The sequence below is a fragment of the Pseudomonas sp. YQ_5 genome (assembly GCF_043103305.1).
GTDB classification, from domain to species: Bacteria; Pseudomonadota; Gammaproteobacteria; order Pseudomonadales; family Pseudomonadaceae; genus Aquipseudomonas; species Aquipseudomonas putida_Y.
In genome coordinates, this window is sequence record NZ_JBICJS010000055.1 from 55,811 (window position 1) to 111,048 (window position 55,238).

53 protein-coding genes and 3 pseudogenes (2 of these 56 running past the window's edge) are annotated in these 55,238 nt (G+C 62.1%); 28 read left to right on the forward strand and 28 right to left on the reverse strand.

Annotated elements, in window-relative coordinates; all coding sequences use genetic code 11:
• On the forward strand, positions 1-732 hold the 3' portion of the coding sequence (locus ACF8EA_RS12765; RefSeq protein ID WP_392522191.1) for an LTA synthase family protein. Its footprint begins 1,470 nt before the window's first position; the window shows 732 of its 2,202 coding nt (coding positions 1,471-2,202); its start codon lies off the left edge, out of view; it ends in the stop codon at positions 730-732.
• Between the two features lie 76 nt (positions 733-808).
• Positions 809-1,084: pseudogene (locus tag ACF8EA_RS12770) on the forward strand (DUF899 family protein); the annotation flags it as partial.
• A 350-nt stretch (positions 1,085-1,434) separates the two neighbouring features.
• On the opposite strand, the gene ACF8EA_RS12775 reads toward ACF8EA_RS12770, so the two are convergent.
• From ACF8EA_RS12775 to ACF8EA_RS12815, 9 genes are all read right to left on the reverse strand, one after another.
• On the reverse strand, positions 1,435-3,903 hold the full coding sequence (locus ACF8EA_RS12775) for a phosphatidylinositol-specific phospholipase C domain-containing protein (RefSeq protein WP_392522192.1): 2,469 nt from the start codon (positions 3,901-3,903) through the stop codon (positions 1,435-1,437).
• Between the two features lie 267 nt (positions 3,904-4,170).
• On the reverse strand, positions 4,171-4,794 hold the full coding sequence (gene ureG / locus ACF8EA_RS12780; RefSeq protein WP_012052571.1) for an urease accessory protein UreG: 624 nt from the start codon (positions 4,792-4,794) through the stop codon (positions 4,171-4,173).
• An 11-nt stretch (positions 4,795-4,805) separates the two neighbouring features.
• A complete protein-coding gene (locus tag ACF8EA_RS12785; RefSeq protein ID WP_392522194.1) occupies positions 4,806-5,480 on the reverse strand; it encodes an urease accessory protein UreF in 675 nt (224 codons plus the stop codon).
• Positions 5,480-6,025, reverse strand: coding sequence for a HupE/UreJ family protein (locus tag ACF8EA_RS12790; RefSeq protein ID WP_021782341.1), 546 nt, complete (start codon positions 6,023-6,025; stop codon positions 5,480-5,482). Before ACF8EA_RS12790 ends, ACF8EA_RS12785 begins: the two co-directional genes overlap by 1 nt.
• Positions 6,026-6,043: 18 nt before the next feature.
• Positions 6,044-6,547, reverse strand: a complete 504-nt coding sequence (gene ureE, locus ACF8EA_RS12795; protein ID WP_021782340.1) for an urease accessory protein UreE — start codon at positions 6,545-6,547, stop codon at positions 6,044-6,046.
• A 9-nt stretch (positions 6,548-6,556) separates the two neighbouring features.
• Entirely contained in the window at positions 6,557-8,260 is a 1,704-nt protein-coding gene (gene ureC, locus ACF8EA_RS12800) for an urease subunit alpha (protein WP_053870397.1), read from the reverse strand.
• A complete protein-coding gene (locus ACF8EA_RS12805) occupies positions 8,257-8,574 on the reverse strand; it encodes an urease subunit beta (RefSeq protein WP_010953752.1) in 318 nt (105 codons plus the stop codon). Before ACF8EA_RS12805 ends, ureC begins: the two co-directional genes overlap by 4 nt.
• 19 nt (positions 8,575-8,593) lie before the next feature.
• Positions 8,594-8,896 (reverse strand): urease subunit gamma, encoded by a 303-nt coding sequence (locus ACF8EA_RS12810; RefSeq protein ID WP_003253929.1) that lies wholly within the window; start codon positions 8,894-8,896, stop codon positions 8,594-8,596.
• A gap of 9 nt (positions 8,897-8,905) precedes the next feature.
• Positions 8,906-9,676, reverse strand: coding sequence for an urease accessory protein UreD (locus ACF8EA_RS12815; protein WP_330509450.1), 771 nt, complete (start codon positions 9,674-9,676; stop codon positions 8,906-8,908).
• Here ACF8EA_RS12815 and ACF8EA_RS12820 point away from each other — a divergent pair.
• Positions 9,626-9,778 carry a hypothetical protein gene (locus tag ACF8EA_RS12820; protein WP_392522353.1) on the forward strand — a complete coding sequence of 51 codons (153 nt, stop codon included), beginning with the start codon at positions 9,626-9,628 and terminating at the stop codon, positions 9,776-9,778. The two genes, ACF8EA_RS12815 and ACF8EA_RS12820, sit on opposite strands and share 51 nt — an antisense overlap.
• Positions 9,779-10,017: 239 nt before the next feature.
• On the opposite strand, the gene xerC is transcribed toward ACF8EA_RS12820, so the two are convergent.
• Positions 10,018-10,932 (reverse strand): tyrosine recombinase XerC, encoded by a 915-nt coding sequence (xerC, locus tag ACF8EA_RS12825; RefSeq protein WP_021782337.1) that lies wholly within the window; start codon positions 10,930-10,932, stop codon positions 10,018-10,020.
• Between the two features lie 215 nt (positions 10,933-11,147).
• Between xerC and ACF8EA_RS12830 the strand changes: the two genes are divergently transcribed.
• Positions 11,148-12,329 carry an NnrS family protein gene (locus ACF8EA_RS12830; protein WP_392522196.1) on the forward strand — a complete coding sequence of 394 codons (1,182 nt, stop codon included), beginning with the start codon at positions 11,148-11,150 and terminating at the stop codon, positions 12,327-12,329.
• A 99-nt stretch (positions 12,330-12,428) separates the two neighbouring features.
• On the opposite strand, the gene ACF8EA_RS12835 is transcribed toward ACF8EA_RS12830, so the two are convergent.
• The 5 genes from ACF8EA_RS12835 to ACF8EA_RS12855 all read right to left on the reverse strand — a co-directional run bounded on the left by ACF8EA_RS12835 (position 12,429) and on the right by ACF8EA_RS12855 (position 20,763).
• Positions 12,429-14,690 carry an ATP-dependent DNA helicase gene (locus ACF8EA_RS12835; RefSeq protein ID WP_392522198.1) on the reverse strand — a complete coding sequence of 754 codons (2,262 nt, stop codon included), beginning with the start codon at positions 14,688-14,690 and terminating at the stop codon, positions 12,429-12,431.
• On the reverse strand, positions 14,687-16,336 hold the full coding sequence (locus ACF8EA_RS12840) for a VRR-NUC domain-containing protein (RefSeq protein ID WP_392522199.1): 1,650 nt from the start codon (positions 16,334-16,336) through the stop codon (positions 14,687-14,689). The genes ACF8EA_RS12835 and ACF8EA_RS12840 overlap by 4 nt, the downstream gene beginning before the upstream one ends.
• Positions 16,337-16,482: 146 nt before the next feature.
• Complete coding sequence (locus ACF8EA_RS12845; protein ID WP_392522201.1) at positions 16,483-17,838, reverse strand: GntR family transcriptional regulator; 1,356 nt, start codon at positions 17,836-17,838, stop codon at positions 16,483-16,485.
• On the reverse strand, positions 17,838-19,223 hold the full coding sequence (locus tag ACF8EA_RS12850; RefSeq protein ID WP_275966649.1) for a hypothetical protein: 1,386 nt from the start codon (positions 19,221-19,223) through the stop codon (positions 17,838-17,840). The genes ACF8EA_RS12845 and ACF8EA_RS12850 overlap by 1 nt, the downstream gene beginning before the upstream one ends.
• 517 nt (positions 19,224-19,740) lie before the next feature.
• The gene (locus ACF8EA_RS12855; RefSeq protein WP_392522203.1) at positions 19,741-20,763 is read right to left on the reverse strand and encodes a zinc-dependent alcohol dehydrogenase family protein; all 1,023 of its coding nucleotides are present in this window, start codon (positions 20,761-20,763) and stop codon (positions 19,741-19,743) included.
• A 206-nt stretch (positions 20,764-20,969) separates the two neighbouring features.
• Between ACF8EA_RS12855 and ACF8EA_RS12860 the strand changes: the two genes are divergently transcribed.
• The 5 genes from ACF8EA_RS12860 to ACF8EA_RS12880 all read left to right on the forward strand — a co-directional run bounded on the left by ACF8EA_RS12860 (position 20,970) and on the right by ACF8EA_RS12880 (position 24,122).
• Positions 20,970-21,884 (forward strand): LysR family transcriptional regulator, encoded by a 915-nt coding sequence (locus ACF8EA_RS12860; RefSeq protein ID WP_003253946.1) that lies wholly within the window; start codon positions 20,970-20,972, stop codon positions 21,882-21,884.
• 144 nt (positions 21,885-22,028) lie between these two features.
• Positions 22,029-22,346, forward strand: coding sequence for a type II toxin-antitoxin system PrlF family antitoxin (locus tag ACF8EA_RS12865; RefSeq protein WP_392522205.1), 318 nt, complete (start codon positions 22,029-22,031; stop codon positions 22,344-22,346).
• Positions 22,346-22,774, forward strand: a complete 429-nt coding sequence (locus tag ACF8EA_RS12870) for a type II toxin-antitoxin system YhaV family toxin (protein WP_392522207.1) — start codon at positions 22,346-22,348, stop codon at positions 22,772-22,774. The genes ACF8EA_RS12865 and ACF8EA_RS12870 overlap by 1 nt, the downstream gene beginning before the upstream one ends.
• 224 nt (positions 22,775-22,998) lie before the next feature.
• Positions 22,999-23,577: an NAD(P)H-dependent oxidoreductase gene (locus tag ACF8EA_RS12875; protein ID WP_392522209.1), complete on the forward strand. Its 579-nt coding sequence runs from the start codon at positions 22,999-23,001 to the stop codon at positions 23,575-23,577.
• Between the two features lie 161 nt (positions 23,578-23,738).
• Positions 23,739-24,122, forward strand: coding sequence for a MerR family transcriptional regulator (locus tag ACF8EA_RS12880; protein WP_392522211.1), 384 nt, complete (start codon positions 23,739-23,741; stop codon positions 24,120-24,122).
• An 83-nt stretch (positions 24,123-24,205) separates the two neighbouring features.
• On the opposite strand, the pseudogene ACF8EA_RS12885 reads toward ACF8EA_RS12880, so the two are convergent.
• The 3 genes and pseudogenes from ACF8EA_RS12885 to arfB all read right to left on the reverse strand — a co-directional run.
• Positions 24,206-24,631, reverse strand: a pseudogene (locus tag ACF8EA_RS12885) (transporter); the annotation flags it as partial.
• Positions 24,627-25,067 (reverse strand): annotated as a pseudogene (locus ACF8EA_RS12890) (outer membrane lipoprotein-sorting protein); the annotation flags it as partial. The pseudogenes ACF8EA_RS12885 and ACF8EA_RS12890, both read right to left, overlap by 5 nt.
• 86 nt (positions 25,068-25,153) lie before the next feature.
• Positions 25,154-25,567 carry an alternative ribosome rescue aminoacyl-tRNA hydrolase ArfB gene (gene arfB / locus ACF8EA_RS12895; protein WP_325950903.1) on the reverse strand — a complete coding sequence of 138 codons (414 nt, stop codon included), beginning with the start codon at positions 25,565-25,567 and terminating at the stop codon, positions 25,154-25,156.
• A 252-nt stretch (positions 25,568-25,819) separates the two neighbouring features.
• Between arfB and ACF8EA_RS12900 the strand changes: the two genes are divergently transcribed.
• From ACF8EA_RS12900 to ACF8EA_RS12915, 4 genes are read left to right on the forward strand one after another with little or no spacing between them, the layout of a single operon-like run.
• Positions 25,820-27,652, forward strand: a complete 1,833-nt coding sequence (locus tag ACF8EA_RS12900; protein WP_392522213.1) for an AAA family ATPase — start codon at positions 25,820-25,822, stop codon at positions 27,650-27,652.
• 2 nt (positions 27,653-27,654) lie between these two features.
• Entirely contained in the window at positions 27,655-28,290 is a 636-nt protein-coding gene (locus tag ACF8EA_RS12905) for a 4Fe-4S single cluster domain-containing protein (protein ID WP_319297982.1), read from the forward strand.
• A gap of 14 nt (positions 28,291-28,304) precedes the next feature.
• Complete coding sequence (locus ACF8EA_RS12910) at positions 28,305-34,604, forward strand: AAA domain-containing protein (protein ID WP_392522215.1); 6,300 nt, start codon at positions 28,305-28,307, stop codon at positions 34,602-34,604.
• Entirely contained in the window at positions 34,601-35,953 is a 1,353-nt protein-coding gene (locus ACF8EA_RS12915; protein WP_319297965.1) for a hypothetical protein, read from the forward strand. Before ACF8EA_RS12910 ends, ACF8EA_RS12915 begins: the two co-directional genes overlap by 4 nt.
• 72 nt (positions 35,954-36,025) lie before the next feature.
• On the opposite strand, the gene ACF8EA_RS12920 is transcribed toward ACF8EA_RS12915, so the two are convergent.
• From ACF8EA_RS12920 to ACF8EA_RS12930, 3 genes are all read right to left on the reverse strand, one after another.
• On the reverse strand, positions 36,026-36,481 hold the full coding sequence (locus ACF8EA_RS12920; protein WP_279934964.1) for a GNAT family N-acetyltransferase: 456 nt from the start codon (positions 36,479-36,481) through the stop codon (positions 36,026-36,028).
• A 213-nt stretch (positions 36,482-36,694) separates the two neighbouring features.
• Positions 36,695-37,969 carry a type II toxin-antitoxin system HipA family toxin gene (locus tag ACF8EA_RS12925; RefSeq protein WP_392522217.1) on the reverse strand — a complete coding sequence of 425 codons (1,275 nt, stop codon included), beginning with the start codon at positions 37,967-37,969 and terminating at the stop codon, positions 36,695-36,697.
• Entirely contained in the window at positions 37,962-38,279 is a 318-nt protein-coding gene (locus ACF8EA_RS12930; RefSeq protein WP_021782301.1) for a helix-turn-helix domain-containing protein, read from the reverse strand. Before ACF8EA_RS12930 ends, ACF8EA_RS12925 begins: the two co-directional genes overlap by 8 nt.
• A 376-nt stretch (positions 38,280-38,655) precedes the next feature.
• Between ACF8EA_RS12930 and ACF8EA_RS12935 the strand changes: the two genes are divergently transcribed.
• The 3 genes from ACF8EA_RS12935 (at position 38,656) to ACF8EA_RS12945 (ending at position 41,310) form a co-directional block, all read left to right on the forward strand.
• The gene (locus ACF8EA_RS12935) at positions 38,656-39,249 is read left to right on the forward strand and encodes a GNAT family N-acetyltransferase (RefSeq protein WP_021782299.1); all 594 of its coding nucleotides are present in this window, start codon (positions 38,656-38,658) and stop codon (positions 39,247-39,249) included.
• Positions 39,246-39,605, forward strand: coding sequence for a cupin domain-containing protein (locus tag ACF8EA_RS12940; RefSeq protein WP_103444537.1), 360 nt, complete (start codon positions 39,246-39,248; stop codon positions 39,603-39,605). The genes ACF8EA_RS12935 and ACF8EA_RS12940 overlap by 4 nt, the downstream gene beginning before the upstream one ends.
• A gap of 67 nt (positions 39,606-39,672) precedes the next feature.
• Complete coding sequence (locus ACF8EA_RS12945) at positions 39,673-41,310, forward strand: mechanosensitive ion channel family protein (protein ID WP_392522219.1); 1,638 nt, start codon at positions 39,673-39,675, stop codon at positions 41,308-41,310.
• Between the two features lie 148 nt (positions 41,311-41,458).
• Here ACF8EA_RS12945 and ACF8EA_RS12950 read toward each other — a convergent pair whose 3' ends face one another.
• A complete protein-coding gene (locus ACF8EA_RS12950) occupies positions 41,459-42,346 on the reverse strand; it encodes a MerR family transcriptional regulator (RefSeq protein ID WP_392522221.1) in 888 nt (295 codons plus the stop codon).
• Between the two features lie 153 nt (positions 42,347-42,499).
• On the opposite strand from ACF8EA_RS12950, the gene ACF8EA_RS12955 reads away from it, so the two are divergent.
• The 7 genes from ACF8EA_RS12955 (at position 42,500) to ACF8EA_RS12985 (ending at position 48,007) form a co-directional block, all read left to right on the forward strand.
• Positions 42,500-42,946: a PAS domain S-box protein gene (locus tag ACF8EA_RS12955; protein ID WP_084851495.1), complete on the forward strand. Its 447-nt coding sequence runs from the start codon at positions 42,500-42,502 to the stop codon at positions 42,944-42,946.
• A gap of 104 nt (positions 42,947-43,050) precedes the next feature.
• On the forward strand, positions 43,051-43,473 hold the full coding sequence (locus ACF8EA_RS12960) for a nuclear transport factor 2 family protein (RefSeq protein WP_021782294.1): 423 nt from the start codon (positions 43,051-43,053) through the stop codon (positions 43,471-43,473).
• Positions 43,470-44,222, forward strand: a complete 753-nt coding sequence (locus ACF8EA_RS12965; protein WP_392522223.1) for an SDR family NAD(P)-dependent oxidoreductase — start codon at positions 43,470-43,472, stop codon at positions 44,220-44,222. The genes ACF8EA_RS12960 and ACF8EA_RS12965 overlap by 4 nt, the downstream gene beginning before the upstream one ends.
• Before the next feature lie 6 nt (positions 44,223-44,228).
• Positions 44,229-45,476 carry an NAD(P)/FAD-dependent oxidoreductase gene (locus tag ACF8EA_RS12970; RefSeq protein ID WP_392522225.1) on the forward strand — a complete coding sequence of 416 codons (1,248 nt, stop codon included), beginning with the start codon at positions 44,229-44,231 and terminating at the stop codon, positions 45,474-45,476.
• A complete protein-coding gene (locus tag ACF8EA_RS12975; RefSeq protein WP_392522227.1) occupies positions 45,473-46,282 on the forward strand; it encodes a DUF1365 domain-containing protein in 810 nt (269 codons plus the stop codon). Before ACF8EA_RS12970 ends, ACF8EA_RS12975 begins: the two co-directional genes overlap by 4 nt.
• Positions 46,257-47,519 (forward strand): class I SAM-dependent methyltransferase, encoded by a 1,263-nt coding sequence (locus ACF8EA_RS12980; RefSeq protein ID WP_392522228.1) that lies wholly within the window; start codon positions 46,257-46,259, stop codon positions 47,517-47,519. Before ACF8EA_RS12975 ends, ACF8EA_RS12980 begins: the two co-directional genes overlap by 26 nt.
• Positions 47,519-48,007 (forward strand): DUF2878 domain-containing protein, encoded by a 489-nt coding sequence (locus ACF8EA_RS12985; protein ID WP_392522230.1) that lies wholly within the window; start codon positions 47,519-47,521, stop codon positions 48,005-48,007. The genes ACF8EA_RS12980 and ACF8EA_RS12985 overlap by 1 nt, the downstream gene beginning before the upstream one ends.
• Here ACF8EA_RS12985 and ACF8EA_RS12990 read toward each other — a convergent pair.
• The 5 genes from ACF8EA_RS12990 to ACF8EA_RS13010 are packed head-to-tail and all read right to left on the reverse strand — an operon-like array spanning position 47,945 to position 51,036.
• On the reverse strand, positions 47,945-48,127 hold the full coding sequence (locus ACF8EA_RS12990; protein ID WP_392522231.1) for a DUF2256 domain-containing protein: 183 nt from the start codon (positions 48,125-48,127) through the stop codon (positions 47,945-47,947). The genes ACF8EA_RS12985 and ACF8EA_RS12990 overlap by 63 nt on opposite strands.
• Positions 48,124-49,650 (reverse strand): cryptochrome/photolyase family protein, encoded by a 1,527-nt coding sequence (locus tag ACF8EA_RS12995; RefSeq protein ID WP_392522233.1) that lies wholly within the window; start codon positions 49,648-49,650, stop codon positions 48,124-48,126. The genes ACF8EA_RS12990 and ACF8EA_RS12995 overlap by 4 nt, the downstream gene beginning before the upstream one ends.
• A gap of 8 nt (positions 49,651-49,658) precedes the next feature.
• A complete protein-coding gene (locus ACF8EA_RS13000) occupies positions 49,659-49,964 on the reverse strand; it encodes a DUF6482 family protein (RefSeq protein WP_021782287.1) in 306 nt (101 codons plus the stop codon).
• The gene (locus tag ACF8EA_RS13005) at positions 49,961-50,497 is read right to left on the reverse strand and encodes a DUF3833 domain-containing protein (RefSeq protein WP_019751189.1); all 537 of its coding nucleotides are present in this window, start codon (positions 50,495-50,497) and stop codon (positions 49,961-49,963) included. Before ACF8EA_RS13005 ends, ACF8EA_RS13000 begins: the two co-directional genes overlap by 4 nt.
• Before the next feature lie 2 nt (positions 50,498-50,499).
• On the reverse strand, positions 50,500-51,036 hold the full coding sequence (locus tag ACF8EA_RS13010) for a chalcone isomerase family protein (RefSeq protein WP_392522235.1): 537 nt from the start codon (positions 51,034-51,036) through the stop codon (positions 50,500-50,502).
• A gap of 159 nt (positions 51,037-51,195) precedes the next feature.
• Here ACF8EA_RS13010 and ACF8EA_RS13015 point away from each other — a divergent pair, with 159 nt between their 5' ends.
• From ACF8EA_RS13015 to ACF8EA_RS13030, 4 genes are all read left to right on the forward strand, one after another.
• The gene (locus tag ACF8EA_RS13015) at positions 51,196-51,687 is read left to right on the forward strand and encodes a DUF1543 domain-containing protein (RefSeq protein ID WP_392522237.1); all 492 of its coding nucleotides are present in this window, start codon (positions 51,196-51,198) and stop codon (positions 51,685-51,687) included.
• Between the two features lie 78 nt (positions 51,688-51,765).
• Positions 51,766-52,536: an SDR family NAD(P)-dependent oxidoreductase gene (locus ACF8EA_RS13020; RefSeq protein WP_392522239.1), complete on the forward strand. Its 771-nt coding sequence runs from the start codon at positions 51,766-51,768 to the stop codon at positions 52,534-52,536.
• A 95-nt stretch (positions 52,537-52,631) separates the two neighbouring features.
• Positions 52,632-53,324, forward strand: coding sequence for a DUF421 domain-containing protein (locus ACF8EA_RS13025; protein WP_392522240.1), 693 nt, complete (start codon positions 52,632-52,634; stop codon positions 53,322-53,324).
• A 92-nt stretch (positions 53,325-53,416) separates the two neighbouring features.
• Complete coding sequence (locus ACF8EA_RS13030; protein WP_392522241.1) at positions 53,417-53,962, forward strand: type 1 glutamine amidotransferase domain-containing protein; 546 nt, start codon at positions 53,417-53,419, stop codon at positions 53,960-53,962.
• A 50-nt stretch (positions 53,963-54,012) separates the two neighbouring features.
• Here the strand turns inward: ACF8EA_RS13030 and ACF8EA_RS13035 are convergent, their stop codons facing one another.
• Positions 54,013-54,537 carry a hypothetical protein gene (locus ACF8EA_RS13035; protein WP_003254017.1) on the reverse strand — a complete coding sequence of 175 codons (525 nt, stop codon included), beginning with the start codon at positions 54,535-54,537 and terminating at the stop codon, positions 54,013-54,015.
• A 194-nt stretch (positions 54,538-54,731) separates the two neighbouring features.
• Between ACF8EA_RS13035 and ACF8EA_RS13040 the strand changes: the two genes are divergently transcribed.
• Positions 54,732-55,238: the 5' portion of an SDR family oxidoreductase gene (locus ACF8EA_RS13040; protein WP_392522242.1), read on the forward strand. It continues 351 nt past the right edge of the window; only the first 507 of its 858 coding nucleotides appear in the window; the start codon lies at positions 54,732-54,734; its stop codon lies beyond the right edge, outside the window.

Consider the following 55,238-nt stretch of genomic DNA (forward strand, 5'->3'; position numbering starts at 1 on the left):
GACCTGGCCGCCTCGCTGCTCGACTACTTCGCACTGCCCATTCCTGTCGCGCTTGGCGGCCGCTCGTTGTACCGCGACTACGACAGCGGCCGCGAGATGATCTCTTACACCAACGGCATGCTGCGCTACCACAACGGCCAGGGCCTGTTCACCGAATGTGACTTCCAGCAGCGCTGCCGGCGTTATGCCAGTGAAGGCTTCATCGCCGACCAGGCCCGCTACCTCGGTCCGGCCGACAGCCTGCTGGGCCAGCAGATCAGCGCCCTGGCCGGGGTGCTCGACCAATCCTTGCTGCAAACCCCGCTCAACCTGCGTTACCAGTTCGGCGGCCCTTCACCGATCAAGTTGCGCAAGCGCATTCACGATGACTGGGCCGACAACCTGATTGGCGCCCAGTACCTGGAAATGCCTGAAGGCTCGCACACCCGCGTGCGGGTCAAGGTACGCTCGCTGGACCCCAAACGTGTGGCCTATATCCGGCTCAAGGCCAAGCAGTTGGAACAAGACGTGCCGCTGGGCCTGCCAGAAGAGGTGAAGGTCACCGCCGACGCGCCCCTGGAGATGGAGTTCAGCTTCGACAACCCGACCGAGCGCAAGGCGTTTTCCTTCCATTTGCTGGGCTATGGCGGCGGCAAGGTAGAAGTCAGCGACTTCAGCGTGATCACTGCCCTGCCTGGCCAGGATGACAGTGCCGATGAACTGGCCGAGGGGCATATCGCCCATTCGGGCTGAGCCGGTACCGCTCATCGCCCGGCCACCGGCGCCTGTCGATTCGACCTGGTCGTACCCGACCAAGGTGTGAATCCCCAGCGAGGAGACTGACGGCGCCAACCTGCACCTGGCGCACCACGATGTGTCGCTGGTGGCGGTGTCACGGGCCCCGTATGCCGAATTCCAGGCATTTCGCCGGCGCATGGGCTGGCAGTTCCCGTGGTACTCGTCGAATGGCAGCGACTTCAACGAGGACTTTGGCGTCAGTGTCGGCCGTGAAGGCCAGCGGCAGTACAACTATGAGCCGTATGAGGGCAATGAAAGCGAGCTGCCGGGCTTGAGTACGTTTTTCCGCGAAGCCGACGGCAACGTGCCTAGGTAGCGGTGTGATCGGCAGCGGCTGGGTTGCCCGCAAAAACGCGTGCATATTTACCACATGTTGCACCGGGACGGGTTCGAGGGCGTACTGGCCGTAAGCGAACAGTTGCCGCTTCACGTTGAACTGGCGAGGGCCAAGAGCGGCGCTCTTCTCCCTCGCCAGTCAAACGCTGCTGGATACCTTGATGCAGGTGCACATTGACGCGCCGCCAGCCGAATTTACCGGCAGGATAATCGGGCTGCCCTTACCCACCTGAGTGGTAGAACAATCAACGGAGCCACCAGTTGCTCGCCGAAAGTCAACACACTGCGCGTTTCGCGACAATACATAAAATAGACGTTGTATTATTCAGCGTCCACTTTGCCGTATTGAAGCAGATGTAACCATCTTATTTTGGCATTGGTGCCTATCCATCGTATCTCCTGGACGCCTTTGGGTAGACTAGTAGGTACATCCGACAGCAACGGCACCTCAAAGCCATCACCTTCAAAGTCTTTAGAGATGATGTATTGCCTGAAGCACAGCAACCCCAACCCGCCAAAGGTAATCAACCTGTTACGATTGTACGGCCGCACCGCGAAACGCACGCTTCCGCCCTCGTTGCTGATGGCGGTTTCCCTCCAGAGTGGAATCAACGAACCGAAAGGTAGTTTTTTGCGGACCGGGTCACCGTCAAATAATGGCAGTGGATACATATTCACGTTGACTCGCGCCCCAACGGGTGGTTCCACTTCATCGCCTTCGTCGCGCCGTGAAATATTTGCGAGGTTTTGATTGACAATGGAGTTGACATACCCCGGCGTCACAAAATCCAGCAAAACCACCTGCGGGGCACTCCAGTTAGCCGGGTAGCTGTTAAGATTGTGTGCCAGTTTTTCATTGATGACTTTCGCCATTTTTTCGACCGAATCCGCCCCGCTCTGCGGGGTGCGAGTCCAGTTGAGCATGAAGCCGACGCCATATTCACCCGGCACATGCCTTGCCCACTTACCCAACTGATCTTCAATCACAGCATCTGTGTCTTTCGAATTAGCGTAGTCATCCACAATTTGATACGCATCCCAAGAGTTTGGACCCCTTGTTTTTCTATAAAAACCTGAGTCAGGCGCATCCATCAACCCTTCACTGACCACCAGCATTTTCCCGCGCAAATCCTCCAAGATAAATTGGTTCACCGGTTTGCGCTCACCCGGTTCGGCACTGACTTTGTGCAGACGATTCGCATGGCGATTAATCATCGTTTGAATGGCTGAAACGTCAGCGTCGGGTATATGCGTGAAGCTCAAGATCACGAACTCTCCGCGATTTTCTGTCAAGAATGTGTCAACGGAAGTGAGTACTTCGTCGAGCGTCGCGCCGTCGCATCCCGGCCCCGTGCCGGTGCCGGTCCGATGGTAACAAAGCAGTTGACCATCAGCGCGAGCGACCCGGATATCCAGGTAACGAACACCCATCCGGAGTTGCTCCGCAATGGAGGCGCGTTGCGCTCTAGATGCTGCCTCACCAAAGCCTCCCCCGGTGCAATTATGCAGTGGGCCATACATGCCAGCGTTATGGCTGCCGGGAAGCACCATATCTTGCACGCGAGTCGTACCTATCAATCTGGTCATCCACGCCTCGGTGGGCAGCGCATTTAGCGATCCCTCGTACACGAATATCTCGTCGTCCGTGAGCGGCTCTCCGCCGCGCTGAAAATACATCGAGGCATCAAACTCCCCGTACGGCGTTGGCGCCTTACCCTCCACTCGAACCCAACGCTTACCGTCGTCCGGGTTGCGGGCACCAATGGCGCCGAACCACCAGTTATTTGATGTTCCTGTATGACCTTGAGCGATGAAAACGTCCTTGAATACCAGCGTTTGGTCCATGCCACTGAAACTACCGCCCGTCACGGTCAGTTTCAACGTGCCTTTGAAACCAAAATTGAGCTTACCTGGAGCATGCCCGAACGTATTCTCGGAATCACTGATGTAGCTACTGAACCAGTTCGCGACAGCATCCGTACCGTGCCGCCCCACCTTGAAGCTCATAGTTCCATTGCTGGAGAAACTTCTCGTAAACGGTGGGTTCATATAGTTATCAGGATCTTGGCCACTGGAAACCTTCGCCGACGTAATTTCGTAGGAGCCGTAAACAATCTCGTTAGCCGTTCCAAAGGGTTGGCCATATTTAGACCGAAAATGCACCTTGTTGTCGTGATACGTCTGCTCCACGTCTGCCTGCGGTTGAACTGCCTCGGCTCGCGCCTTTTTCCCGGCGAGCAGTACCAAAGGACGAAATGCCCAGGTCGCGCCAAGCGTACTCAACTGTTCAAAATTACAAGCCCCGTGGACAATTCTATCCTCAGCATCCCTAATCCAAATGGGAAGAGCGTATTCATAGTCCGAAAGATCACCTGTAAAACCATCAGCGTACAGACTGAACCTGACACCCGACCCGTCGTGATATAAAATCTCCCAACCATCGACGTTTTGTATTTCTGACTGACCGTCAGTCTGCAGACTGTGCTTCACGAAGGGTGAATTGGTATCGCTCAACGGAGCACTTTCACTAGCGGCGGAGGGTGCTGCGTTCATTGTGGGTCTGACCGTTCCAATCCTTCGCCGCCAACGGCCATCAGGGTTGGTAAGTGTCACTACCTCCATGTCAAACATACCAGGCCTGACAAGCATGGCCGGACGTTCAATTTCTTCGAATTCGCCCCAGTCTACCGGGTCTGTACATTGCTTAGGGGTGTAGACACGGATGAGCACGTCCCCGGAGGGGCTGATATAGCTGATCTCTTCGAATTCGTCGCTCGCCAATTCAGTCATGACTATCCACCTGCTTCCGTTATAGGGGATGTCAGCATTGCACTCGGCAAGCACAGGCTGCTACTGGCAAAAATATCAGTTCTGGGGCTGGGAAATAGCAAACGCGAAGACGAAAAAAACCCCGGAAAGCCGTGAGCTACCGGGGCCCGTGCCCTTGGCCATCGACAAGCAACTATTGCCAGCGTTGGCGCAGTTCAACAAACACGCGTAATTCATTTACCCAGGACCGGCCCCTTCGCGGGACAAGCCCGCAGGGACCTCGATCTGTCAGGCTCGCGCACCCAGCATCCCGCGCTCGACGATAAAGTCGATCACCGCCTGCAACCCCTCGCCCTTCTTCAGGTTGCTAAAGGTCCAGGGCCGCTGCGGCCGCATACGCTGGGTGTCGCGTTCCATCACTTCCAGTGAAGCCCCGACATAAGGCGCCAGATCGGTCTTGTTGATCACCAGGAAGTCGGACTTGGTAATGCCAGGGCCGCCCTTGCGCGGGATCTTCTCGCCCTCGGCCACGTCGATCACGTAGATGGTCAAGTCGGCCAGCTCCGGGCTGAACGTGGCGCTGAGGTTGTCACCGCCGCTTTCCACGAAAATGACTTCGAGGTTACCGAACTTGCGCGCCAGCGCTTCGACCGCCGCCAGGTTCATCGAGGCGTCTTCACGAATGGCCGTGTGCGGGCAGCCGCCGGTCTCCACGCCGACGATGCGCTCCGGTTCAAGGGCGCCGGCCTCGGTGAGGATACGCTGGTCTTCCTTGGTGTAGATATCGTTGGTAACCACGGCAATCTGGTAGTGATCGCGCATGGCCTTGCACAGCGCTTCCAGCAGTGCGGTCTTGCCAGAGCCGACCGGGCCGCCGACACCGACGCGCAGGGGTTGTTGATAGCTTTGCATGCAGGCAGTCCTCAGGAACGGAACAAACGGGTGTATTGGGTTTCGTGACGCGATGAAGCGATGGCCAGCAGCGGCAGGCCGCCGCCGAGCTGGTCATCGCCCAGAGCCAGTGCCTGGTCCAGTGCAGCGGGCAAGTCGGCGCCGAGATCGCGCAGCAAGGTCTGGGCAGCCTGCTGGCCGAACGGCACCAGCTTGACCCCGGCCATGACTGCGCCCTCCAGCCAGGCAAAGCCATGGCCCAATGCCAGTTGGCGCAACGGGATGGCCCAGTGCGCGGCCAGCCAGGCCATGCCGCCCAACTGGGTCAGCTCAAGGCTGGTGCGCCAGGCCGGTGCCTGGCCCAGTTGCCAACCGTCGAGCAACCGCGCCAGCGCCGCGCCGCGCTGTTGTTCTTCCAGGCGCAACTCGGCGGTTTCGCGGTTGGCCAGCAAGAACCGGCTCCACTGGCCGAACGCTTCGGCGTCCTCGGCCTGGCAGGCGTGATACAGGCGCGCCAACACCGGCCAGTCAAGACAAGCCAAGGTGTCGTGAAGCTGCTCACGCTGCCAGCTGGCAAAGCTGTCCACGCCGCGAACCCAGCCGGCCTCGACCGCCCACTCCAGGCCTTGCGAATAGGTAAAACCACCCACTGGCAAGCCGGGGCTGGCCAACTGCAGCAGGCGCAGCAGCGCCAGGTCGCTGTTCATCAACCGGCCAGCACCAGCGCGGCGCCGGCCAGCAGGCCACCGCCAAAGGCCTTCTGCAGGCCGCTGTGGCGGCGCAGCAGGCAACCGATTGCAAAGCCTGCCGCCAGCAGCAAGCCGCTGACCGCGACAAACCCCGCGCTAAATTGCCAGAAAGCGCTCGGCGTGGCTTCCACGCCATGGGCCCAGCCATGGAACAAGGCGAACACCGGCATGGCCATGGCCAGCAGCAACTGGCGGCTCGGCAGCAGTACCGCCCCGGCAGCCACCAGCAGCGACACGGCAATCAGGGTCTCCATGCCCAGCACATCGCCGAACAGGTGACCGCACACGGCACCACCGAACATGGCTGCCAGGGTAGCCAGGGGCAACGTCAGGTTGCGCCGGGTCAACGCGGCGAGCACGCCGGTGCCCAGTAGCATCAGCAGGTGATCAAGCCCGGTCAGCGGGTGCAGCAGGCCGTCCTGCAGCGGGTTGCTGTCATGGCCTGGATGGGCGAAGGCTGGCAGTGCCAGCATCAACAGAAACAGGGCGAAAGTCTTTTTCATCGGTTGCTCCAGGGCAGTTCAGGAATGGGCAGGCAGGCGAACGAACGGGTGATCGTGGCCATGGGCATGACTGTGGCTGTGGCCATGCGGTGCACTTTGGTAGGCGCCCGCTTCAGGCTCGAACGGGGCCTGTTCGGCCTCTACCGTCAGGCCCAGCCCCCGCAGCATGTCGTCCAGCACATGGTCGTGCTGGAAGCGCAACAGCCCAGGTTCGATCTGCAGCGGCACATGGCGGTTACCCAGGTGGTAGGCGGCGCGGGCCAACAGGTGTGGATCGGTACAGCGCACCGTCGACACCGCCTCGGGCGCCGCCAGCACGCGGATCAGCTGGGTGCCCTCGGCATCGGCCAGCAATTCACCTCCGCGCAGCAGGTGGCCGCGCTCCAGCATCAGCCCGGCCTCGCGGCCATCGTCCAGGGTTACTCGCAGGCGGCTTTTGATACGGCTGTCCACATCAAGGGTCACAGTGCCACTGACAACCCGCGTGCCGGGTTCGGAGATACGGCGGTTCAAGACAATCATGGGTGCTCCTCAGAACAGGAAATAGCGCTGGGCCAGCGGCAGTTCGCTGGCCGGTTCGCAGACCAGCAGCTCGCCATCGGCACGCACCTGATAGGTCTGCGCATCGACTTCGATCAGCGGCTGCAGGGTGTTGTGGACCATGTCCGGCTTGCGTACCCGCCGGCAGCCGTTGACCACCCCAATCAGGCTGCGCAGGTTCAGCTCCTCGGCCAACCCGCGGTCCATTGCCGCCTGCGGCAGGAATGTCATGCGTGTGGCATGCCGCGCCGCACCCAGCGCGCCGAACATCGGCCGATAGTGCACCGGCTGGGGGGTGGGTATGGAGCCGTTGATGTCGCCCATGGGTGCGGTAACGATCATCCCGCCCTTGAGCACCAGGGCCGGCTTGACCGCAAAGAACGCTGGCGACCACAGCACCAGGTCGGCCAGTTTGCCGACCTCCACCGAGCCCACTTCGTGACCGATGCCATGGGTGAGTGCCGGGTTGATGGTGTACTTGGCGATGTAGCGCTTGACCCGGAAGTTGTCGCTGTACGGGGTGTCCGGTGCCAGCGGCCCGCGACGCAGCTTCATCTGGTGCGCCACCTGCCAGGTGCGCAGCACCACCTCGCCAACCCGGCCCATGGCCTGGGAGTCGGACGAGGTCATGGCAAAGGCGCCCATGTCGTGAAGGATGTCCTCGGCAGCGATGGTTTCGCGGCGAATGCGCGACTCGGCAAAGGCCACGTCCTCGGCGATGCTCGGGTCCAGGTGGTGGCAGACCATGAGCATGTCCAGGTGCTCGTCCACGGTGTTGATCGTGTAAGGCAGGGTCGGGTTGGTCGAGGATGGCAGCACGTTGGCCTGCCCCGCTGCACGGATGATGTCCGGGGCATGGCCGCCTCCGGCACCTTCAGTATGGAAGGTGTGGATAGTGCGGTCGCCGATGGCCGCCAACGTGTCTTCGATACAGCCCGACTCGTTGAGGGTGTCGGTGTGAATCGCCACCTGGATATCCATTTCCTCGGCCACGCCAAGGCAGCAGTCGATGGCCGCTGGCGTAGAGCCCCAGTCTTCATGCAGTTTGAGTCCGACAGCACCTGCGGCAATCTGCTCGCGCAGTGCCTCAGGCCGCGAGGCATTGCCCTTGCCGAGCAACCCGATGTTGATCGGCAAGCTGTCGGCGGCCTGCAGCATGCGCGCAAGGTACCAGGGGCCGGGCGTGCAGGTGGTGGCATTGGTGCCAGTGGCTGGTCCGGTTCCGCCGCCGATGAACGTGGTGACACCGCTGTTCAATGCCTCGTCCACCTGCTGCGGGCAAATGAAGTGGATATGCGAATCGACCCCCCCGGCGGTGACGATCTTGCCCTCGGCCGCGATCACCTCGGTCCCTGGCCCGACCGGCACGTTCACGCCTGGCTGCACATCGGGGTTGCCGGCCTTGCCGATCAGCGCGATGCGTCCATGCTTGATACCGATGTCGGCTTTGACGATGCCCCAGTGATCGATGATCAGCGCATTGGTCAACACCAGGTCCATGGCCTCGGCCGCCAGCATCTGGCCCTGCCCCATGCCATCGCGAATGACCTTGCCGCCGCCGAACTTCACCTCTTCGCCGTAGATGGTGAAGTCTTTCTCGACCTCCACCCACAACGCAGTGTCGGCCAGGCGCACGCGGTCGCCAACCGTGGGCCCGAACATGTCGGCATAGGCCTGACGGGAAATACGGCTCATGCCCTGCCCTCCAGCGCGCCCATCACTTTGCCCTGAAAACCATAGACCTCACGCTTGCCGGCGTAAGCCACCAGTTGCACGGTACGCGCCTGACCCGGTTCGAAGCGCACGGCAGTGCCGGCCGGAATGTCCAGGCGAAAGCCCAGGGTAGGCGCACGGTCGAACACCAGCGCGTCGTTGACCTCGTAAAAGTGGTAGTGCGAGCCGACCTGCACCGGCCGGTCGCCATGGTTGGCCACGCTGACGCTGACCGTTTCTCGGCCACTGTTCAACTCGATGTCGCCCGCGGCGACCTGGATTTCACCTGGGATCATGCAACGCTCCTTGGCGGTTTCAGACGATGGGGTCATGCACGGTCACCAACTTGGTGCCATCCGGGAAGGTCGCTTCGACCTGCACGTCGTGAAGCATTTCAGCGATACCGGGCATCACCTGCTCACGGGTCAGCACTTCGCGCCCCAGGCTCATCAGTTCGGCGACTGTGCGGCCATCGCGGGCGCCTTCGAGCACTGCAGCGCTGATCAGCGCCACGGCCTCCGGGTAGTTGAGCTTCAGGCCACGGGCCAGACGCCGCTCCGCCAGCAGCGCGGCAGTGAACAGCAGCAGTTTGTCTTTCTCTCTCGGGGTAAGCTCCATGGCGCTCTCTCAGGTAGCCCAGATACGCGGCGGGCAGGCTGGCAGGCCGAGGATGGCCGGACGCAGCACATGCCACAGGCGTTGCAGGGTGCGTTGCAGGTGTTGGTTGTCATGGTCGAGCAGGCGGATCACCAGCAACGACCCGAGCAGGGTTGCACCGGCCGGGTTGCCCAGTTCATCGAGCAGCGGGCGAACCTGCTCCAGCACGGCCTGATCGGCCGGTGCGGCACAGAAAGTGGCGAGTAGCGGATGCCCACCCAGCTTGTCCAGGTGCCCGCCCTCGAGACGCAGGCGCTCATGCAGGCCAACCTCGTCAGGCAGTACGATGTGCAAAAGGCTGTCGAGGGCGCCGTGGTCGAAACGCTCGTGCATGACCGGGCGGCCCAGGCACAGGGTTTCCCAGGCCAGCAAGCGGGCGCCCGGCTCAAGGGTAAAACGGCTGGCGAGGCTGGCGCGGGCGCCTGAGAAGAAGATGCTGTCCTGCGGCAGCCACTCCAGGGTGCTGCCCGCGGCCAGGTGAAAGCGCTGGGCCAACCGCGCGGTCGGGCCGATGCTGCGATAGAACTTGCTAGCGCCGGGCATGGTCAGCAGCGCATGGCTACCCGGCTCCAGGTGAATGTCCAGTTCCAGGCGGTCGCCGGCGACGATGCCGCCCGGCGGGTGCAAGACATAGACATGGCATGGCGCACCCTCCGGATAAAAAGGCCGCTGCACCAAAAGAGGTCCAAAATGCCTCCACGCACCAAGGCGGGTCACGCTATCACGCTGGACAAAGCGCAACTGCAGGTGAGCACTCCAGCCTGCATCGTCTTGTTGTTGTTCGATCTGCTCCGCGAGCGACATCCTGCGGCCCCTGAAATCCGTGGCCTGCTGGCCGTTTAGAGGGTTTGGCGCGGGCGGCTGCTAGCGCGCACGGCCTGACCACTCGATCAAATTCGCAGGCTGGATATAGCAGGTTGCGGGCCAACTCCGCAGGTGAAGGATGATGAAACTTATGCTGCGGCCGCTCTGGCATCGGGCATACGGGGGGATGGCGCACAAAGCAGGGGCGTGCGCCGGCCCTGTTTCGGTGCCGGCGCCCGTGAGAATGGGGCAGCTTTGCAGCCCCTGAAAATCAAACCTCAGTAATCGAAGCGGTCAACGGCACGCCGACGCTCGTTGTCATCACGCCGGTCATAGATGGCCGTGGTCTGGATATTGGCATGGTGCGCCAGCTTCTGCGCAATCGACAGGTCGTGCTCTTCGATCACCCGGGTGATAAATGCCCGGCGAAAATCGTGTGGCATGATCTTCACCCCCACCTGCGCGCCGCGCTGGCGGGCAATGTAGTAGATCGCATGCTTGGTAATGCGCGCACGGGTAATGTGGCTGCCGCGACGGATGCGGTTGAACAAAAACGGGTCGTCCTCCGCCCCGGCAGGCAGGTCCTGGCGGCGCAGTTCAAGCCACGCCTGCAGCTTCTCGAATGCCCACGGCGGTGCATACTTGACCAGCTGGTGGTTGCCCTTGCCCACCACTTGCAGGCTGCGCGCCTCGAAGTCGACCTGGTCGAGGTCGATGTCGACCGACTCCGACTTGCGCATGCCGGTGCCGTACAGCAAGGCAATGATCGCCGCATCACGTACCCCCTGTGGCCGCGGGTCGGCTGCGCACACATCCATCAGCTCGCGGATCAGGCTGCGGCGCAGGTTGCGCCCTGGCGGCAGACGGGAGCCTGTGGCCGGCTTGACCTCGCGAATGCGCAACAACTGCTCGTGGTCGATCAGGCCCTGACGCCAGGCCTCGTTCATCACCCCGCGAATCGCGTTGACGTACAGCGACGAGCTGTTGGGCGCGTAACCATCAGCACGCAGGGCTGCCACCAGTGCAATCACATGGCCCGGCTCAAGCCGATGCCAAGGCACATCGACGATGTTGCAGTCGACGAAACCTAGCCGGTCGGCGGCGTCCTGAAGAATGTAGCGCATGGTTTGCTGACTGGATGGGGCCAGACGGGCCATGTACTGCAGCAGCGGGTTTTTCGAGAGGTCGGACAAAACGTGAATCCTGTAGCGAAGCGTCAGCCGGCACTGAACCAGGCGAACCCTGAAGCAAGTCAAAACGACATACAAGCCAGTCCGAATGACTGCAAAACGCGCGTGTCATTCGGACCCTGAGAAGTGCCATCACCTTGATATTCAAGGGCTTTGCAACTGGCACGGATCGTGATCTTACCCCAATTGACGCCTACTGAACGAACCAAGGATCGCCCATGCTCTTGCAACCCACTGCTTCACGCCCGCGCCAAGCCGTCTGGGGTTTGGGTTTTCGCCCGTTCTTCCTGGGTGGCAGTTTGTTTGCGCTGATCGCCCTGCTGTTGTGGGCCGGCGTACTGGCCGGGGCACTGGCCCCTGCACCGCCCGGCGGCATGCTCGCCTGGCACCGCCACGAGATGCTTTACGGCTTCGCCGCCGCCATTATCGCGGGTTTTCTGCTGACCGCCGTGCAGAACTGGAGCGGCATCCCAGGCTTGAGCGGGCGGGCGCTGCAGGGTTTGTTCCTGCTTTGGCTGCTGGGCCGGCTGAGCTGGTTTCTGCCACTACCGGGTAGCGTGTTGATACTGGTCGAGGGCAGCTTCCTGCCATTGGTGGCACTGAGCCTGGCACGACCGATCGTGCAACGGCGCCTGCGCAACAACTACCCTATCGTGGTACTGGTGCTGTTGATTGCCGCCTGCCAGTGGTTGACCTTGGCAGGCTGGTTGCAGCAGGACGAACTGTGGCAGCGTCGTGGAATATTTGCCGGGCTGTGGCTGGTGACGGCGATGATGACCGTGCTCGGCGGCCGGGTCATACCATTTTTTACCCGGCGTGGCCTGGGTCACCTTGGCGCGGCCCCTGCCCGTCCATGGCTGGACCGTGCGTGCCTGTTGCTCAGCGTGGCAGTACCGCTGGCGTTTGCCACCGGCCTGGCCGATAAGCCCCGTGCCAGCCTGGCGGTGCTGTTTTTTGCCTTGTTCGCGCTGCACGCGGCCCGACTGCTGCTGTGGCACGACCGTGGCCTGTGGCGCGTACCGTTGCTGTGGTCGCTGCACCTGGCCTACGCCTGGATCGCCCTGGCCTGCCTGGGCATGGCGCTGTGGCACAGTGGGGTGGCCCTGAGCCCAAGCCTGGTGACCCACGCGCTGACCGTTGGCGCCATGACCGGGCTGATCCTGGCCATGATGGCGCGGGTCAGCCTGGGCCACACCGGCAGGCCATTGCAGGTACCGACCAGCATTGCCTGGGCCTTTGCCCTGATGCAACTGGCGACCCTGGCCCGGGTGATTCTGCCGCTGTTCACATCGCTGGGGGTAAGTGTTTCGGCACTGTGCTGGAGCCTTGCGTTGCTGCTGTTTCTGCGCCATTACCTGCCGATCCTGCTGCGGCCCCGGGCAGACGGAATGCCCGGTTGACGCGCTTGGGCCGCATTGCAGCGATGTGCCATGAGGGGAGCTTGGTGGGTGGTTTGCTCACCCTCCCGATTGCGACTGATCGCCAAAGGCGAAAGACCGCTAGACAGTAGCCGCCGCCCACCACCCTGGAAACATCTGCTGCACCCGCGGCTCGGCGAAGCGTTCGTCAATCAGCACCAGTACGCCCCGGTCCTGTTCACCCCGAATAACCCGGCCCGCCGCCTGGATAACCTTGCGCACGCCCGGGTAGAGATACGCGTAATCGAAACCCGCACCAAATTGCCGCCCCAGGCGCTGTTTGAACTGCTCGTTGACCGGGTTGACCTGAGGCAGCCCCAAGGTGGCGACAAACGCGCCAATCAGCCGCGTGCCGGGTAAATCCACCCCTTCGCCGAAAGCACCGCCCAATACGGCAAAGCCCACACCTCGGCCATCGGCGACAAAACGATCGAGAAATGCCTGGCGGGCCGCCTCGTCCATGCCCGGCGCCTGTGACCACAGCGGAATCTGGCCATGCTGCTCGGCCAACAGCCCTGCCACCTGTTGCAGGTATTCGAAGCTGCTGAAGAACGCCAGATAGTTACCCGGCATGCGCTCATACTGCCGGGCAATCAGGTCAACGATCGGTGCCAAGGAAGCTTGGCGCTGCTGGAAACGGGTGGACACCTGGCTGGCAATACGCACCTCCAGCTGTTCGGCACAGAACGGCGCGGCCACTTCCAGCCAGGCGGTATCGGCTGGCATGCCCAACAGGTCGCTGTAGAAGTGCCGTGGGCTCAACGTGGCGGAAAACAGCGTCACACTGCGCGCCGCCTGCATGCGTGGTGCCAGCAGCCGCGCCGGGATGACATTGCGCAGGCACAGGGTGGCCAAGCGCCGTTTGCGCGGGCCCTGGCGCTGGCTGATGTCGAACAGAAAGTGCTCGTCGAACAGCTCGGCAACCCGACAGAACTGCAAGGCCTGATAGAAGAACTGCAACACCTGAGGGTCCATGTGCGTGGGCGCCTGGTTCATCTGCTCCTGAATCAGCCCGACGCACTGCTGCAGGGCACGCAGCAGCCCTTCAGGCAGCGACTCGCTGGCCTGGTACGGCGCACGCTGCTCTTTATACAGCGCGTTCCATTGCCTGTTGAGGCGGTCCAGCGCACTGACCAGCCCAGGCGGTTTGCTCTGGCGCAACGCCAGCAACTGGCCCTGGTCAAGGCTTGCGCTGTACATGCCGCGCCCACGCTCGACCAGGTTGTGCGCTTCGTCCACCAGCACTGCCACTCGCCACTGGTTGAGCTGGGTCAGGCCGAACAGCAAAGCATGCGCATCGAAGTAGTAGTTGTAGTCGGCGACCAGCACGTCGGCCCAGCGCGCCATCTCCTGGCCCAGGTAGTACGGGCACACCTGGTGCGCCAAGGCCACTTCACGCAGGTTGGCGCGGTCGAGCAACGGCACTGCTGCAGCAGCCTCGCGCGCAGCCGGCAAACGGTCATAGAAGCCTGCGGCCAATGGGCAGGACTCACCATGACAGGCCTTGTCCGGGTATTCACAGGCTTTGTCGCGAGCGATCAGCTCCAGTGTGCGCAAGGCAGGTTGCGGCGTGGCATCGGTGATCTGGCGCACGGCGTCCAGCGCAAGCGCCCGGCCCGGTGTCTTGGCGGTAAGAAAGAACAGCTTGTCCAGTTGCTGCGGCACCATGGCCTTCAGCAACGGGAACAAGGTACCGAGGGTCTTGCCAATGCCGGTGCTGGCCTGGGCCATCAGGCAACGGCCGGTGCTAACCGCCTTGTACAAGGTTTCAGCCAACTGCCGCTGGCCCTTTCGGAACTGTGGGTAAGGGAAACTCAGCGCCAGCAGGCCTTGGTCACGTTCGGCCAAGCGTTGTTGCTGCAATCGGGCCCAGCCCAGAAAGCGCTGGCACTGGGTTTCGAAGAAGGCCTGCAACTCGGCAGCCGAACAGTGCTCAGTGAACAGCGTCTGGCTGTCGCTGTCCACGTCGAGGTACACCAGCGCCACCTCGATGGCGGGCAGTTGTCGTGCCTGGCACATCAACCAGCCATAGACCTTGGCCTGCGCCCAGTGCAACTGACGGTGATTGGCCGGTTGACGCGCCAGATCGCCACGGTGCGTCTTGATTTCCTCCAGGCGATTGCTGCCAGGGTCATAGCCATCGGCACGGCCCCGCACCGTCAGGGTTTCGAACTGGCCTTCAAGGGTGATTTCCGACTCGTAGCCAGCAGCCCGCCTTGCCACTACTCGCTGATGTCCCTCGATACCCTCCTGAGCGGAGGGCGACGGCGTGAAACGCAGGTCCAGGTCGCCAACCTTGGCGCTGAACTCACACAAGGCGCGCACCGCTACGCTGTAACTCAAGGCGATTCGCTCCAGCGCACGTGGCACACCGCGACCGGCAGGCCGTGTTGCCGGCAGAACTCCAGCCAGCGCAGCTGATTGTCCTGCAGGCGATCACCGGGCCCCTTGACCTCGACCATGCGATAACGGCCCTGCTCGGGCCAGAACTGGATAAGGTCGGGCATGCCGGCACGGTTGCTGCGAATGTCCTGCAACAGGCGCAGAAAACATTGCTTGAGCGCAGCGGCCGGCAAGCAAGCCAAGGCCTGCTCCAGCAGTGCCTCGCTGAGCATGGACCAGAACACGAACGGCGACTGCAGCCCCTGTTTGGCCACGTAGCAGTCGAGAATCGCCCGGCGATGGCTGCCATCGTCGAGCCTCCCGAGGCAGCGTTCGAACAGTGCACTGCGCCGTTGCTGGAAGTCGCTGTCGTGCAGGTCCTGTGGCGCGGCCTGGAACGGGTTGAAGAATGCGCCGGGCACCGGGGCGAAGATGGCCTCCCAGCACAACAGGCCAAACAGGCTGTTGAACAGCGTGTTTTCCACGTAATGCACCTGCCCCCCCTCTTGCATCAGGTGCTGACGCACGGCTTCTTCAACGCCCAGCGCAGCATTCCCGCGGGGCAGTTCGAGCTCGATCAGTTCCAGCGGCGTGGTGCGCTTGCGCCGCTGGGGCGGCCCGCCGAGTTTTCGCGCCAGGCGTGGCAGCATGCGCTGCAGCGCCTGCTCCTCCAGCGCGTTGGCGGGTGCCGCAGCCAGTTGCAATGCCAGTGCATGGGCCTGGTGCCACTGTTCGCTGCGCTCCAGCACCCTCACCTGGCGAATGCGCGCCTGAGGATGGTCGCACTGCGCATACACGGCCGTGGCCAGGTCCCATTCACCCAGGCGCTCGCATTGTTGGCCCACGGCGAATTGCAGCCGTGCATGGCGCCGGGCCAGCCAGGGGTTGTCGCTGTGCAGGCCCTGCAGGGTGGCAAGGATCGGCTGCGGGTCGCCGCCCTGCTCCAGGCGCTCGGCGCACTGGTGCAGGGCCATGGCCAGGTCGACATCGTCACGTTGCTGCAGGGCGCGAGAATCGGAGCTGAATGGTACCTGCTCGTAACGCAGCAAGCCCAGGTCGGCGAGGACAAAGTCTGACCAGTCCTGGTACAGGTTGCCGAAGAACAGCAGGCGCATGCGGTCGCACAGAGGTTGCAGGCACCACTGCAGAATGCGCACCTCGCTGTCGGGAAACCATTCGGCCAATGACCGCGCCGCCAGGGCCAGGGGTTGCAACTGTGCCAACAGCTCATGCTTGGCTGCGCGCGGGCGGCTCAGTTGCCGGGCGAAGCAGCGGGCCAGCTCTTCTTTGCGCAGCAACGCGAACAGCTGTTCAAGCTCCAGTTGCTCGGGCTCCCTTACCCAGCCAAGGACCAGCAACGGCTGCAGCGCCAGCGCGGTATCGCCGATTTCGGCGTAGTCGAGCCGATCGCTGCGAAACAACTCGCCTTTGCGCATGACCATACGCACCATCAAGGCCTGGGCTGGCGCTTGCAACTGACTGAAGGCACGGATGAAGGCCAGTTCCTGGTCATCGAGCAGGTCCTGGTAGCGCTGTTCGACCCACGACACTACCTGGCGGAAGTTATGCAGGTAGTAGAACGGGTCGTCGACGGAATGGGCAATCACGGGATGGCATCAGGTAGCAAAAACAGACACTGGTTATACATACAGAAAAGCGTACCTGACAAGAGCCGCGGGTCAGCCCGTTGACTCGTTCATTTGACTTGTCGTCCCCTTCGCAGCAACTGTCAGCGCCTGCAAGCGTCTTGGTTTCAACTCGAGAAGCGGATATTTCGCCCGCAGTGCACCTCAAGCGCCTGCGCCAGTCGCCTTACCGCCCGCTGCAATTCATCCGGGTGCCCGCCCAGCCAAATCAGCGCGAGGTGTTGGGGGTAATGCCCCCGCAGGCCGAACTGCTCGCCCGGTAGCGCATGCAATGCAGAGCCGGCCAACGCCAAGGCAATACCGTCCCACGCCAGCGGCTGGCGGAAACTCACCCACAGCATTTGCCCTCCTTGCGGCAGCTCGAAGACCACCCGCTGGCCGAATTGCGACTGCAGCACATGCGCCAGGTATTGCGTGCGCCTTTGCAGGTCTGTGCGCTGTTGAACCAGTTGCGTTTCGATTTCCCCCTTGCCGAGCATGTGAGCAAGCGCCTGCAAGCGTAGCGGCGCAAGCCGAAACGCTCGCTCGGCGAATGCCTTGGCCAACACGGTGTCACGACTCAGTAAATAGGCATACGGCGCCTCTGCCCCCACCGCGGCCTCGAACGTGCCCATCACCAACAGCCAGCGCGGGTCGATCCAGTCACGCAGGCGTGTGCTCGGCGGCCCGTCGTAACAAAGCTCGCTGTCCAGGTCGTTTTCCAGCAACCATACCGGGTGTTGGTCAAGCAACTGCCCAAGCTGCTGCTGAAAATACGGTGAAACCAGCCGCCCTTGCGGCATGCCCAGGCAAGACGGCATGACCAACAGGTTTACCGGCTCGCTAGCAAGCAGCTTGGCCAAAGCGTGCAGCTCGGGGTTGCCACGGGCATCCCGTGGTACCTCCAGCACGCGCATGCCGACACGCCCCAAGGCGCGCAACACTTGCCAGCAACAGGGCGAATGCACCAACGCGGTACCACCTTGCATGGCCAGTGCGGTCAGCAGCGTCTCCAGCAACGCCAGCACATCGGGGGCCAACTGGACATCATCGGCATGCCAGTACTGGTTGGAGCAGCGGGTGTATCGCTCAGCCACAGCATTGCGCAAACGGGCGCTACCAAGCGCTTCCCAGGACGCAACCCTGCGATCACGCTGACGGGCCAAACGCCGTTCATGACCAAGCAGAATGCGCTCCAACAGTGGCTGTGTCGGCAAGGGAGGCTGCCGGGCCACGGCCACAGTCTGATCTTTGCCAACGTTTTGTACGTAATAACCCGACCTCGGCAGACAATGTACACGGCCCTCCTCCTCCAGCAGGCTGTAGGCACTCTGTACCGTGGCCAACGACACCCGTAACCGCCGGGACAGCTCACGCAATGACGGCAAACGGCATGTGCCAACGCCTGCAGCCTGGTCGATCAACGCTTCCAGGTAGCGATACACCTTGCGATACGCGAACTCGCCTGGGGCCGCTCGCCCCATCAAGGCAGCCCCGCAGCACCACGCCGCCGTCCCACCGCCTGCTGCGGTAGCAACCTCAGGTGTACATCCCGACGGGCCAGGTGGTTAAGCAGGCGCCATCCCGTCAGCGGTAACTGCCCATCATAAATCTGCCGCAGTTGCCCCAACGGCAGGCCACTGGTGTTCACCAGCCAGGCTTTGACTGCGTCAGGGCAGGGTTTGCCTTGCAAGGCCCTGTGCAGGTACGGCAACGCCACTACCATGTCGGCATGCCGGCACTGCAAGAACCGCTCGAGGTTTTTCCCCTGCCTGGCAAACGGGCTGAACAGCAGGCAAACCAGTTGGGCCTGATTGATGCCGTAGGCTTTGCCAAATAACAACGGGGTGGCGTCACGCTGCTTGCTGCAACCCCCCTGCCCTGCCAGCCTCAGCGCTGGGCGCCCGGCCTGCGGCTCCAGGCTGCGGGCACGCAGTTCGTGCAACTGTGCCGTGGCTAGCGAGTCGACGAATTCAGACAGCGGCAAAGCATCCGCAGCTGCCTCGAAGTGACAACCCAGCATCGCGTCAATCTGCTGGTCTTCAAGCAACTGCGGCAACAGGTCATCAATAGCAATCAGCCGCACTGGCGCACGCCCCGGTACGGCGCCCGGTACCGGCCCGTGCTGGCCAACCGGTGCGCCCCCAACAGCGCCATGCAATCGGCTCAGACCTTGGGCCAGTGCCGCCAGGCACTGGTGCACTGCATGCGGGCCACACTCGCTGGCCAGGCGCAGGCTACGCCGGGCCCAAGCCAGGTATCGGCGCCGCTGGAACCCGGGCACGGCAGTGACCAATGCATCGGGAGGCACCGCTGACTGCAGCGCATGATCCACGGCCCCTGCCAGCTCCAGGTGCAAGCGGCAACCCAGCAGGGCTTCAGGCCTGGCATCGATCATGTGGCCGAACATCAACAACGCATCCCTGGCGAGCAGCCAGCGCTCAGGCATTACCGATAGCCGACGACTGAACGGCACCACTGCGCGCCCCTCGATCATCTGCAATTGCACCCTCGGATCATCCTGCATGAACAGGGCGCTAAAACTGCGCTCATGAGCTTCCAGCGTGGCGCTGTCGGCAACCGGCAGGCTGACCACCAATACCCGCAGCTGAAAGGTTACCGGCGAACGCAGGGCAATGCTCAGTTGCGCGGCACGCAACATGGCCAGCAGCCGGCTGCTATGGCGGTCGCTACCTTGCAATAGCTGCAAGCTGAAAGTACCGATGTACTCGGGCCCGCCTGCAGCAACCAACAGGCGTTGTATCAACAACTGCAAGGAAGCGCGCTGCGCCTGGGACATGTGGTTCAACAAGCGCTCAAGTACTTGCTGGTAGATATAATGCATCGCCTGGTCGTGAATAGCAGTCACGCAATCACCTCATCAACTTCATGCAGCCAGCGCATGCCGTACCAACCATTTCAACTTGAACATGCGCCAAACTTACCCAGAAGAAAATTCCTACAACTTAAATGAAAGTAATGACGTAACCCTTCACTGTCGCCAGGCCATCGAGAAAAAACCACCACTGCGATGGCCTGTCGCTTCCACATGCTGCTCTATACCAGGCATAGCCATGCTCATCCCACGTTCCTTGCACAAACTATCATTGGGCCATTATCGAGAGGGAGGCAGCGCGAATTGAAGACACAGTTCACGGTAAAAAAACCATTCAGCGGCCGTGTCAGTTCACAGTGGCTGGCAAGGGAAAAGCGTTCAAGGCTGAATATTTGGCGGGATATTTCTGAAACCCCAAAGACCGCTGACTTACATGTAGTCCGCGTCGCAACTTATTGTAGGAACAGTCCTACTTTAAAGTTGAATCACTTTACCCCGAGCACAAAAAAACCCGGGGGCTGCCCGGGTTTGCTGGTCATTTCAGTCACCGTCAGTGTTGCGCCATGTCCAGCACCACGCGCCCGCCGCACGGGCATTTGTCCATGTAACGATGCGCCTCGACCACCTGCTCGAACGGGTACACCTTGATGATCTGCGGCGTCAGCAGTTGGTCGGCCGTGAACTGGTTGATATCGCGCAACGCACGCTGCAGCGCCACCTGATCCTGGCTGATGCCAAGCTCTGGCTTGCCGGTGAAATTACCGATGCAGTGCACATAGAACTGAATGTTTTTCTGGAATGCCGCGCAGGCCGGGAACGGTGTCTGGTTGCCACCTTGCAGGCCGTACAGCACCAGGCTGCCACGCGGCGCCAACACATCGCCCAACAGCGACATCTGCGGGCCACCCATGCCATCGAGCACCATGTCCACGCCGCGGCCATCGGTGTACTTGCCAATCTGCAGCAGCAGGTCCTGCTCTTCAGTGACAATCACTTTGTCTGCGCCCAGACCCAGCAGGTACTCTCGCTGCGCCGCATCCTTGGTGGCGGCGAACACCTTCAGCCCCAGGGCCCTGCCCAGCTGCACGAAGGCAGGCCCGGCGCAATGGCTGGCATCGGTGACCAGTGCTGTCTGCCCGGCCTTGGCCCGTGCCAGGTCGACGTAGGCGAAATAGGCAATCAGCAGCGGGGTGTAGTGCACGCTGGCCTCAATCGGGGTGAGCACATTCGGATAGCGAGTAATGGCTGTACGCGGCAGTACGATGACATCGCCATATACCGGGTGGTCGTTGGCGCTGGTGGCCGGGAAACTGGCAACCCGGTCACCGACGGCAATGTCATCGACCCCTTCACCGACCGCCGTCACCACCCCGGCCATTTCGTGACCGATCCCTGCTGGCAGACGTGCCTGGGACGGTGCCAGATTCTGGCGCCAAAGCACGTCATACCAGCTGACGCCAACCGCTTCGACGCGGATCTGCACCTCGTCGGCAGCGGGTGACGGTTCGGCCTGCTCTTCGCAACGAAGCACGTCGGCAGCGCCGAACTTGTGGAAACGGATCATGCGGGACATCGCATACCTCGCCTTTGTGAACCTCTAATTACCACTGACTCTATCCGGGCTTTGCCCGTTAGACCATCAGTGGGCATTAATAGTCGACATGCTTGTCATCGATTGGGCACCTGACTTTCCCTGCGATTGGTCCCCCTAAACCCGTGCAGGGTAACAGCCTTTGGCCTTAAGATTCACCTCTGCCCCACATTAGGCGAAGCGCACCGATGAATCGAAACGACCTGCGTCGTGTAGACCTCAACCTGCTGATTGTGTTCGAGACGCTGATGCACGAGCGCAGCGTGACCCGCGCCGCAGAAAAACTGTTTCTCGGCCAACCGGCCATCAGCGCGGCGCTGTCGCGCCTGCGCAACCTGTTCGATGACCCGCTGTTCGTGCGCACAGGGCGCAGCATGGAGCCATCGGCACGGGCCCACGAGATCTTCGCCCTGCTGTCACCGGCACTGGATTCGATTTCCACTGCAGTCAGCCGCGCTGCCGAATTCGACCCGGCCACCAGCAATGCGGTGTTCCGCATCGGCTTGTCGGACGACGCCGAGTTCGCCTTGCTGCCGCAACTGCTCAAGCGCATTCGCGCCGAGGCGCCCGGTATCGTGCTGGTGGTGCGACGGGTCAACTACTTGCTGATGCCAACCCTGCTGGCCTCGGGCGAGATTTCGGTGGGTGTCAGCTACACCAGCGAACTGCCGGCCAACGCCAAGCGCAAGGTGCTGCGCCGCAGCATGCCGAAACTGCTGCGCGCCGACAGCGTACCCGGCAGCATCACCCTGGATGACTTCTGCGCGCGGCCCCATGCGTTGGTGTCGTTTGCCGGGGACTTGTCCGGGTTCATTGACGAAGCCCTGGAAGAAATCGGCCGCAAGCGCCACGTGGTGCTGGCGGTACCGCAGTTCAACGGGCTGGGGAGCTTGCTGGCAGGCACCGATATCGTCGCTACGGTACCGGACTACACGGCGGATGCACTGACAGCCGCCGGCGGCTTGCGGGCCGAGGATCTGCCGATACCCGTGCGCAGTTTCGAACTGCACATGGCCTGGCGCGGGGCACAGGACAATGACCCGGCGGAGCGGTGGCTGCGGTCGCGGATACAGATGTTCTTTGGGGATCCTGACAGTCTTTAGAAGATCGTGTCCCGAGAGGTGGTGTAACTCATCCTGCGACGCTGTTTAGCGTCCTCCCCGCCTATGCTTGATCAGCAGAAAACCAAGATTGACCGTGTAAGGATTATTCCTTGCCATTCAATCAATACATCCGGGAGAACGCTCATGCCTGCCATCCACGAAATCGCCACGTTGACCTCGAAGGGGCAGGTCACAGTGCCCAAGTCCGTTCGCCAGCTTTTAGGCCTCGGCACGGGTGGCAAGATCGCATTCGACGTACGCGCCGGGGAAGTCGTGGTCAGCCGCGTAGAAGCCATCCATGAGGACCCTGCCATCGGTGCGTTCCTGGGTTTGCTGGAGGCTGATATCCGAAGCGGGCGCAACCTCACCACCCTGCCGGAAAACCTGGCCCAAACCATGCTCGCCAATGCGGGCCGCGATGTAAATCTGGACGAAGATATCGACGGTGAGGTCGCGATCTGATGCTGCGACATGGCTGGACACTGTTGTTCCATGAAGGTGTGACTTTACAGCTACGCAAATTGCAAGAAGCCGCCGCCCAGGCCGCGCAGAACGACCCACAAGGTTTTGAAAGCAACGCCAACGTCAAGCTGTTTCGGGCATTAAGCCATCTGATCATGGAGGCTGTGCCTGCCGACCCGGGCCGTGACGAGCTCCGCCAAGGCAACACGCTAGGCACCGCCTACCGACATTGGCGGCGGGCGAAAATCGGTAGGCGCTTTCGGCTGTTCTTTCGCTACGACTCAAGGTCCAAGGTCATCGTCTACGCATGGGGCAACGACGAAAATACTCTGCAGTCCGCAGGCAGAAAATCCGATCCCTACGCCGTATTCGAGAAGATGCTGGGCCGCGGCAACCCTCCTGATGACTGGGACGAGCCCAAAGGATAAGCTGCGCGACTGGGTGAGGGATTGCACGTTCGACTCCCCCCCTTGGTGCTTCCACTGTAATCCACTCGTAACGCACATTGCGTTTCTGCGCCCCCTCATTCGACGGTTTGCCGGGCGACACCCGAGCGCTGCTGGACTGTCTGTCTCTACCACTAACCGGCAAGGCTTGACTCTACCGTAAGGGGCAGACTTTACCCTTGGCACTTCATTACCTGGAGTTTGTCATGAAGCGCAAACGCATGCTCGTAATCCTCGGCCACCCTTCGAACGACAGCTTTTGCGGCGCTGTGTCCGAACGTTATGTCGAGGCCGCCACGCAAGCAGGCCATGAGGTGCGCCTGCTGCGCCTGGGCACCCTGGATTTCGATCCGGTCTTGCACGATGGCTATAACCAGATCCAGTTGCTTGAGCCCGATTTGATCGACGCACAGAACGACATTACCTGGGCCGAACACCTGACATTGGTGTACCCGATCTGGTGGGGCGGCATTCCGGCGTTGCTCAAGGGGTTCTTCGACCGCGTGTTTCTGCCCGGTTTTGCCTTCAAGTACCGCAAGGGCTCGCCTTTCCCGGATAAGCTGCTCAAGGGCCGCACGGCTCACCTTTTGGTGACCATGGACACGCCACCGTGGTACTACCGGTGGGTGTATCGCATGCCGGGCCTGAACCAAGTACGTAAGACCACCCTGGAGTTCTGCGGCATAACCCCCCTGAAAACCCTGACCTTCGGTCCGGTATTGGGCTCCAAGCCGCAACAGCGCGAAGCCTGGCTCAAACAAGTCCAGGCAGTCGCCAGCCGCTGATCGGCCCCGGTCGGGCCGTGCCCCCGCACTGCCCAGCCGAGCCTCCCTGCTGTGGCACCTTGTCCAGGCTTCCCACACCCTGATGCTCGTGCAAAGATGTCGCGCGCCTGTACGAGCACGCGACATCTTTTCGCTTCTGATGCGTCAAAAAAGGGACTTTCATGTACATCGGCAAAGCGGCCCAGCTGTCGGGCACCACCGTCAAAAGCATTCGACATTACGAAGAAATCGGCCTGCTGCCCCCACCGCAGCGCGAAGGCAAGTACCGCATCTACAGCCAGCAAAGCGTAGAGCTGCTGACCTTCATCAAATGCGCTCAGCAACTCGGTTTCAAACTCAAGGAAATGCGGGCCATTCTGCAGGATCATCACGGCCAGGCGCTGCCCTGGGATCTGGCCATGCAGGCCATCGATAACAAAAAGCAGGAATTGATGGGGCAGATCCAGACATTGCAGCAAGTGCATGACGGCTTGGTTGAGTTTGAGCTGAGCCTCAAAGATGCTCAGATGCAATGCCAGTTCGAACACCTGGAAAGAGCCCGCTGAATCCGCTCCGCTGCCCCTGAACGGCCATGGCGCACGGTGCCGTTTTCAGCACGCAGGCGCCCCGGCGATTTAACCTGGCACAGCCCCCCCGGCTGCTCACCCTCTTGCACTGCTGGCTGCGGCACAATCGCGGCAAAGAACCACGGCGAAATCAGCGTGACCAGCAAAATGCTAATGAAGCCGCTGGATGACAGCGCCAGTATCACCAATACCCCCAGGTCAATCACGGGTTTGTAGGCGCAGAACAGTAGCGCGACAAAGCCCATCGAGAAGATCACGACGTTGACCACCGTCGAGCGCCCGACGCCCTGCATGGCCGCCAGGATAGCCTCGTCGATCTCGATGCCCTTCTGCACCAGCATCCTGATCGGTGCGGCGTAATCCACGACGCCCACCACCAGGAACGTCACCAGTGTGGTACCGATGCTCAACTCGATGTCCAACAGGTACATGCTGCCGTACACAGTCACCGACGTGGTCAGCAACGTCAGCATGCCGAGGATGGGCAGACACGGCGCATTCCGGCAAGTCGCCGGCTATCAGCCCGCACTTGATCGCAGTCTGCGTGAACAGGCGGTCGTCCAGCGCGACGTTGTACTGCAACTGGTTGAAGCGCAGCCGAGAGCGAATACCGGCGATGAAGTCCTCGGTTTCGCTGTGGGGAATGCTGTCGATCTGGTCGAGGTCGGCATAGGAGTAGTCGCTACCCATGAACGCCCCGCGTTTGTCGGTGGTGGAAATCCTTCGGGTCTGTCGGCTGACCGGCAAATACATCCATTGGCTGTATTCGAGGCCCAGGACCTCGCGCGGGTTTTCGATGTGGAAGGCGACGTCACGCACATCACTAGGCGCGGAGAAATACAGGGTGAAGTTGTCGCTGTCCGGGTAATCCTTTTGCAGGTAGCTGAACTCGCGGATGCGGCTGTTACCTTGGGATCCTGACAGTCTTTAGGCGTCGTCGGGCGGGCTGCTCATCTGACACTCTCATTTAGCCAGCCGTACATGCGCTTGATGCAGCCGCACTACAGCGCCTAGAACTCCACCTTGCCCCGCCCCATCTTGATAGTGCTGCGTCTGGCTTTTCCTTCGAGCCGGCGGGTCTTCGAGCCGAGGGTCGGCTTGGTGGGGCGGCGTTTTTTCTCGATCTTGCCGGCAGCGATGATCAACTCGGCAAGACGCGCCAGTGCGTCAGCGCGGTTCTGCTCCTGGGTGCGGTACTGCTGGGCCTTGATGATCAACACGCCGTCACCGGTAATGCGACTGTCACGCAACCCTAACAGCCGCTCCTTGTAAAACTCGGGCAGCGACGAGGCCGGGATGTCGAAGCGCAGGTGCACGGCGCTGGACACCTTGTTGACATTCTGCCCACCCGCGCCTTGCGCGCGAATGTACGTCAGTTCGATGTCGGCATCCGGCAGATGCACGTTATTGGTGATGGTCAGCATGACATGGCCCTTGTGATTACCCACATTATTACAGCCTGCGTCGCTATCCCATAGCACCACACACAATTCCTTGAATCAGCGCCGAAGTCTACCATTGCTGACCTCATGCACTTGTCTGGTTGCCATCCTCGGTACGTATCGAGGCATTCTTGAAATGCTGCCCTACAACGCGCTGAACTTTCAGACGGCAATACTGGAAAATACCCGCAAGGACCAATACCCTGCCAAGGATCCAACCTAGACGAGTTGATCATGTCAGGGACTACACCGTTTCAAACCCCGCGCTGGATGCGTGACCTCGTCCGCTTCCTGCCACTGAAAAGCCAATTCGTCCTGTCGGGCAACATCCGCGACCTCCAGGCTTGTGAGGTCGTTCCTGGCACGGTCACGGCCCAGAGCTTCAACCAGACCCTGTGCAACGCCTTGCTCGACACCGGCTATGGCCATGTGCTGGCTTGGGACCCTGTGGTTGGTTTTCGGGTGCTTGGCAAGCCCGGCAGCGACCCGGCACCGGGCCAAGCCCTGCTCCAGGAACTCGGCCTGACCCCGGTGAACGGCGCCGCGTCTGCGGGTATCGACCTGCTGGCCGCCACCATGCAGCGGCTGCTGGCCCACACCGATACGCCTGTCGCCCTGATCATCGACTTCGCCTCGCGCCTTGCGGTACGTAGCGATTCCCTGAACGCGGCCGAGCATCAGCTGTTCACTCAGGCCTTGGTGCATGCCCACCAGGCGCGCAGCAGGCCCCAGCCACAAACGCGCAAGCCATTCTTCAATACGCTGCTGTGGCTGGTGGAGAAAGAAGGCGACCTGCCGGACTGGCTGCTGGTCGACAACCCCCGGATTCGCCACATTCCCGTCTCCAAACCTGACCAACTGGCCCGCCGCGCCCTGGCGCCGGCGCTGCTCAAGGGGCTCGCCGGTAGCCAGGAGGCGAGTCAGGACGCGCTCGCCCAGGCTGCGGACGCCTTCGTACAGAATACCGAGGGCCTGCTGCTGCTCGACCTCAGCGCCATCGCGCAACTCGCACGGGTCGAAGGTGTGCCCATGGTGCAGATCGCTGATGCCGTGCGCCGGTATAAAGTGGGTGTCACCGAAGACCCCTGGCTGCGCATCGATCGCCAGCGCATCCGCCAGGGCGATGAGCTGGTGCACCAGCGAGTGAAAGGCCAGGACCACGCCGTGACCCACATGCTCGACATCGTCAAGCGGGCAATGACCGGCGTCGGCGCCAGCCGCAAGGGCAATCGCCCGCGTGGCGTAGCCTTCCTGGCTGGGCCGACCGGGGTGGGCAAGACCGAGCTGGCCAAAACCATGACCAGCCTGCTGTTCGGCGACGAAAGCGCGTATATCCGTTTCGACATGTCGGAATTCAGTGCAGAACATGCCGACCAGCGCCTGATCGGTGCACCACCCGGCTATGTCGGCTACGACGTCGGTGGCGAACTGACCAATGCGATTCGCGAGAAACCCTTCAGCGTCGTGCTGTTCGACGAAATCGAAAAAGCCCACCCGCGCATCCTCGACAAGTTCCTGCAAATTCTTGACGACGGCGTACTGACCTCCGGTCGCGGTGACCGGGTGTACTTTTCCGAGGCGCTGATCGTGTTCACCTCCAACCTGGGCATCTACCGCCTGGGCGAGAATGGCGAGCGCGTTGCCAACGTGCTGCCGTGCGAGCCTTACGAGCAGGTTCGGGAGAAAGTCCACAGCGAGATCAACCGGCATTTCAAGCAGGTGCTCAATCGTCCGGAGATCCTCAACCGTATCGGCGAGAACGTCATCGTGTTCGACTTCATTCGTGAAGAGGTCGGCCAGCAGATCTTCGAACAGATGGTCGACGGCACCTTCAAGGACCTGCAGCAGCAGAAACTGCACGTGGGCATCGCCCCTGAGGCGCGCCAGGCATTGCACGCTTTGTGTCTGCACGACCTGTCCAACGGCGGCCGTGGCATCCGCAACCAGCTCGAGGCGCATCTGCTCAATCCGCTGGCGCGGGCCTTGTTCGACCAGGACGCTCAACCTGGCGAGCATTTCACCATCAGCCGTCTGGGTGTCGGCGGATTGACCCTGGAACGTCGCTGACCATGGAACTGAGCCTGTCCCGTGTGCACTTCCCGGTCACCACCCTCGGCCCAGGTCGTCGCCTGGGCATCTGGTTTCAGGGCTGCAGCATCCGCTGCCCCGGCTGTATTTCCGCCGACACCTGGGGGCCAGGCAAGCGCCGTGTGGGCATCGCACAGTTGCTGAAACAACTGATGCCCTGGCTGGCCGAGGCTGAGGGCATCACCGTCTCCGGCGGCGAACCCTTCGACCAGTTCCCTGCCCTGCTTGCCATGCTCCAGGGGCTTCGCCAGTCGAGCCCACTGGACATTCTGGTGTACAGCGGCTACTCGCTGGAGCAACTGCAACCCCATCTGCAACAAGCCGAAGGCCTGATCGATGCGTTGATCAGCGACCCCTTCGACCAGCGCAGCGAACAATCCCTGGCCTTGCGTGGCAGCGACAATCAGCGCCTGAACCTGCTGACCCCGCTCGGCCATGAACGCCTTGCCAGCTACCAGCGCCCCCTGCAACCCACTGACCAGGCCCTCGACCTGATGTTCGACGAGAACGGCAGCGTGTGGATGGCAGGGATCCCTCGGCGTGACGACGTACTGCGTCTGCGCGACCTTTTGAACGCGCAAGGTCACCAGGTTAGCACCAGCGCGCACCGCCCCTGACCGGAATTCGCCCAATGATTCGCTATTGCCCAAACTGCAACACCGCACGCCCGGTACAGGAAATGTTCTGCGAGGGCACCGTCGACCAGCACCCTTGCAACTGGGACCTGGCCGGGGAGCCGATCCACGCTGACGGCTGGCGCCCGCAGATCATCCATACCGTGGACAATCTCCCGCCGACGAACACATCTCCGGCGCCCGGCCTCGTCTGTGAAAACGGCCATGCCATGGACCCCGGCGACCTGATGTGCCTGCAGTGCGATGCTTCGCCGGCCCAGTCTGCAGCAGCCAACGGTGTGCCGGCTGCCCCGGTCGACGATGCGCCCGCAGCCAGCGAAACCTTGATCGACGGCTGGTCGCTGATCCGCCAGATCAGCAATACCGACGGCGTCCGCGAGCGTTACCTTGCATTGCACCAGGAAACCGCTCGCCAGGCGGTGCTCACCCTTTATCGACCAGGTGCGGAGCCGGACCCAGCGGTCTATGACGTGATCCGCCGTCTGCCCCGCGAGCATGTGCCCGAAATCATCGCCACCGGCCGCTGGGATGGCCGTGCATTCGAAGTGGTCGAGGAACTGACCGGCGGCAGCCTGGCCGACCTCGGCGGCGTGATCCGTGAAGCCCACAGCGTGCGTCATATGCTGCGGGAGCTGGGCCAGGCACTGCACGCCTTCAACGAGGCCGGCTTGCGCCACCGAGACCTGCGCCCGAGCAGCCTGCTGGTACGTGCCCACGAGCCACTGGACCTGGTGATCAGCGGCTTTGGTTCGGCGCGCCTGTCGGAGTTCGACCTGGACATCGTCTCGCCGTTGGAAACCAGCCGCTACATGGCCCCTGAAGCCATCGCCGGCGGTGTGGCGGCCGCCTCGGACTGGTGGAGCCTCGGCATGATCCTGCTCGAGCAACTAACCGCAGGGGCCTGCTTCGAGGGCATCCATGCCAATGCCTTCCTCATCCATGTACTGGCCAATGGTGTCCCGATTCCCGACGACCTCGACCCACAGCTGAACCTGCTGTTGCGCGGCCTGCTGGCCCGCGACCGGCACCAGCGCTGGCAATGGCCCGAGGTCGAGGCCTGGCTCGACGGGCGCCCGGTGCAGGCGCCGGCTTCACCCTTCACCGAACGCGACGACGGCGAAGGTGCTGCCTTGCAACTGGGCGATACGCGCTACCACAAGCCGGCGGTCTTCGCCCTCGCCGCCGCGCACGCCGAGCACTGGCAGCAGGCGCTCGACCATCTGTTGCGCGGCGTCATCGTCACCTGGGCCGAGCAGCTCGGCCTTTCCCCTTCATTGCTCGCCGGCCTGCGCCAAGTGGTGCAGCATGACGGGCTGGAGGACGATTTCCGTTTGATGCTCGCGCTGAAACTGCTCAACCCGGAAATCCCGCTGATCCACCGCGGTGAGATCGTCACCCCGGGCTGGTTGCTGGAGCATCCGCTGGAAGGCTACCGACTGATCAGTGGCTCGGTGCCCGACCTGCTGGAGCAACTGCAGACCGACAACTGGCTTTCTCGCCTCAAACTGCGCGCCGAGCAGGTGCGTCAGCGTGCCCTGCATCAGCAGATCGAACTGGTCGAAGAGACGTTGAGGGTATACCTGCTGTCAACCTCGCGGGCAAAGCTGGCCAGCGAATGGCAGGCGCGCCAACGCCTACTGCCGGATACCACGCACCCCGGCCTGCTGACGTTGGCGGAACGACGGATCATCGCCGAGGAAGACCTGATTGTGTTGCTCAGCGCTTCGATCGGCCAGTTCCGCTCGGTGGAGGCGATCATCCAGGAAGCGGCTGAGCTGGCGAACAGCGTCGAAGTCGGCTGGTTCGACAACGACGCTGCCACAGCGCTGCTTCAGTCCCCGCGCCAGGATCTTTACCACAGCGTCGATGAGCGCATACGCGGATTCGCCCGCTGCGGCGTTGCCGAAGTGGATGCATGGGCCGAGCAGTTCCGCCTGGAACGGCGCATGCCGCTGGCCCAGGTCTTGGTGCTGCTGGCCATTCCGGCAAGCCAGTGGCTTGAGCCGCAAAAGCAGCAGTATGTGTCGCAGATCCTCGAGTTCTTCGAGAAGAAGGTGGTAACCGCAGTGATGCGCGGCCCGCTGGTGCGCATGACCATCGGCAAGACAACCGCCCGGGTCGATCTCAACGAACTGCACAGCGAGCGCCACCCTGCGGCAGCCTTGCTCGACCACCTGCTGCTGCGCAACGAACGGCCCGTGAATCTGGACCCGGAATGCTTCCAGGCCATGCCACAGATTGCTTCGCGCCTGCACGCGCTGCACCGGCAGAGCGCATTGTACAAACGCGATACCGGCATCGACGGCCTGTACCTGGGCTTCCCTTTCCTGCTCAGTCGCGACCCGCGCGGCACCACGCGCACACGCATCATTCCGCTGCTGTTGTGGCCGGTGAAGCTGCTGCTGGAAGTGGGCAACCGCGGCCTTGCGGCCCTGGCCTTCGACAGCGAACGCGAAGAAGTGCGCCTGAACCCGGCGCTGGAAAGCGTCCTCGGGGCCGAGGCCTGCAAGCGCTGGCGCAAGACGGCTGATGAGTTGCTTGGCCGCTCTTCGATCCGCGCCAGCGATGTGATGGATGCGTTCGGCATGCTTGCCACCGCGCGCTCGCGCAGCATCGTCGGACTGCCGGCCAGCAGCGTGGAAGTGGTGCCTTACCAGGACGAACTGGCATGTGCTGGCGTGTTGTTTCACGTCACCTTCATGGGCCAGGCCATCGGCGAGGACCTGCGCCAGCTGAAGTCACTCTCGCCTGCCGGCAGCGGGCTCGAGACCGCACTGCGGCTCAGGACCGACGAGGAGGACGAGGCCGTGGCCCCGCCGGCCGAACTGCACCGCTACTTCACCGTCGCCAGCGACCCCTCCCAGGAGGCGGCCGTGCTGCAAGCGCGCCAAGGCCCGGGTTTGCTGGTGGAGGGGCCACCGGGCACAGGCAAGAGCCAGACCATCGTCAACATGGTCGCCGATGCCATCGGCCGCCAACGCAGCCTGCTCATCGTCTGCCAGAAGCACGCGGCGCTGGAGGTGGTGTACAAGCGCCTGGTAGCCGAAGGGTTGGGGCAGCGTATCGTCATGCTCAACGACGTCAATCGCGACCGCGAACCGATCATCCGCGGTATTCGCGAACAGCTGGAAACCCTGTTCATCGGTGGCGATGAAGGCCAGGGCCTGCTCCGCCAGCGCGAACAAGTGGCGGCGCGTATCGAGACACTCGAAGGCGAGCTGGACCGCTTCCACCAGAGCCTGCACCGCCCGGACCCGGCAACCGGTTTGAGCTACCGGCGCCTGCTGGGCGAACTGATCGAGCTCGAAGACGGGCCGCCACCGCTCGAATTCCCGGCGTTGCGCCAGCGCCTGGCCGTGCTTGACGTTGCCAGCCTGACACGCCTGGAAGAAAACTGTGCGCCGCTGATACGCCTGTGGCTGCCTGCCCGCTACGAAGGCAGCCCTCTGGTGCAGTTGCAGCCGTTCGCCACTGACCGCTCCACTCTGCTGGCCTTTACCGACAGCCTGCAAGCCTTCAGCCAGGCTGAGCTACAGCGTCAAACGACCCTGCAAGCACACCCGGCCAGCTTCGAGATCGACGACCCTGCGCCGTACCGGGCATGGATGGCCACCCATGTGGCGACCTTGCTCGGGCTGAGCCAGGACCAGCGACTGCGCCTGGCCCGCTGGCTCCCCCTGTTCCGCAGCAAGGACGGCGAGCAGCTGCCGCGTGGCGAAGCGATGCTGAATGAGCTGCGGCAACTGCAGCAGCAGCTCGACCAACTGCCCGAAGGCGATTACCTGACAGCACTGTCGCCTGCCTTGAGCCTGGTGGACAGCAAGCCGCTGCGCGGCCTGGAAAGCGATTGCGCCAAGGTCATGGCCGCTCGCTCCTGGCTGACGCGCATGAACCCCATGCACCTGCTCAGGCGCAAGCGACTGCGCGATTTCCTCGTAGCTCAGGGTAATGACCGTGTGGATGAAGCCCTGCCAGGGCTGCACGCGGCCATCGAACTGGAACAGCGATGGCGCCCCCTGCGCGCCGAACTGGCTGCACTTCACCAGGCCCTGGCCCTGGACAGCGTTGCCCCGCAGGCAGGCCTGGAGCTGGCGGCCTTGGTAAAGGCTGATATCCATCAGCTCGTCGAGATCCAGGTTTTGGCGCAGGCACTGGCACAGTCGCCCCGCGCACGCCAGGCAGACGACGCCGTGCTTACCGGCGACAAACAACACCTGGAGGCCTTGCTCGGAGACCTGGATGCCTCGCTGCTGCGCCAAGGCGTGCGCCAGTCCAGCCTTGACCAGCTAAAGCGGCTCGAAGACTGGCTCGGCAACGAACTGGCTCAACAGCTGCGGCATGCCGTGGAACACAACCTGAGCAACGAACTGGCGCTCAGCCGCCTGCACGACGCCTTGCCCCACCTGGCGGCCTACCAAGGCTTCCGCGCCCGCGCCGGGCAGCTCGCCGAGGCTGACCTGGAGCTGCTCGCCCTGCTGCGCCAGCGCCAGGCGCAACTCGACCTGCTGCCCTCAGAGCAGCTCGACGCCGCCGTGCGCCGCCTGCTCAACCGCGAAGCGCGGCTGGGCTGGAAACACCGTATCGAACAGGCCAACCCGGAGCTGCTGTTCAGCCAAGAAGAGGCCCAGGCCAAGGTTGCCAGCCTGGCTCAAGCCGATACACGGATGCGTGAGCTCAACCGCCAACTACTGGCCACCGGTATCGACCCCACGCGCCTGGGCAGCCGCAAGCAGTGGGAGGATGTGACCCGGCTGACCGGCAAGCGCTCGCGCCGGCTGCGTGAATTCCTAGAACTGGGTGCTCCGCTGGGGCTGATGACATTGCGCCCGGTATGGCTGATGAACCCGGACGTGGCCAGTCGGGTGCTGCCACTGAAGAACGGCCTGTTCGACACGGTTATCTACGACGAGGCATCACAGATGCCGGTGGAGTTTGCCCTGCCGACGCTGTTCCGCGGCCAGGTCACCGTGGTCAGTGGCGACGAGAAGCAGATGCCGCCGACGGCGTTCTTCTCCAGCCGGGTCGAAAGTGACGAGGCCGAACTGTTCGATGGCGATGAGCCTGACGAGGACGCTGACGAGGAACAACGCGAAGCCTTCGAAGACACCTGGAACCGCCGCGAGATCAAGGACTGCCCAGACCTGCTGCAACTGGCGCGCAACGCCCTGCCCAGCACCACGCTGCAGATCCACTACCGTTCGGCCTACCGCGAACTGATCGGTTTTTCCAATGCCTCGTTCTACGGCAACCGCCTGAATGTGCCGGTGCGCCACCCCCAGGCGAGCATTCGTCAGCTCAAGCCACTGGAACTGATCCAGGTCGAGGGCCTGTACCAGAACCAGAGCAACGCGACCGAAGCCGCGCGTGTCGTGCAGTACCTGGAGGCGCTCTGGCAGCTGCCTTACGCGCAGCGCCCGTCAGTGGGCGTGGTGACCTTCAACCGCAAGCAGGCCGAGCTGATCGAGGAGCACCTGGAAGCCCATGCCGCCGAAAACGAAGCCTTCCGCGCCGCGTACGCCCAGGAGCGCGAACGCAGCGAGGGCGGTGAAGACATGTCGGTGTTCGTCAAGAACGTCGAGAACGTGCAGGGTGACGAGCGCGACGTGATCGTGTTTTCCTCCACCTTCGGCCGCAACAGCCAGGGCACCTTCCGCCGTCACTTCGGGGTGCTCGGACAGACCGGTGGCGAACGCCGCCTGAACGTGGCGGTGACCCGTGCTCGGCGCAAGGTGGTGATGATCACCTCGATGCCCATCGCCGACATTTCGGACATGCTCAACACCCAGCGCGCGCCGGCCAGCCCGCGCGACTACCTGCAAGGCTACCTGGAATATGCACGCGCGCTGTGTGCCGGCGAGTTCGACTACAGCGGCAAGCTGCTGGGCCGCCTGCAGACGGACCGCAGCACGCAGGTGCATGGGCACGACCAGGGCCACGACGGCTTCGCCAGGATCGTTGGCGCGTTCATCGCGTCCCTGGGCTGGAATGCCGCCCCGGCCAGCGAAGGCGACGCGTTTGGCCTGGACTTCGCCATCGCAAGCCCACAGACCGGAACCTATGCCATCGGCATCGAATGCGACGCGCCCAGCCACGCCCTGCTCGAGCGCGCCCGGGCCCGGGAAATCTGGCGGCCCTCGGTACTGCGCCGGGCGATTCCGCAGATCCACCGCGTCTCGTCCCAGGCCTGGTATCACGACGGCGACAACGAGCGCGCCCGCTTGCGCGCAGCCATCGAGGACGCCATGCAGGCAGGGCAGCCGGTGGCCGCATCCAACGACAAGGAGACCTGCCAATGAGTGGCCCAAAGGTGGTGCGCATCGTCACCCGTGAAGAAATCATCGCCCTTTGCGAAGGCCATCTGCGCCGCCTTGATCAGGCTGTGGCCCGCTGGGAAGCCCAGGCCGAAAAGCTTGGCCAACTGAGCGAGCAGGAACGCGCGGCCACGCGGGCACGGCAAGCGCGGTTGCGCGCCTTGCTCACTGAGGACCAGTACCAGGCATTGCAGAAAGCCGTCCCCATCGAGATCGAACACCTGCGGCGCGACCAGCTTGCCCGCGAGGAGCGCGCCATTGGGCAAGCGACCGAGCAGCGCCAGCATCAACGCCGCATGAAGGAAAATGCAGCGCTTCTGCTCAAGGCCCTGGTCAGCCGCACCGACGCCGACCCGCAGGTGGTGCAGGCCCTGACAAAACTGGCCGATGGCGCCCAACTGGACAATGCCGAGCAACTGCTTGCCCAAGGTTTCGCCCAATTGAGCAGCAGCAACGAAGCGCAAACCCTGGACGAACAGCAACGCGCGCTGGCTCGGCGGCTCATGGATGACGCCCCCACGCCCAACCTCACCACGTGGCTGGCCGAGCGAGCACAAGCCACCCGCGACCCACGCCTGCAGCAGATCGACCGGCATATCGCCGAGCTGCATCTGTTGCAAGGCACAGCCTGTGCTGAGCCCTTCGTACTAGCCTTGGCCCGGGCCGAGGCGCAGCCCCAGGCGCAACAGCGCAACTTGCTGCTCGACAGCCTGGTGATCGAGTTGGCTGATAAAAGCCGCGACTTCCAGCTGAGTCGCGATTCGCTCGCCAAGCTCCACGAACTGGCAAACGAAGTACAAACCCGCCTGGGCGCCGGGAACGAGGCCTTGCTCGAGCAGGTCCGCCTTTGCACGACCACCAGCCCGAAAGCCACGGTGAGCGAGCTGACGAGCCGCTGCGAAGCATTGCTCGCCGTGCATGTGCAAGCGCAAGCCGCCCTCGCCCGTCGCGAAGCCATGCTCAAGGGCCTGGCCGAACTCGGTTACGAAGTGCGCGAAGGCATGACCACCGCCTGGGCTGACGCGGGCAAGATAGTACTGCGCAAGTCGGCCACGCCAGGCTATGGCGTGGAGCTGGGCGGCAAGGCCGAGAATGGCCGCATGCAGGTGCGTGCGGTGGCATTGAGCCGTGATCGCGACACGCAACGCGACAAGGACATCGAGACGATCTGGTGCAACGAGTTCGGGCGCCTGCAGGCGATGCTTCAGGGTAATGGAAGCGAACTGCTGATCGAGCGAGCGATGGGGGTGGGAGAGACGCCACTCAAAGAAGTGCTAGCCGCTGAAGACGAAGACATGGCTGCTGCCGGACAGCCACGGACGAAGTCATCATGAATGGGCACGATCTGTATGCCGATCTCAAGGATGTGCTGAGTCGTTACCGAATAAACGGGTAACTAGCCTGGGCTAATCCTGGAGCCGTTTTTCCATTACGATGGTGCGCTCAGCCCCATGAAACTCGTCGCGGATTTTCTGATAGCCCAGGGCGGCGTAGAACTTCTCAGCGGTAATCGACGATGGCACACGTACAGCCCCAATGCCGGCGTGGGCAGCGGTCGCATGAATGACATCCATCAGATGCCGGCCAATGCCGCCTTTTTGGTGAGCCGGGTCAACGAAAACACTTCTGACCACATCACCGTCAAGACCGGCAGTGCCAACGATGTTATCGCCCAGCAAGGCTACGAAAACCCTGCGCTTGGCAAGTTGTGCAGTGACGACTTCAGGAGCAAAGCTCCGCTCAACCTGAGCGATCACATCGGGCGGGTAGTCCTGTGAATTTGACTCACGCAGGGCGGCTAGAACTACGCGGCTAATCGCTGCTGCATCGTTGCGTGTGGCGGGACGAACGCGATATTCCATGCGCAGACCTCAATGCTAAAGGATCACCGGTTAGCCCATCGCATTGGGCCTTCCCCGGAAGCTTTCCAACAATTTCCTTCTTTGCTGTTCCCAACCAGCGCCGAGCGCTATCCGATCAGCTTGGTGGTCTCTCCATGAGGGCATCACCATCCCGCCCTTCGATCTCCCTTGCCAAAAATCGGCGCGCCGACTGAGCGCCCGCTCCTCCCTGCTTCAATGGCAACCGCTGCCCTGTAACCGAGCTACGTTCTGATCGATGCGGCCTTGGATCGTGCGCAAGGTGTCTGGCGTAATGACCTGTGGGTACAGGTTCTCGGCGATGCTTGCAAACTGGCTAGCCACCTCACAAATGCCGTCAATCATTCTGCCTGCAACCTCCGGGGGCACCTCGGCTTCCTCGGCAAGCCGAAGCATTTGTGTGCGGGTAATCGACAGGGCCTCCCCCATTACATCCATCTGGTGATATCCACCTGGCCCCTCGCAAAAGGTCACATCGTAAGCCGGCGAAAGTCTCCAATGACCGTCCTGCGACATGACGTAGGCAAAGTTCTTGGGATGATCATCTCGGTTGTTGAACGCTACATTGAAGACGGCACGTTCGAAGGCCACCGCCATCTCTCGCACGTCGTTGGTACACATCTGGGTTGCCCGCAGGAAATTGACGTAGTCCAACACGCCTGGAGACCGGTAATTCGCCCCCGTGAAGGCCGCGAGGCTTTGCATGGGCACGCGCAGGCCATCCTGACGATCAAATCGCTTGCTGGCAAACGCCGCCAACCCATCAGGCAGGCTGAAGTACTGCGTGTCAGGGGTCTCGATACCGCACATGCGCAGGCATTCGGCGTAGACCATTTCGACAGCGCACACCTCGGCATGCTCTTCCTTGGCCGGGAACTTGACCAGCCAGGCCTCAAAGCCCGCCGTCACGGCAGTTGTAAACCGGCCAGTTTCGGGATCACGATAGACGAGGGCCTTAGGCCTTGCACCTTGAGGCGAGCCACCCACCAGCAGCAACCTCTGCAGGAACTCACCGCCGTCTCCATGGAGCACTTCCTGCACTTCGGCGGCTAGCTGCTCCAGCGGGATGTGGACTTCAGACGCCTGCCCTTCGGGCGCCACGGGTTCAAACGTCATGGCCCCCATGGCATTACCACCGATATAGGCCAGCCGTTCCAGTGAGCCGATGCGCGCTGTGGTGAGCCCGCGGCGCCTGAACATACGGTCCATCAGCAACATGCCCCATCCGTCCGGCAAGGCGTCGTAAACAGGCCCTGGCAAGTACAGTTGGTGGTCTGGAAAGTCTCGGCGCAGTTGAGCCCCCTCCAGCGGCAGCGTGTAGGACGACAGCTCCAAGCCCCTTTGCCTGGCTTCATTGCTGTACTCGAACACAATCAGTGGACGACCGGTCAGGGCAGTCGTGGAGACCAGCGTGCCCCATTGCCATCGCTCCCCCCACCCTTCGTAGAAGACGTTCACCTGCTCAAGCATTGCCGGGCTTCCTCTTGGTACGAAGACGATTGGCGCTGTTTTCGTAGCGCCGGATATCCTCGATGCTGTCCAGCTTTGGCAGGAAAAGGCCTTCCAGTTCCTTGGTCCGGCCAAGCGCCATCGCCACCCGAACGACGTTCTCGAATCCGACATTGCGCCCGGCTTCAAGGTTGGACACTGTGTTTGTAGCGATGCCGGCACGCCCGGCCAAGTCTGCCTGTGTCATGTCCCGCGCCAAGCGCTCTGTGCGCAAGCGATCGCAGAGGCGCTTCACGACCTCACTCGGCTTGCTGAAGCTTAAATCCAACATAGTGTATACCTAGCCCGCTCTGCGCCAGTTAATCCACAAAATTATAGAATTAACGCCCGGCCCTATCAAGCGAGCTAATTCCCTTAATTTGCGTCTTATCGTTTTGTTTCTACATTTACCCACAATTTAGTGGATTTACGAACGCTCGGCACAGAGGCTTCGTCGGCGGTTTGAAATGGTTTGCACGATCCAATACCCAAGCCATCCCGAACCTTTTATAGCGCCACGTGCATGTGGGCATGAGGGCAGTGTCGCACGCCGTGCTGATGGTGTTCGCGCAGAGCATCATGGAAACCGCTGAAACCGTCTACCCTGCCCCGCAGCCAAAGGCTTAAGCCTTGCAAACTGACCACGCGACCCCTTGGGAGCACTGTACATGTCTATCGACTTCAGACCCGCTCGAGTCTCGGACGCGCATGATATTGCGCGCTTCTTTCAACTGACATCGGAGGGCATGGCCGATTACATATGGAGCAAGCTCGCTGCCCCCGGAGAAGCACTGCTGAGTGTCGGTGCGTCTCGCTATGCCAGAGAACAGGGCGACTTTTCATACAAGAACTGCCTGATGGCCACTTTCGAAGGGCGCGTCATCGGCATGATGCATAGCTATGTCTTGCGCGCGACGCCTGACAGGCCAGCCGAGACCGACCCCGTCCTCGCGCCTTATTCCGACATGGAAATACCCGATACCTTGTACATATCCAGCCTGGCACTGGATGAGGCCTGGCGGAGCCAGGGGCTGGGCGCCCAGTTTCTTCGCCACGCCCAGCAGCGCGCTGACGACGCTGGCCTCGATGGGTTGTGCCTGATCGATTACGCAGAAAACCACGGTGCACGCCGCTTCTACGAACGTCATGGATTTCAGATCGTGAAAACCTGCCAGATCGTTCCGCACCCGATGCTCGGTGTAACCGGTGAAGCCTATTTAATGTATCGCCCTACTCACAACGTGCTCGAGAAACAGCCATGAACCAGAAACTGACCGTGTTCCGCGAACTGGATATCCAACCGCTGCGCGACCTGCCCTTCTTTGAAGAAGTTTTGGAAGGTACCCCTCACACGCTGACGTCCAAGTACTATCACGATGAACAGCAAGGTCGCATTTCCGGAGAATGGGAAGCCAGCACCGGGGCGTGGCGCATTGACTACAAAGTCTGGGAGTTCTGCCACGTTTTGAGTGGATGCTGCGTCATCGAGCTTGAGGGTTGCGCCCCGGTCACACTGGCGGCTGGCGACACGTTCATTATCGAACCGGGCGCCAAGGGCAAATGGACCGTAGTGGAAGACATGAAGAAGAACTTCGTGATCCTCTTGCCCGCGAACTAAGCCACTGAATGCTGGCTGAAGCCGACTATGCTGGTAGCAATCCACACGCCGGCACAGGGGCTGTTAAATGGGCAAGAAGCGCAGGTTCGGACGGGCTGCTTGGCTGATGCTACTGACCCACTTGCTGTTCTCGCCCCTGCTCCATGCGGACACCCCTCAGTCCGGGCCAGAGGTAGAGGGTGTGATTGCCGAGCCCGCCCCGCTGACCGTCATCAACCGCACGGTACTGGTCTTTCGTGCGACGCTGCTGGGCGAAACACCCAAGGTGCGCGCCCAGCGCGCCAAGAAGGTCATCGAGGAAACGCTCCAGGAAACAAACGACCTGGAGGTTCGCGTAGACCCTATTCTGCGCAGCTACCTGGTGCTGCTGGGCGGGCGCCGTGCATTCATCGTGACGCCGCTGGATGCTGCGGCCGATAGCATTACAGCAGGCGAAGCCGCCGAGCAGGCGGCCGAGAACCTGCGCCTTGTCGTCGAGGAAACCCGTCAGGCGCGTAGCCTGCGCTTTTTGCTCACTGCGATAGGCTACAGCGCTGCGGCAACCTTGGTGTTCTTCATGCTGGTAAAGGCCGCAGGCTACTGTCGACGCAAGCTCTTGGGACTGCTGCCCAAACTGATGGGCAAACACTCCGAGCGCCTCAAGGTCGGCCATACGCAACTGTTCGACCTGCAGAACCTGTACTACCTGATCGACCGCTCACTCTGGCTGCTGTACTGGTTGGTCGTGTTGTTGTTCTGCTACCAGTGGCTGGGCTTCGTGCTGTCTCAGTTCCCCTACACAAGGTCTTGGGGTGAAAGCCTCAATATCCACCTGATGGAACTGCTCAACTACCTGGTCAGCGGCATTTTACGTGCCATGCCCGGCCTGGTAGTTGCGCTGTCGATCTTTTTCATCGCCCGTGGTATCAGCGCCTTCTCCAAACGTGTGCTAAGGCGCATGGCACGCCCGGGCACGTTGAAATGGCTGACCGCCGAAACCTTGCAACCGACCATGCGCCTGACGTCGCTGGCGATCTGGCTATTCGCCCTGGTGATGGCCTACCCCTATCTACCTGGCTCGGGCACCGATGCCTTCAAGGGGCTCTCGGTGTTGCTCGGTCTGATGATTTCACTGGGGGCGACCAGTGTCATCGGCCAAGGGGCCGCCGGATTGATCCTTACCTACACACGCACGATGCGCGTCGGCGAGTTTGTACGCGTGGGCGATTACGAGGGCACGGTGACCGAAGTGGGCATCTTCACCACATCCATACGCACCGGGCTTGGCGAAGTGCTGACACTTCCCAATTCAATGATTACCGGCTCGGTGACCAAGAACTACTCGCGTATCGTGGAAGGGCCAGGCTATGTGGTCGATACCGTGGTGACCATCGGCTACGACACCCCCTGGCGTCAGGTCGAGGCGATGTTGCTGGAAGCGGCTCGGCGCACCGAAGGCGTGCTGCAAACGCCCGCGCCCCAGGTATTCCAGACGGCGCTGTCAGACTTCTACCCCGAGTATCGATTAGTGGCCCAGGCCATTCCGTCAGAGCCCAGGCCACGCGCGCAGCTCCTGAGCCTGTTGCACGCCAATATCCAGGACGTGTTCAACGAGTATGGCGTGCAAATCATGTCGCCTCACTACCTGGGCGATCCCGAGCAACCTAAATGGGTGCCCAAGGAGCAGTGGCACGCGGTCCCGTCCAAACCTGAAAACACCGCGTGAGCAATGAGGCCTCAGGTGCTCGGCCTATAGAGCGCCAACAGGGCATTGGAGACGGTGAAACCGATAGGGGTCCAAAGCGTGCCGAGTCGCGCCCCCATCACCAACCCGCTATGCACCCAACCACTTTGAGCACGGCGCAGAACCAAACTCAAAGGTCCAGCGCCCCTCGGAGCAAGGCGTCAAGCACGCGCGCGACGTCAGCACCATGCTCGTCCAGCAGGCACACCGGCAGCCCGTGCAAGGCAGCCTGCACACCGGCCAGCCCCTCGCCTGTCAAGGCCAGCGGACAAGCAATTTCCATCTGCAGCGAGCGCAAGCGCTTGGCCAAGGCAGGGCTCACCGGTGGCTGCAGCGCAATCACCAGTGCCGCAGGCTGCATCGCCGCACACAGCAGCGGGAGCTCTTCCAGGGGCTGCCCGCAGCCGAGCACTTCGATGCGTTGTCGCTCGCTGCTCAACAGCAGCCCGGCGCACAACACCTGGCATTCGGCTTGCCCCTCGGTACCCGCCAGCAGCACCCGCGGCGCATCGGCCTGGTTCATCTGCAAGCGCAGCAGCAGCCTGGCGCGCAAGAACGTATCGAGAAACAGCCATTGGCTACGCTGGCCTGGCGCAGTACCTGAAGCCAGCTCATGCCAAACCGGCATCAGCACTTCCCGCAGCACCGTGGCCTTTGGCAAGAGTGTGAACAGCTGTCCATGTATAGCTTCCAGCGCCTGCGCATCGAATGCCCTGGAAGCGCGCGCAACGGCAGCGCGCCAGTCGTCAAAGGCCGAGAGCTGCTGCACAGGCGCCACAGGCTGGCCGGCGAGCCTGTCGCCAACCTTGCTGATGGGCAGGCCGTTGGCGGTCCAGCGCAAGATGTCACGTATGCGCTGCACATCCTGGGCCGTGTACAAGCGATGGCCGCCCTCGGTGCGCTGCGGGTGTATCAACCCATGACGCCGCTCCCAGGCACGCAAGGTCACCGGATTGATGCCGGTCAGGCTGACCACATCGCGCATGGGTAGCAATTCGGGTGGGGTGGCGTCGGTCATAACGAGGGGTCATCCAGGTGGTTGCATATTCTAAACCCAGATGCACCTTCTGCGGCGAGCCTCCTTGGTTCATCATGCAACAAACAGCGCCAAAAGCTTCTGCACGGAAGCCTTCGGCGCACATCGCATACGAAATGTCTGTAGGTGAGCCCCATGATCAACGCAAAACTCCTGCAACTGATGGTCGAGCATTCCAACGATGGCATCGTCGTCGCCGAACAGGAAGGCAATGAGAGCATCCTTATCTACGTCAACCCGGCCTTCGAGCGCCTGACCGGCTATAGCGCCGACGATATCCTCTATCAGGACTGCCGTTTTCTTCAGGGCGAGGATCACGACCAGCCGGGCATCGCAATCATCCGCGAAGCGATTCGCGAGGGCCGCCCCTGCTGCCAGGTGCTGCGCAACTACCGCAAGGACGGCAGCCTGTTCTGGAATGAGTTGTCCATCACACCCGTGCACAACGAGGCGGACCAGCTGACCTACTACATCGGCATCCAGCGCGATGTCACAGCGCAAGTATTCGCCGAGGAAAGGGTTCGCGAGCTGGAGGCTGAAGTGACGGAACTGCGCCGGCAACAGGGCCAGGCCAAGCTCTGACAAAAAAACCTATACAAGAACGTTGACTTGTATAGATTAAGGCTTAGGCTTCAGTTATACCTGTACAGCAATACGATTTTGTACAGGATTGTCTGGAGCCCAGTATGTCAGCGTACTTACAGCAATTCGCCGAGCGCTTCGCCCGCCTTGATGGGGCTAACCTCGACACGCTGGAAAAACTGTACAGCGAAGATGTCACCTTTCGTGACCCCCTGCACCAGATACAGGGGCTGCAGGCCCTGCGCGCCTACTTCGAGCAGTTGTACGCCAACGCCAGCGATATCCGCTACGCCTTCACCAGCGCTGACGAGGTAAGGCCCGGGCAGGGCTACCTGCGTTGGACGCTACAGTTTTGCCACCCGCGCCTGGCTGGCGGCCAGCCGATCACGTTGCAGGGGTGCAGCTGCCTGCATTGGCGCGACCGTGTGCATTTTCACCAGGACTATTTCGACGCCGGTGCCCTGCTTTATGAGCACCTTCCCGTCATGGGCACTGCGATCCGCTGGCTCAAAGGCAGGCTGGCATGAGCCGCTGCTGGCTGACCGGCGCCAGCAGCGGGATCGGTGCCGCGCTCGCGCAAATCCTCCTGGAGCAAGGCCACCAGGTGGCCTTGGGCGGGCGCAACGCCGACCACCTTGCCCCGCTGGCCGAACGGTTTCCCGGGCAGGCATTGCTGGCCATTGGCGATCTTGACAACCCGGAGCAGGTCGCCGGCATCGCTGCGCATATCGAGCAGGCCTGGGGAGGCCTGGACATGGCCATTCTCAATGCCGGCACCTGCGAATACCTGGAGCCAGGGCACTTCGATCCGGCGTTGGTCGAGCGCGTCATGCGCACCAACCTGCTGGGCGTCAGCTACTGCCTGGCGGCAGCATTGCCCTTGCTTCGCGCCGGCCAACGCCCCCACCTGGTGGTGATGGGCAGTTCGGTAACCTGGCTGGCCTTGCCCCGTGCTGGCGCCTATGGCGCGTCCAAGGCCGCGGTGCGCTATCTGGTGGAGTCGCAGCGAATCGACCTGGCTCGCGAAGGCATCGCGGTCACCCTGGTAAGCCCAGGTTTCGTAGACACACCACTGACCCGCCGCAACGATTTCCCCATGCCACAGCTGTGGTCTGCGCAGCGTGCCGCCCGGCATATCGCCAGGCGCCTGCCCCGCCACCCCCTGGAAATCAACTTCCCCGGTCTTTTCACCTTGGTGTTGCGCCTGCTCGGGGCGCTGCCCGCGCGCCTGCGCCTGGCGCTGGGCCAACGCCTCGCCCGTCATGAACAGGAATGATGATCCATGCGTATAGCAATCATCGGCAGTGGCATCGCGGGGCTGACCTGCGCCCATTTGCTGTCACGCAAGCACGAAGTCACGGTTTTCGAGGCCGAGCAATGGATTGGGGGGCACACACACACCCTTGATGTGGTCTGGAAAGGCCAGCGCCATGCAATAGATACCGGTTTCATTGTTTTCAACGACTGGACGTACCCGCACTTCATCCGCTTGCTCGACCAGCTTCAGGTGCCATCGCAGCCGACCGAGATGAGCTTTTCCGTGCATGACCCGATCACGGGCCTGGAATATAACGGCCACGACGTGAACACACTGTTCGCCCAACGCAGCAACCTGGTGTCCCCAGGGTTCTGGGGGATGATCCGGGACATTCTGCGTTTCAACCGTCAGGCACTGGCCGACCTGGACAGCCAGCGTATCGATGCCAGCACCACGCTGGGCGCCTACCTTCAGGCGAATCACTATGGGCAGCGCTTCATCGATCATTACATCGTGCCGATGGGGTCGGCGATCTGGTCGATGTCTCGCGCAGACATGCTCCACTTCCCGCTTGAGTTCTTTGTGCGCTTCTGTCGCAACCACGGCTTGCTGTCGGTCAACCAACGCCCTCAGTGGCGGGTGATCAAAGGCGGCTCGCGCAGCTATGTCGCGCCGCTGTGCCGACCGTTCGCTGAGCGCATTCGCCTCAACTGCAAGGTTTACCGGGTCAGCCGCGACGAAGGTGGGGTGACCCTTGTGAGCGCAGCCGGCACCGAACGCTTCGACAATGTGGTGTTCGCCTGCCACAGCGATCAGGCCCTGGCACTGCTGGAAAGCCCCAGCAATCAGGAGCGCGCCGTACTCGGCGCCATCGGTTACGCCAGCAACGACGTGGTGCTGCACACCGACACCCGGCTGCTGCCACGTCGCCAGCGCGCCTGGGCCAGCTGGAACTACCGCCTGGGCGGCCCAGAGCAGGCTCCTGCCGCGCTGACCTACAACATGAACATTCTGCAAGGTATCCAGGCACCGACAACCTTCTGCGTGAGCCTCAACCAGACCGCACTGATAGACCCGGCGCAGGTCATCGCCCGCTTCCAGTACGCCCATCCCCAGTACAGCGTTGCCGCGTCCGCCGCGCAGGCGTGCCAGGAGCAACTGCAGGGGCAGCAGCACAGTTACTTCTGCGGCGCCTACTGGGGCAATGGCTTTCATGAGGACGGGGTGGTCAGCGCACTGAAGGTGGCCGCGCATTTCGGAGAGCAACTGTGAACAGCAGCCTCTGCCTGGGCTGGATCAGCCACCGTCGGCTGACGCCGCGGGCCCACGCGTTCCGCTACCGGATCGGCATGTTCTACCTGGACCTGGACGAACAAACCTGGCTGATGGGCCTGTCACGCTGGCTGGGGCGCTGGCGCCTGGCGCCGTTGTGCTGGCGCGAGACCGACTACCTGCCCGCCCTAACCCGCCAAGGCGAATCGCTGGCCCAGGCTGCACGCTTGCTGGTCGGGCAGGCGACGGGGCACCTGCCCGAAGGCCGGGTACAGCTGCTCACGCAACTGCGTTGCTGGGGGCTGTCGTTCAACCCGGTGAGTTTCTATTTCTGCCATGACCGCGACGGGTGCCTGACCGCGATCCTGATGGAAGTGCGCAACACGCCCTGGCGTGAACGCTTTCATTACGTGCTACCGGTGCAAGGCAACCTTGCCAGGCCCTTCAGCGTCGGCAAGGCCTTCCATGTGTCGCCGTTCATGCCGCTGGACATGGACTATCGCCTGCGCTTTTTCCTGGACGCGGACCATGTGCGCATTCACATGCAGAACTGGCAAGGCGGCACAAAGGTGTTCGAAGCCGACCTCGCCTTGCGCCGCACGCCACTGGATGGAACCGCGCTGCGTCGGTATGTCCTGAACTTCCCGTGGATGAGCCTGCGCACCGTCTCGGCCATCTACTGGCAAGCGCTCCGTCTGTTACTCAAACGCACGCCCGTGCATGACCACACCGCCTGCCAGGGTGACCTGGCACTCGGCCAACCTTGCGAGGACCTTGATGATGTCGAATCCCACCCTGAGCGTTAGCAAGTTCGCAGGCCTTGCGCCACTGCTCGGCGGGCTGGCACGAAGCGCCGTGCTCGCCCAGTTGGGCAAGCTGCGTCACGGCCACCTGCGCCTGCTCAGCCACGGGCAGCAGTGGAGTTTCGGTGATGCCGACAGCCCGTTGCAGGCCGAGGTGGAAATCCTCGATGACGCCACCTGGAGCCTGATCGCCGGCAATGGCTCGATCGGTGCGGGCGAAGCCTACATTCACGGCTATTGGCGCAGCCCCGACCTGGCGCTGGTGACCCGCCTGTTCGTCGCCAACCTTGAAGTGCTCGACGCGCTCGAGGGCGGCCTGGCCCGCTTGGGGCGCCCTGCCCTGCGCCTGCTGCACCGGCTCAACCGCAACGACAAGCGCGGTGCCCGGCGCAACATTCTGGCGCACTACGACCTGGGCAATGCCCTGTTCGAGCGGCTGCTGGACCCCACCATGATGTATTCGGCTGCGCAGTTCGAACACCCTGACCAATCACTGGAGCAGGCCCAGTTGCACAAGCTGGAGCGCATCTGCCAAAAACTTGAGCTGAGCCCTGACGATCACCTGCTGGAAATAGGCAGCGGCTGGGGCAGCCTCGCTATCCACGCAGCCACCCGTTACGGCTGCAGGGTCACCACCACGACGCTCTCCGAGGCGCAGTACAGCCATACCCTGAAGCGCGTTCAGGCCCTGGGGCTGGAGCAGCGTGTGCAAGTGCTCCGCGAAGACTACCGCGACCTTCAAGGCACGTTCGACAAACTGGTTTCGATCGAGATGATCGAAGCGGTTGGCCATCGCTACCTGCCGGTATATTTCCGCCAGTGTGCCTCGCGACTCAAGCCTGAAGGCCTGATGCTACTGCAGGCGATCACCATCCGCGACCAGCGCTATGCCCAGGCGCAGCGCTCGGTCGACTTTATCCAGCGCTACATCTTCCCCGGTGGCGCCCTGCCTTCGCTCAGCGTGTTGCTCGACACCGCCAGCCGGCACACTGGCCTTAACCTTGTGCACATGGAAGATTTCGGCCTGGACTATGCCCACACCCTGCGGCACTGGCGCGAAAACCTGCGTCAGGCTCGCACCGCGCTGACGGACCTTGGCTACGACGACATGTTCCAGCGCCTGTGGGAGTTTTACCTTTGCTACTGCCAAGGCGGTTTCGAGGAGCGCGCCATTGGCGTAGCACACCTGCTCTGGGCAGCGCCCCAGGCACGCCGCGCGCCCTTGCCTGGCGGTGCCTGATGCCCAGCCGCTGGCTGATCGGCAATGCCCTCTGGCTGCAAGCCGGCTGGTGGGTCTGCGTGCTGGGCGCCGAGCGGCCCTTGCTGTTGCTGCTGGTGATTCCGGGCGTGGCTGTGCACCTGCGCCTGTGCCCGGACATCAATGCCGAGGTCAAGGCACTGTTGCGCGTCACCTTTATCGGCTGCGTGCTCGACAGCGCGCTGGGAGCACTGGGTGTGTTCAGTTTCGACGCCAGGCCCCTGCCGTTGTGGCTAGCGCTGCTGTGGTTGGTGCTGGCCAGTGGGATGCGTCACAGCCTGGCATGGGCCGGCAGGCACTGGCGAAGCGGCGCACTGCTGGGGGCGATTGGCGGCGCTCTGGCCTATGTAGGCGGCGCCAGGCTGGCAGATGTCACCTTGCCATTGGGCGCGCTGGAAACCGGCCTGCTACTGATGCCGATATGGGCTTTGGCCTTGCCGCTGCTGGTGCGGGTCGCGGCGAGGCGCTGACCGGCGGCATCGCTCGGAACAGTAGCGCACCTGCTCCCAGCAACGTGCCCAACGCTTGCGCCAGTTGAACGGCCGGCCACACACCGCGCAAACCTTGCTGGGCAGAAAGCTCTTTTTCATAACGCCTGCCCCGCATCGAGCCGCGCCAACAATGACTGGCCACGTAGCCACACGGCATCGCGACGGCCAGGGGGCATGCCATCGAGGCTGCGATAGACCAGGGCCAGGCGCGGGTTAGCCGAGAGCTGGGGGCGATGACGAATGAGAAAATGCCAATACAAGGCATTGAACGGGCAGGCATCCTCTTCGGTCACCTGGTCAACCTTGTAACTGCAAGCCTTGCAATGATCGGACATGCGCTGGATATAACGACCACTGGCGCAGTACGGCTTGGACCCCAGGTAGCCGCCGTCGGCGTGCATCACCATGCCAAGCGTGTTGGGCAGTTCGACCCACTCGAAGGCATCCATGTAGACCGCCAGGTACCACTCACAAATCGCGGTTGGCACGATACCGGCCAGCAGGGCGAAGTTGCCGGTAACCATCAACCGCTGAATATGGTGAGCGTAGCCCAACCGCAGGGTTTGCCCGATGGCTTGCGCCATGCAGCGCATGCGGGTGCGCCCGGTCCAGTAGAATTCTGGCAGCGCCCGGTCGTTGTTCAGGTGATTGAGCCCGGCATACGCCGGCATGCGCTGCCAATAGATGCCTCGCACATACTCACGCCAGCCGATCAGCTGGCGAATGAAGCCTTCAGCTGCATTGAGCGGCACCCGCCCCTCGCGCCAGGCTTTGTCGACGTCGTCGCACAGACGACGCACATCCAGAAGCCCGATATTGAGCGCCGCACTGATGCGCGCATGAAACAGGTACGGCTCGCCTTCGGCCATCGCGTCCTGGTAGTCACCGAAAGCCGCCAGGCCGAAATCCAGAAAATGCTGCCACAACTGTTGTGCCTCGGCGTGGGTCACCGGGTAGTCGAAACCGTCGACGCCCCCGTAGTGGTCGCTGAAGCGCTGACGCACCAAGGCCACCACCGCTGCCGTGATGTCGTCCTGCGCGAAATGCGCAGCGAACGGGCCACGCAGGTGCCGTGGCAATGGCTTGCGATTGTCGCCATCGAAATTCCAGGCCCCACCTGCCGGGCTGCCGTCAGGCTCCATGAGCAGGCCGGTCCGCTTGCGCATGCCACGGTAGAAGTGCTCCATACGCAGCTGGCGACGTTCTGTGGCCCAGCGCCCGAAGGCTTCACGGGAGCACAGAAAACGCGTGTCGCGAAACCACACAAGCGGCAGTGCGGCATCACGCAAGGCCTGCTCCAGGCGCCACTCCCCGCACTCGGTCAGGTGGATGTGGGTGGCGCCCAAGGTTTGTTGCCAACGACGCAACTCACCCACGATGCTGCCGCTGTTACCCTCGGCGTCCAGCTTGACATAGTGCACCTGCCAACCCCGTTCACGCAGGGCCTGGGCAAAATGGCGCATGGCGCTGAAGATGAGAACGATCTTCAGCGGATGATGCGGTACGTATCGGGCCTCCCCCTCCACTTCCGCCATCAGGACCGCATCGCGAGCAGGGTCAAGGGACGCCAGGCTTGCCAGGTCGAACGACAGTTGGTCACCCAGCACCAGGCCCAGGCGCATCGTCCGGGCTACCACTGGCTGGTGAGCGTTACCGGTACGCGCAGCGGCGCGATGGGGCCGTCGCGCTGCCCGCACATCTCATCGTGCACCACCTGCTGCACCAGCATGCACGGCACCGGCGGCAGGTCGGCCAGCAACTGCCGCAGTTCGGTCGTGGAGCGCACGCGCACGGGCTGCCCCTGGGCATCGCTCAATGTCACGGGGCCGGCGTCGGTCAGGGCACGCAGGAGGTAGAAGCCTCCCTCCAGCGACAGCAGTTCAAGTTCCTTGGCTTCGCCGGTCGAAACCAGCTGGGTCAGCGCGTTCAGGTTCATGGTGTGCCCTCTGGCAGGCGGCGGAAGAACAAGGTTATCTGGCCAATCTCCACGCCCAGTTTGCTCATGCTCGAGCGGTTGATCAGGGTGTCGTCATCCATGAGGTACATCCAGTCGTCCAGGTCTACCTGCCAGTGCCGCCCATCGACCGGCAGGTCCAGTTGGTAACGCCATCGCAGCGCGTTGCCCGCCACTTCGCCACGCGCCTCGCCGATCACGTCCCCCGCTGTTCCCCGCCAGCGCCCGGGGCCGTCCGGCACCAGCGTCCAGGTCCGCTGCTGGCGCGTACCATCGCTATAGAGAAAATGTTCGTCGAGGATCAGCCGCTCACCCTCGCGGCGGCTGTCGATGCGCACATGGAAGCGCTTGACCACCTCCCCGGAACGCTTCTGGAACATCCCCCACGCCTGAACCGGGCGCGAGAAGAATGCCGCCAGGTCCAGCTTCGGCTGCTCCTGGGCATAGTGCTCGACACCGACATTGCCACAACTGCCCAGAAGCAGGCAGGCAGCCAGCAACAGCGCTTTGTACATGTTCAGGCTCCTCGGTCATCGCCAGCCAGCCCAAGCAGCCGCTGACGCAATTGGGGGTCTCTGGCCCGCGGGTCGAGCCAGATGGCGAAGAAGGCCCGGGCGAACACCGGATCGTCGATCGCGTGGCTCAGTTTGCCGTCGACGTAAAAGCGGCAACCCTGCCCCGGCAGGTACAAGCCCGTGATGCGCATGCCAGGGCTCACGTCCACGAATGCCTGCTCTATCGCCCTGGTCCATGCCGCGCGCTGCTGTGCCGTCATGCTTCCGCCATCCAGGCGTTGCATTTCCTCGAGGCTGGCCTTGACCAGCGTGTCCCTGGACAATGACCGGTGATAGAGCAGCTCAAGGGCGAACGGCTGGTTCCAGCCCTGAACCGGGCCAACTGCCCATAACCGGGCGGTATACAGCCGCAGGCCGAACCAGGTGAAATCACCGGCGCCCAGCCGTTGCGCCGCAGGCAGCTCCGCTCGCCAGTCTGCCGCCGACGACATGGCGGCTAGCAGCAGGCACAAACAGGTCCAACGTGCAGGGTGCGCCATTCTGACCTCGAGCACTTTGCTAAATACTATACAATAGTAGACGCTTGTACAGATATTTGACGAACCATGTATAGTTTTTAATGCCCAGCATGCATATTTCTGCAAGCCTCGCGCCCCGTTATCGAACACCCATGAAAGTCGAGATAGAAGGAATTGCTCATGCTGTACGTCGTCATGCTCGGTGGACGCCACCCACGGGCCAATATCGAGGTCCACGACGTGGTGTTCGCGCAGGCGGACTCACTTGAACAGGCCTACCCACATATGCGCCAAGCCTGGTTCGGGAGCCGAACGGGCCTGCACATCGACGCATGGATGGAAGTCGACGGTATTGACCGCTACCGCGTCGCGTTCAGCCAAGTAGCGCCTGGCCCACACGATCCCAGGCTGTTCTTCATCAACCTTGGAGGCTACGAGCCCAGGGTGTTTGGCGAGGCACACCGCTACCTGCTAGTGGTGGCGAAGGACAAGGCCGAGGCCAGGCAACTGGGCAAACAGCGCCTGCAGGCAGACTGGCTCAAGCCGCATACCGACGCGGTACTGGACGTCGACGATTGCCTGCCGATCGACTGGGTGAACGACCGTTACGTGCACTTGATCGAAGGGCCCCATGACGGCTTACGGCAGTACAGCGACTATATCCTGCTGTGAGCTCACCCCTGCCAGGTGCAAGAACGTTGGCAGGCATCACAGGACGAGGCGCCAGCGCCCAGCCAAGAGGACACTCTGATGAGCCTGATAAACGACCTTCACACACCCGCCAACGTGCTGGTCTGCGGGGCCAGTGAAGGGATTGGCCTGGCATTGTGCACGCAGTTGCTGGCGCGCGATGACATCGGGCTGGTGTTCGCCGTTTCGCGACGAGCCACCACCAGCCCTGCGCTGGATACCTTGTTCACAGAGCACGGACGACGGTTGGTTCGCCTCGACTGCGACGCCCGATCCGAGCAGGCACTGCACACTCTGGCAGCACAGGTGGGCGCCTGCTGCGACCAGCTGAACCTGGTCTTCAGCACGCTTGGCGTGCTGCAAGAAGGCCCGGCACGGGCTGAAAAAGCGCTGAACCAGCTTGATATGGCGGGGTTGCTGAGCACTTTCACAACCAACTGTTTCGCCCCTGTTCTGCTGCTCAAGCATTTGCTGCCGCTGCTGCGTCGGCAACCGATGGCCTTCGTCGCCTTGTCCGCGCGAGTCGGGTCGATCGGCGACAATCACCTGGGTGGCTGGTACAGCTACCGTGCCAGCAAAGCCGCGCTCAACCAGCTTCTGCGCACTGCAAGCATCGAGCTGAAGCGGCTGAACCCCGCTTCAACGGTACTTGCATTGCATCCCGGAACCACCGACACCCAGCTTTCCCGCCCCTTTCAGGGCAACGTGGCGCCGGACAAACTGTTCTCGCCCGCGTTTGCCGCTACCTGCATCCTGGCACTTGTGAGCCGTCACGGCCCGGCGCAGAGCGGAACGTTCTGGGCGTGGGATGGCACGCCGATTCCTTGGTGACGCGCGCGGAGAGTTCCAGGCAAAGTCGATGAACCAGCTCTGAGCGAGAGGGGTCAACCCTTTATCTGACAACGGCAGAAGGAAGGGTGGAACGAATGGTTTCGTTTGATCTGCAACGGATGCTGATAGGCGACTTCCCTTTTACCTTTCTGCTGGAAGTTGCTGTTCGTGTTTCTGCGGCCTTCCTGGCCGTGTTCTTTTTTCTGAAATTCAGTGGTCGGCGCGGTATCAGACAGCTGTCCCGGTTCGAGCTCGTGGTCATTCTCACTCTAGGCTCAGCAGCCGGCGATGTAACCTTTTATGAAGATGTACCGCTGCTGCCGGTGGCCTTGGTTTTCCTCACACTGTTCATGCTTTACCGAGGAACGGTCTACCTCATGAGGCGAAACAGAACCTGCGAGGCCTGGATCGACGGGCTGCCAGTCACGGTAGTGAAAGATGGCATGTACGAAATCCATTCGCTGCGTCACATGAACATTTCACCGAATGAGCTGTTCATGGAGCTACGCCAGCAAGGTGTCGAGCACCTGGGCCAGGTTCGACTGGGCCTTCTGGAAACCGATGGCGACCTCAGTTTGTATTTCTACAACCAGCAAGACACACGTCCCGGCCTCTCAGTGCTGCCGTTCGAGCATCGCCCAGAGTACAGATCACCGCCCGGCGCCGGGCTGCATTGCTGCGTGGACTGCGGTTTTCCGGCCTACCATGAGCCTCACGACACCCTGGCGTGTTCACGTTGCGGTCATACGGTCTGGTCGCCTGCATTGGATACCGTGCGCAACCGTTAGCCTGTTCTCCCCATACCGCCAAGCATCGAGCAGGAACTTTGCTCGCTGTTTGCAGGCCCTTATGAAAGGCCTATCAGCACGAGGAGAGAATGATGAGTGCACAATTGAACGGCAAGCGCGTGGCCTTTCTGGTCACCGATGGCTTTGAACAGGTGGAACTGACCGGCCCGCGTGAAGCGTTGGAAAACAGCGGCGCAGTGGTCGATATCCTGAGCGAGAAAGAAGGCACGGTACGTGGCTGGAACCATGACGAACCCGCCGACGCGTTCAGCGTGGATGCGACTTTCGACAGTGCGCAGCTTGATCTCTACGATGCCCTGGTGCTGCCCGGCGGTGTGCAGAATTCGGACACGATTCGCTTGATTCCCGGCGCGCAGAAGCTGGTTAAAAGCCACGATGCGGCCGGCAAGCCGCTGGCGGTCATCTGCCATGGCGCGTGGTTGCTGATATCGAGCGGGTTGGCCAAAGGCAAGCGAATGACCAGCTACAAAACCTTGCAAGATGACATTCGTAATGCGGGCGGTACGTGGCTGGATAAACCAGTGGTGGTCGATGGCAACCTCATCACCAGCCGCCAGCCGGATGACATCCCCGCCTTCAATGAGCAGTTGATCAAGGCATTGGCAGGCTGGGCCTGATTCTCTTCAGCGCGTGCTGGTCGCCCATGGCACCGACCAGCTCGCGCTGATCACGCCAGCTGGATGAAAACCGAATAGCTGCCCAGCAAAACCCAGAAGCACAGGAAAATCCAGGGCGTGCGCAAGGAAAACAGCAGCGATTTACGGTGCCCTGCCTGAGAGGTCTCGGCCTCGCAGAACAGCGGCGACTCGTCATAGGCCAGGCCCATCATCGGCTCGCTGCGCAGCAGGTGGCTCTGCTTCATCTGCCAGTGCTCGATAATCCGGAAGGCCGCGCGGATGCCAGGCCAGGCGTTCAGTGTACTGAGCACGCCGAGCAGTGCGAGAAAAGCCGGGACCATCAGGGTGAACATTTCGCCCCAGCTTTGGTTCAGGTTACCCATCGATGACACGTAGGCGATCACCAGGAACGACTGGGCCGCAAGATAAGCGTCGGTACGGTTGGCCAGGATGGTGGTCTCATACTGAATTTCGCGTCGATAGAAATCCAGCCGCTCCTTGGGCGTACCGAACATCCTCTCGTTCGTCTGATCGATCTCATGTTCCGGCGTGGAAGGCGTGATGATTCGAGGCACTGCAGGCTCCTTGATAACGTGGGCCTCACCCATGCCAGCAAGTCCCGTCAGCGGTAGAGCCAGGCGGAGGGTAAAAATTCACTGGAAGTGGGTGCACCAACCGCTCGTCGCTCAGCACGAAGATCCACTTCAACACTGGCCTGGCGCGCCTTTCGAACGGGAATGAGCGTTCCAACCCTGCAGGAGCTTCCAGCATGAGCGACTACCCTACCCCTCCATTCCCATCCCAACCGCAAAGCGTTCCCGGTTCCCAGCGCAAGATGGATCCGTATCCGGACTGCGGTGAGCAGAGCTACACCGGCAACAATCGCCTCGCAGGCAAGATCGCCTTGATAACCGGTGCTGACAGCGGCATCGGCCGTGCGGTAGCGATTGCCTATGCCCGGGAAGGCGCTGACGTTGCCATTGCCTATCTAAATGAACACGACGATGCGCAGGAAACCGCGCGCTGGGTCAAAGCGGCTGGCCGCCAGTGCCTGCTGCTGCCCGGCGACCTGGCACAGAAACAGCATTGCCATGACATCGTCGACAAGACCTTGGCGCAGTTTGGTCGCATCGATATCCTGGTCAACAATGCCGCGTTCCAGATGGCCCATGAAAGCCTGGACGACATTGACGACGATGAATGGGTAAAGACCTTCGATACCAACATCACCGCCATTTTCCGCATTTGCCAACGCGCTTTGCCCTCGATGCCAAAA

Excerpts from the sequence above, each read along its gene's own strand:
- ACF8EA_RS12775 (WP_392522192.1), bottom strand. The coding sequence starts at position 3,903 with ATGACTGAATTGGCGAGCGACGAATTCGAAGAGATCAGCTATATCAGC.
- ureG (WP_012052571.1), bottom strand. The coding sequence starts at position 4,794 with ATGCAAAGCTATCAACAACCCCTGCGCGTCGGTGTCGGCGGCCCGGTC.
- ACF8EA_RS12785 (WP_392522194.1), bottom strand. The coding sequence starts at position 5,480 with ATGAACAGCGACCTGGCGCTGCTGCGCCTGCTGCAGTTGGCCAGCCCC.
- ACF8EA_RS12790 (WP_021782341.1), bottom strand. The coding sequence starts at position 6,025 with ATGAAAAAGACTTTCGCCCTGTTTCTGTTGATGCTGGCACTGCCAGCC.
- ureE (WP_021782340.1), bottom strand. The coding sequence starts at position 6,547 with ATGATTGTCTTGAACCGCCGTATCTCCGAACCCGGCACGCGGGTTGTC.
- ureC (WP_053870397.1), bottom strand. The coding sequence starts at position 8,260 with ATGAGCCGTATTTCCCGTCAGGCCTATGCCGACATGTTCGGGCCCACG.
- ACF8EA_RS12805 (WP_010953752.1), bottom strand. The coding sequence starts at position 8,574 with ATGATCCCAGGTGAAATCCAGGTCGCCGCGGGCGACATCGAGTTGAAC.
- ACF8EA_RS12810 (WP_003253929.1), bottom strand. The coding sequence starts at position 8,896 with ATGGAGCTTACCCCGAGAGAGAAAGACAAACTGCTGCTGTTCACTGCC.
- ACF8EA_RS12820 (WP_392522353.1), top strand. The coding sequence starts at position 9,626 with ATGCCTCCACGCACCAAGGCGGGTCACGCTATCACGCTGGACAAAGCG.
- ACF8EA_RS12830 (WP_392522196.1), top strand. The coding sequence starts at position 11,148 with ATGCTCTTGCAACCCACTGCTTCACGCCCGCGCCAAGCCGTCTGGGGT.
- ACF8EA_RS12845 (WP_392522201.1), bottom strand. The coding sequence starts at position 17,838 with ATGGGGCGAGCGGCCCCAGGCGAGTTCGCGTATCGCAAGGTGTATCGC.
- ACF8EA_RS12855 (WP_392522203.1), bottom strand. The coding sequence starts at position 20,763 with ATGTCCCGCATGATCCGTTTCCACAAGTTCGGCGCTGCCGACGTGCTT.
- ACF8EA_RS12860 (WP_003253946.1), top strand. The coding sequence starts at position 20,970 with ATGAATCGAAACGACCTGCGTCGTGTAGACCTCAACCTGCTGATTGTG.
- ACF8EA_RS12865 (WP_392522205.1), top strand. The coding sequence starts at position 22,029 with ATGCCTGCCATCCACGAAATCGCCACGTTGACCTCGAAGGGGCAGGTC.
- ACF8EA_RS12870 (WP_392522207.1), top strand. The coding sequence starts at position 22,346 with ATGCTGCGACATGGCTGGACACTGTTGTTCCATGAAGGTGTGACTTTA.
- ACF8EA_RS12875 (WP_392522209.1), top strand. The coding sequence starts at position 22,999 with ATGAAGCGCAAACGCATGCTCGTAATCCTCGGCCACCCTTCGAACGAC.
- ACF8EA_RS12880 (WP_392522211.1), top strand. The coding sequence starts at position 23,739 with ATGTACATCGGCAAAGCGGCCCAGCTGTCGGGCACCACCGTCAAAAGC.
- arfB (WP_325950903.1), bottom strand. The coding sequence starts at position 25,567 with ATGCTGACCATCACCAATAACGTGCATCTGCCGGATGCCGACATCGAA.
- ACF8EA_RS12900 (WP_392522213.1), top strand. The coding sequence starts at position 25,820 with ATGTCAGGGACTACACCGTTTCAAACCCCGCGCTGGATGCGTGACCTC.
- ACF8EA_RS12905 (WP_319297982.1), top strand. The coding sequence starts at position 27,655 with ATGGAACTGAGCCTGTCCCGTGTGCACTTCCCGGTCACCACCCTCGGC.
- ACF8EA_RS12910 (WP_392522215.1), top strand. The coding sequence starts at position 28,305 with ATGATTCGCTATTGCCCAAACTGCAACACCGCACGCCCGGTACAGGAA.
- ACF8EA_RS12915 (WP_319297965.1), top strand. The coding sequence starts at position 34,601 with ATGAGTGGCCCAAAGGTGGTGCGCATCGTCACCCGTGAAGAAATCATC.
- ACF8EA_RS12920 (WP_279934964.1), bottom strand. The coding sequence starts at position 36,481 with ATGGAATATCGCGTTCGTCCCGCCACACGCAACGATGCAGCAGCGATT.
- ACF8EA_RS12925 (WP_392522217.1), bottom strand. The coding sequence starts at position 37,969 with ATGCTTGAGCAGGTGAACGTCTTCTACGAAGGGTGGGGGGAGCGATGG.
- ACF8EA_RS12930 (WP_021782301.1), bottom strand. The coding sequence starts at position 38,279 with ATGTTGGATTTAAGCTTCAGCAAGCCGAGTGAGGTCGTGAAGCGCCTC.
- ACF8EA_RS12935 (WP_021782299.1), top strand. The coding sequence starts at position 38,656 with ATGTCTATCGACTTCAGACCCGCTCGAGTCTCGGACGCGCATGATATT.
- ACF8EA_RS12940 (WP_103444537.1), top strand. The coding sequence starts at position 39,246 with ATGAACCAGAAACTGACCGTGTTCCGCGAACTGGATATCCAACCGCTG.
- ACF8EA_RS12945 (WP_392522219.1), top strand. The coding sequence starts at position 39,673 with ATGGGCAAGAAGCGCAGGTTCGGACGGGCTGCTTGGCTGATGCTACTG.
- ACF8EA_RS12950 (WP_392522221.1), bottom strand. The coding sequence starts at position 42,346 with ATGACCGACGCCACCCCACCCGAATTGCTACCCATGCGCGATGTGGTC.
- ACF8EA_RS12955 (WP_084851495.1), top strand. The coding sequence starts at position 42,500 with ATGATCAACGCAAAACTCCTGCAACTGATGGTCGAGCATTCCAACGAT.
- ACF8EA_RS12960 (WP_021782294.1), top strand. The coding sequence starts at position 43,051 with ATGTCAGCGTACTTACAGCAATTCGCCGAGCGCTTCGCCCGCCTTGAT.
- ACF8EA_RS12965 (WP_392522223.1), top strand. The coding sequence starts at position 43,470 with ATGAGCCGCTGCTGGCTGACCGGCGCCAGCAGCGGGATCGGTGCCGCG.
- ACF8EA_RS12970 (WP_392522225.1), top strand. The coding sequence starts at position 44,229 with ATGCGTATAGCAATCATCGGCAGTGGCATCGCGGGGCTGACCTGCGCC.
- ACF8EA_RS12980 (WP_392522228.1), top strand. The coding sequence starts at position 46,257 with ATGTCGAATCCCACCCTGAGCGTTAGCAAGTTCGCAGGCCTTGCGCCA.
- ACF8EA_RS12985 (WP_392522230.1), top strand. The coding sequence starts at position 47,519 with ATGCCCAGCCGCTGGCTGATCGGCAATGCCCTCTGGCTGCAAGCCGGC.
- ACF8EA_RS12990 (WP_392522231.1), bottom strand. The coding sequence starts at position 48,127 with ATGAAAAAGAGCTTTCTGCCCAGCAAGGTTTGCGCGGTGTGTGGCCGG.
- ACF8EA_RS12995 (WP_392522233.1), bottom strand. The coding sequence starts at position 49,650 with ATGCGCCTGGGCCTGGTGCTGGGTGACCAACTGTCGTTCGACCTGGCA.
- ACF8EA_RS13000 (WP_021782287.1), bottom strand. The coding sequence starts at position 49,964 with ATGAACCTGAACGCGCTGACCCAGCTGGTTTCGACCGGCGAAGCCAAG.
- ACF8EA_RS13005 (WP_019751189.1), bottom strand. The coding sequence starts at position 50,497 with ATGTACAAAGCGCTGTTGCTGGCTGCCTGCCTGCTTCTGGGCAGTTGT.
- ACF8EA_RS13010 (WP_392522235.1), bottom strand. The coding sequence starts at position 51,036 with ATGGCGCACCCTGCACGTTGGACCTGTTTGTGCCTGCTGCTAGCCGCC.
- ACF8EA_RS13015 (WP_392522237.1), top strand. The coding sequence starts at position 51,196 with ATGCTGTACGTCGTCATGCTCGGTGGACGCCACCCACGGGCCAATATC.
- ACF8EA_RS13020 (WP_392522239.1), top strand. The coding sequence starts at position 51,766 with ATGAGCCTGATAAACGACCTTCACACACCCGCCAACGTGCTGGTCTGC.
- ACF8EA_RS13025 (WP_392522240.1), top strand. The coding sequence starts at position 52,632 with ATGGTTTCGTTTGATCTGCAACGGATGCTGATAGGCGACTTCCCTTTT.
- ACF8EA_RS13030 (WP_392522241.1), top strand. The coding sequence starts at position 53,417 with ATGAGTGCACAATTGAACGGCAAGCGCGTGGCCTTTCTGGTCACCGAT.